The following is a 57,671-nucleotide window of genomic DNA, read 5'->3' as shown; positions in this document are numbered from 1 at the left end:
AATTCTTCAGGCCGGCCTCGGCCGCGGTCGGCACGTCAGGCAGCGCCGTCATGCGCTTGTCGCTGGCCACCGCGAGCGGGCGCGCATCGCCGCTCTTGATCAGGCCGAGCACGTTCGGCAGCAGCTGAAAGCCGAGCGGCACCTGGCCTGCGATGAAATCCGGTGTGTAGGCAGCGATGTTGCGGTAGGGAACGTGGGTGAGCTCGGTGCCCGTGAGCTGTTCGAAATAGGCGGCCGACAAATGCTGCGACGAGCCGACGCCGACCGTGCCGTAGTTCAGCTCGCGCGGGTGCCCCTTGGCGTAGTCGATCAGCTCGGCCAGCGATTTCGGCGGCAGTTTTGAATTGATCACGATGACATTGGGCATGGTCGCGAACAGCCCGATCGGGGCGAGATCCTTCAACGGATCGTAAGGTAGCTCCTTGTAGAGCGACTTGTTCGCGGCCAGCGGGCCGGAGGTGCTCATCAGCAAGGTGTAGCCGTCGGAGGCCGCATGTGCGGCGGCCGCGGTGCCGATATTGCCGCCGGCGCCGGGACGGTTGTCGACCACGAAGGCCTGCCCGAGCGACGTGGACATGCGGTTGAGCAGGATGCGCGTGATCACGTCGCTGGCGCTGCCGCCGGCAAAGGGCACGAGCACCTGCACGGGGCGGGCTGGGTAGTCCTGCGCGTATGCGGGGCGCAGACCGGTGACGGCGAGAGCGGCGCCCGCGCCGAGCGAGAGCAGCGACCGGCGGTCGAGGTGAAATCCCTCACTCTGCTCCTGTGCGGTGAGAGTGAGCTTGCTGCGACCGGACCGTGCCATCTCGGACTGAATCTCCCGTGTGTTGTTCAGCGGTCCCGGGATCGTCCGTAACAAGAGTCGGAATGAAGCCAGGCCGCAATTTTCTGCGCCTGGATCGTAGTTAGCTCGCCGCCGCGGCCGTCATGCCTGCTCGTCTCAAAACTTACCAACTCGTCTCATTCTGCGATGGGCGCGACATCTTGTCCGAGCAGAAATCTGCATTCAGGCGGTCGTTTTTCGTCGCGGCTTTTTGGCTGGCCTACGCGACGACGAGCCCGTGCCACCCGAGGGCTCCACGAATTCTTTCGCCACGGTGGCCGCCTGAGCGAGATCGTGGCTGATGACGTCGAGCACGGCCTTGGCCGCGACCGACACCGCGCGCCTGGGGTGATGAACCCACGCAATCGACCGCACGATCCGCTGCGCGTCGAAGCGATGCGCCCGGATCGCGCCGCTGGCCAGCGACTGCCGGAGCGCGATGGTCGGCAGCACCGTCGCGAAGTCGGTGGTGGCGATGACGTCGCAGAGCGCCGGCAGCGTATCGAGCTCCAGGCGCGGCCGGAGGTCGATGCCGATCGCGGCGGCGTGCTCGTCGAGGATCAGACGCAGGCCGTGGCGCTTGGAGGGCAGCACCAGGTCGAAGCCCGCGATGTGGTCGAAACGCAACTTTGCCGGCGGCCTCACCGGGCTGTCCTTCCGGCAGGCGAACACCATCTCCTCGTCCATGACATGATGGGCGGCGAGCGGCGTCTTGCGGCGCGGCACGTTGATCAGGGCGAAATCGAGCTGGCCGGTGTTGACCCAGTCCACCAGCGTCTCGGTGTAGCCCTCGCAGGCGGACAGCGTGATCTCAGGATAGCGGCTGGCGACGGTTGCCGACGAGCTCGCCATCGTGCTCTGCGCGACCGAGGTGATGAGGCCGACCGAGACCCGCCCCGAGATGCGCCCGCCGAGCTGCGCCATTTCCTGCCGCGCATATTCGGCGTCGCGCACGATCGGTGCCGTCAGCCGCACCAAGGCTTCGCCGGCACTGGTCAGCGTCATGCCCTGGACGCTGCGGTCGAACAGCTTTTGGCCGAGCTCGGCTTCGAGCTTGGCGATCTGCATGCTGAGTGCGGGCTGCACGATGTTGAGCTGGCGCGCGGCGCGGGTGACGTTTCTTTCCTCGGCCAGGCACAGGAAATATTGCATCTGCCTGAGTTCCACGTGGCCCGTCCTTCGTCCGCTGATTTCGCCGGCTTCCATCATCTCAGATGATGGAAGACATAATCAATCATTATTTGTGCTGATGGATGCGATTGCCTAGTCTCGCGGCAGGCCTGTCCCAGGGAGCGAAAAATCAGACAGATGCAGGACGCCAGCCCCAAGCGGATGATCATCGGCATTTCCGGCGCCTCGGGCGTCACCTATGGCGTGCGCCTGCTGCAGCTCCTGCGCAACGCCGGCGTCGAGACGCATCTTGTGATGTCGAAGACCGCGGAGCTGACCTTTGCCTATGAGACCGACCTGAAGATCGCGGAGGTGAGGGCGCTCGCCAATGTCAACCATGCGATCGACGACATGGCCTCGGCGATCTCCAGCGGCTCGTTCCGCACCGCCGGCATGATCGTGGCGCCGTGCTCGATGCGATCGATGTCCGAGATCGCCTCGGGCGTGACCACGACGCTGCTTACTCGCGCCGCCGACGTCGTGCTCAAGGAGCGCCGGCGTCTGGTGCTGATGGTGCGCGAGACCCCGCTGCACACCGGCCACTTGAGGACCATGACGGCGCTGTCCGAGATCGGCGCGATCATCGCGCCGCCGGTGCCGGCCTTCTACGCCAAGCCCGAGACCATCGACGACATGGTCGAGCACACGGTCGGCCGCGTGCTCGACCTCTTCGACATCGATATCGGCGTCGTGCGCCGCTGGGGCGAGGACGAGGCGCTCAAGCGCCGCTCGCCGTCGCTGCGCAAGGTCGCGCCCTGACCTGAACACCTGAGGAAGACCATATGCGAATGGACAATGTTGCGAGCAAAGCCTCGAACGCGCCTGCCGATCTGCGCGCCTGGCTCGCTTACCTCGCCGAACGCGGCAAGCTTGCGATCGCGCGCGAGGGCATTGCGCTCGCCGACGAGCTCGCCGCCGTCGCCAAGCGGCTGGAGCGCGACAGCGCCGTGCTGTTTCCGCGCCCCGACGGGCACGAGATTCCCGTCGTCGCCAATCTCTTTGCCGGTCGCGACTGGGTCGCCGAGTCCATCGGCGTCACCGAGGACCAGCTACTGCCGCGCTTCCTCGCCGCCGCAAGCCATCCGCTGCCGACGCATGAGGTCGCGAGCGGACCGGTGCAGGACGTCGTGCACGAGGACGTCGACCTGCTCCGCCAGCTCCCGGTGCCCAAGCACAATGAGCGCGACAGCGGTCCCTACATCACGGCCGGTCTCCTGATCGCGCGCAACCCGAAGACCGGCGTGCAGAACGTCTCGATCCACCGCTGCCAGATCTCCAGCAGGAACCGCATCGGCGTGCTGCTGCTGCCGCGGCATACCTTCTCCTATTATCGCCTCGCCGAAGAGCTCGGCCAGGCACTGGAGATTGCGATCGTCATCGGCGCGCATCCCGCCTTGATGCTGGCGTCGCAGGCGATCGCCGCGCTCGACGAGGACGAGATGGCGATCGCAGGCGCGCTGCTCGGCGCGCCCGTGGACGTCGTGAAGTGCCGCACCAATTCGGTCCGCGTTCCCGCCCATGCGGAGATCGTGATCGAGGGGCGCATCCTGCAGGGCGTGCGCGAGCCGGAAGGCCCGTTCGGCGAATTCCCTCAATATTACGGCCCGCGCGCCAACCGCGAGGTGATCGAGGTCGACGCGATCACGCATCGCAAGGCGCCGATCTTCCACACCATCGTCGGCGGCGGTTTCGAGCACCTGATCCTCGGCGGCGTGCCGCGCGAGGCGACGCTGCTCCAGCATCTGCGCCGCAGCTTCCCCAATGTGCTCGACGTCCGCCTCACGCGCGGCGGCACCTGCCGCTATCACCTCGCCATCAGGATCGACAAGGCCAATGACGGCGAGCCCAAGAACATCATGATGTGCGCATTCGGTGCGCATTACGACATCAAGCAGGTGATCGTGGTGGACAAGGACGTCGACATCTCCTCTCCCGAGGAGATCGAATGGGCGGTGGCGACGCGCTTCCAGGCCGACCGCGACCTCATGGTCGTCGCGGGTGCGCTCGGCTCCAAGCTCGATCCGACCACGGACAACGGCATCAGCGCCAAGATGGGCCTGGATGCGACCGCGCCGCTCGGCGCGCCCGAGCTCGCCTTCAAGCGCATCCGCGTCAAAGGCGAGGAGGAGGTCGATCTCGCCACGGCGTTGCAGGCCGACCCGAGCGTAGCGGTTGCGCGCCTGCTTGCGGAGGCGCGGACATGAGCCGATTACCGCCTCCGGGCAACTTGCGTCGGTTTGCGCGGTTGGAATATGAAGCGGGGGCTGCTTATAGTCCCGCGCCAACACGCCAATCGTTTTGCAGCGCAATGCTGGGAGGAAGGAACTGATGTCGACGGCCCTGCGCATAGCCCATGGCGCTTTCGGCAGGGTTGCTCTGCTCGACATGGACCGTTCGCTGGTCCGCCACGCCCATCATCACTGCCATGTCCTGCTGAAAGTGGAGGGCGCCGACACCCAGTTCATGGTCGGCGATCAGGTCACGCCGCTGACGGACACCGCCGCCGTCCTCGTCGACGGCTGGAAGCCGCATGCCTATGTGCACGATGTCAACCGGCCGCGCACGCTGATCATGGCGCTCTATATCGAGCCGGAATGGTTGAAGGAGTTCCGCCCGGGATGGGCGGCGAGCGGCGCGCCGGGCTTTTTCGAGCGTCCCTCGGGCGAAGTGTCGCCGCGCATCCGCCAGCTCACGCTGCATCTGGCGGCTGAAATGATGGCGAATCCGGATGCGGTCCGGACGCACGAAGAGACGCTCTCGGACCTGATGATCGCGGTCATCGAGCGCTTCACGCCCTGGCGCAGCTTTCCCACCTCGATCCGCGGCATGAGCGCGGTGAGCTGCGACTGGCGCATCCGCCGCGCCATGGATGCGATGCGGGGGCAGGATTCCTACGGCAACGTCGATCAGTTCGTGAAGGGCGCCGGCCTGTCGCGCGCGCAGTTCTTCCGCCTGTTCGAGACCTCGCTCGGCGTCTCGCCAAAAATCTATCTCAACGTCGTCCGCATGGAGCGTGCGCTCGATGCCGTCATGCGCGAGGACACGCCGCTCGGCGAGCTCAGCGAGCGTTTTGGTTTCCCGGAGCCGGCGCATTTCACGCGCTTTTTCCGCGATCACGCCGGCGTCAGCCCGCGCGAGTTTCGCAACGTCTCGCGTCTTGCGGGCTGAGTCTCTCGCCCGATATTGCGCTGCACGCTCTCGAATGAGACGATTTGGTAAGTCGTGAGAGCGCGCGGTATGGCCCGCGCAGCCCCTGTCCTGACATCTGTCACCGTCGCGTCAAAGAACGCGTCGGGAGGTATGCCGGGACATGTTGCAGGCGGTCAAATCCGCAAATCCTGAAAGAGGCGATGAGCCGTGGGTCGGGCGCTCGATCGAGCGCGTCGAGGACGCCGCGCTGCTCTCCGGCCGCGGCCGCTTCATCGACGATCTCGGCGTCGCGCCCGGCACGCTGCACGCGACCATCCTGCGCTCGCCGCATGCGCATGCCGACATTGTTTCCATCGATGCCGAAGCCGCCAGGCGCCTCCCGGGCGTCGCGGCCGTTCTGACCGGCAGCGACGTCAAGGCCGTCACGACAAGCCTCGTTGTCGGCGTGAAGGCGCCGGTCGAGTGCTGGCCGATCGCGATGGATCGCGTGCGCTATGTCGGCGAGCCCGTCGCCGTGGTCGTCGCAACCGATCGTGCGCGCGCGGAAGATGCGGCCGAACTCATCAATGTCGAATATCGCCCGCGCGGCGCCGTCGTCGATCCGCTCGGCGCGATCACGCCTGGTGCACCAGTGCTGCACGACGGGTTTCCCGGCAATCTCGCCAGCGACCGCGCGTTCCGCTACGGCGATCCCGAGAAGGCATTTGCGGATGCGCCGCATCGCTTCTCCATCGACATCCGCTATCCCCGCAACTCCTGTACGCCGATCGAGACCTACGGCGTCGTCGCTTCGCATGACGCCGGCGAGGACGCCTATGAAGTGCTCGCCAATTTCCAGGGCCCGTTCAGCATCCACACCGTGATCGCGCGTGCACTGAGGGTTCCGGGCAATCGCTTGAGGCTGCGTACGCCGCCGGATTCCGGCGGCAGCTTCGGCGTCAAGCAGGGCGTGTTTCCCTACATCGTGCTGATCGCCGCCGCGGCCCGCGTCACGGGCAAGCCGGTGAAGTGGATCGAGGACCGGCTCGAGCATCTCACGGCGTCGGTGTCGGCGACCAATCGCGCGACGACACTCTCGGCCGCGGTCGCGGCCGACGGCAAGATCCTCGCGCTCGACTGGGACCAGGTCGAGGATTGCGGCGCTCACTTACGTGCCCCCGAGCCGGCGACGCTGTATCGCATGCACGGCAACCTGACCGGCGCCTACGACATCGGCCACGTCAAGGTCCGCAACCGCGTCGTCGTCACCAACAAGACGCCGACCGGACTCAACCGTGGCTTCGGTGGGCCGCAGGTCTATTTCGCGCTTGAGCGCCTCGTGCAGCGCATCGCGATCGGCCTCGGCCTCGATCCGCTCGATGTCATCAAGCGCAATCTGATCGACGCGGGCGCGTTTCCCTTTCGCACGGCGACCGGTGCTCTCCTCGACTCCGGCAACTATCAGGAAGCCGTCGCGCGCGCGGTCGAGCGGGGCAGGCTCGCCGAGCTGAAGGCGGAGCGCGATGCGGCGCGGGCGCAGGGGCGTCTCTACGGCATCGGCTTCACCGCGGTGGTCGAGCCCAGCGTCTCCAACATGGGCTACATCACCACCGTGCTGACGGCGGCCGAGCGCCGCAAGGCCGGACCCAAGAACGGCGCGCAGGCGACCGCGACCGTCGGGCTCGATCCGGTCGGCAGCGTCACCGTTCACGTGGCGTCGGTGCCGCAGGGGCAGGGGCATCGCACCGTGCTGTCGCAGGTCGTTGCCGACGTCTTCGGACTCCAGCCCAGGGATATCCGCGTCAACACCGAGATCGACACGGCCAAGGACGCATGGTCGATCGCGTCGGGGAATTACGCCAGCCGCTTCGCCGCGGCGGTCGCGGGCACGGCGAAGCTCGCGGCAGAACGCGTCGCCGGCCGTCTTGCCCGTATCGCCGCGAGCCAGCTCAATGTCGAAGCCGGCGACATCGTGTTTGCGAAGGGTTTTGTCGCCTCAAAGCGCAATCCGGAGAACCGGATCGCGTTCTCGCGCGTCGCCGCGCTCTGCCACTGGTCGCCGGGCTCGCTGCCCGACGATGCCGGCCAGACCATCCGTGAAACCGTGTTCTGGACGCCGCCGGAACTGACGCCGCCTGACGACGAGGACCGCATCAACTCCTCGCTCTGCCACGGCTTCATCTTCGATTTCTGCGGCGTCGAGATCGATCCCGTCACGCTGGAGACACGGATCGACCGCTACGTCACCATGCACGATTGCGGCACTATCCTGCATCCCGGCATGGTCAACGGCCAGATCCGCGGCGGCTTCACCCAGGCGCTCGGCGCCGCCTTGTTCGAGGAATATGCCTACGCCGAGGACGGCAGCTTCCTGACGGGCACGCTCGCCGACTATCTGCTGCCGACCACGACAGAGGTGCCGGAGCCCGAGATATTCCACATGGAGACGCCGTCGCCGTTCACGCCGCTCGGCGCGAAGGGCGTGGGCGAGGGCAATTGCATGTCGACGCCGGTGTGCCTCGCCAATGCGGTCGCAGATGCGCTCGGTGTTGCCGACATCACTCTGCCCCTGGTTCCGGCGCGGCTTGCCGAAATCGTGCGCGGCGCCGAGCCGCCGCCTCCTGCAGGCGGCACGACGGCGGTGCCCGTGCGCGAGGGCGACCGGCGGCTGCGCGGCGAAGGGCAGGCCACGGTGAAGGGCGCGCCCGAGCAGGTCTGGGCGATGCTACTCGATCCCGCGACACTGCAATCGGTCATTCCCGGCTGCCAGAGCGTCGACAAGATCACCGACACGCATTTCTGCGCCGACGTCACGCTCGGCATCGGCCCCGTTACCGGACGCTATCGCGCCGATGTCGAGCTGTTCGACCTCGACCCGCCGCGCGCGGTCACGCTGCGTGGCAGTGCCACCGGTGCGCTCGGCTTCGGCAATGCCGAGGGACGGATCACGCTTGCGCCCGACGAAAATGGCGGGACTAAGCTCACCTACAGCTACGACGCCGCCATCGGCGGCAAGGTCGCCAGCATCGGCGGCCGTCTGCTCGACGGCGCCACGCGGGTGATCATCGGCCAGTTCTTCACCGCGCTGGCGCGCAAGGCCGGCGGAGGCGGCGCTTCGGGCGGCGGCTTCTCGCTGTTCGCCCTGCTGGCAAAGCTGGTCGGCCTGTTCGGAGGGCGCCGATGAAGCCGCCCGCATTCGACTATCTCCGCGCCGGCAGTGTCGGCGACGTCCTCGACGGACTGGCGCAGCAGGGCGGCGATGCCCGCGTGCTGGCCGGCGGCCAGTCGCTGATGGCGATGCTCAACATGCGCCTCGCCAAGCCGAAGCTCTTGATCGACATCATGCGGATCAACGAGCTCCGCCGGATCGAACGCAAGGGCGACGCCGTTGTGATCGGCGCCGGCGTGCGTCAGGCCGATCTGCTGGCGTGGCCGGAGCTATCCGAGACGCTGCCGCTGGTAGCGCTGGCTCTGCCCTGGGTCGGTCACATGCAAACCCGCAGCCGCGGCACCATCTGCGGCTCGCTCGCCCATGCCGATCCCAGCGCCGAGATGCCGCTGGCGCTGGTTGCGCTCGGTGGTGAGGTCCTCTTGCGCAGCGCCAAGCGGCGTCGCCGCGTCGCCGCCAAGGACTTCTTCGCCGGCATGATGCTGACTGCGCGCGCCGACGACGAGCTGATCGAGGGCATCTCGCTGCCTGTGATGAAAGGATCGCGCGTCGCCTTCCGCGAGGTCGCGCGCCGCCATGGCGATTTCGCCATCGTCGCCTGCGCCGCGATGAAGACTCCTACCGGCGTCCGTCTCGCCGTCGGCGGGGTCGCCGACGTGCCGACCGCACGCGACTGGCCGAAGCTCGAAGGCAGTGCGCTCGACGATGCCCTCAACGTCTTCGCTTACGAGCTTGGCGCCCGCGACGACGTCCATGCCACGGCGCGCTACCGCCGCGACCTCGTCCGCATGATCGGCCGCGATCTGATCGGTGAGGTGCTGCAATGATCCGTCTCAAGGCAGACAGCCGCCATGCCGTCCGCTTCTCGCTGAACGGCAAGCCGGTCGAGGGTGAGGCCGAGCCGCGCATGCTGCTCTCCGATTTCCTGCGCCACCAGCTCGGCGCCACCGGCACCCATGTCGGCTGCGAACACGGCGTCTGCGGCGCCTGCACTGTCGTCGTCGACGGCATGCTGACGCGCTCCTGCCTGACGCTCGCCGCGCAGGTCGACGGCTGCGAGCTCAGGACAGTGGAAGGCCTCGCGCCCTCGGCGGACCGGCTCGGCGTGCTGCAGCAGGCCTTCTGCCGCAACCACGCGCTTCAATGCGGCTTCTGCACTGCCGGAATCCTGATGTCGCTCGACCATTATCTCGCGAGGAACCCGGCGCCGACCGAGGCGGAGATCCGCGATCTGCTCAGCGGGCATATCTGCCGCTGCACCGGCTACACCCCGATCATCAAGGCGGCCCTGGAAGCCGCCGCAGAGCTCACTTCAGCCAAAAAAGAGACGTCCGATGCTTGATCTCGCCAGCAGCTTCATGGCCAGCGCCGCGCGCGATCCGCATGCGATTGCACTGATCGACGGCGACCTCCGGCTGACCTACCGGCAATGGTACGACAAGATCTCCGCGCTGGTGGCGTCCTTCGACCGTCTTGGCCTCAAGCCCGGCGATCACGTCGTCACGCTGCTGCAGAACCGCTGGGAGGCGGCGACGCTGCACTGGGCCTGCCAGTTCGCCGGGCTCGTCATCACGCCGATCAACTGGCGTGCCAAGGCCGACGAGCTCGATTACTGTATCGAGAATGCCGAAGCCTGCGCGGTGTTCTATCAGGACATCTCCGCCGAGGCGGTCCAGGGATCGGCACTCGTTGGTAAGTTGCTGCGTGTGTCCGTCGATCCCGGAAAGGGCGATGCGACGAGCTTTTGCGATTTGATCAAGGATAGTGCCCCCGACGCCGAGCCGCGCGTCGGCACCGATGCCTGGTCGATCATGCTCTACACCTCGGGCACGACCTCGCGGCCGAAGGGCGTGCCGCGGCGGCATCGTGCCGAGCGCGCCGCCGCGATCGCCCATGTCGCACAAAATCTCTACGGCCGGGGCGAGCGCACGCTCGGGGTGATGCCGCTCTATCACACCATGGGCGTTCGCTCGCTGCTGGCGATGTCGCTGATCGGCGGCACATTCATCTGCCTGCCGCGCTATGACAGCCGCCAGGCGCTGGCGCTGATCGAGAAAGAGGCGATCACCAACCTCTATCTGGTGCCGACGCTCTATCACGACCTCGTCCATCACGAGGCGTTTGCGAAGACGAACGTTTCCACCGTGCGCAAGCTCGGCTTTGCCGGGGCCTCGATGACCGACGGCCTGCTGAAGAAGCTGAACGAAGCGTTCAAGCCGGACCTGTTCGTCAATCACTATGGCAGCTCCGAGATCTATACGTTCACGATCGACCAGAACGCCGCGGCAAAACCCGGCTCGGCCGGCAAGGCGGGGCTGAACCAGCACGTCAAGGTCGTGCGCATCGGCGCGAAGTCGGTCGCAGAGCTTGCCGCAGTCGGCGAGGAGGGCGAGATCATCGCCACGCTCGCCGGCGACGAGGCCTTCGAGGGCTACTGGCGCCGTCCCGAGGCGGACGCGAAATCGCTGCGCGAGGGTTGGTACTTCACGGGTGACACCGGCTTCGTCGATCCCGACGGCGACCTCTTCGTCACCGGCCGGGTCGACGACATGATCATCACCGGCGGCGAGAACGTCTCGCCGGTCGAGATCGAGAGCTGCCTGTCGCTGCATCCCGCCGTGGACGAGGTTGCGGTGGTCGGCGTCGCCGACGAGAAGTGGGGGAAGGTCGTCGCCGCCTTCGTCAAGCGCAACCGCGCGGTGTCGGAAGGAGAGCTGGAGCAATTCTGCCGGACCACGGGCCTTGCCAATTTCAAGCGGCCCCGCCGCTACGTCTTCGTCGACGCGATCCCGAAATCGCCGGTCGGCAAGCTGCTGCGGCGACTGCTCGTCGCCGGAGAATACGAGGCCGAGCGTCTGCCGCCGTCGGACGCGGCCTGATCATCGCACCCATCAACAGAAGGAAGACAATATGCCGTCACCCTATACATTCGCCGACCCCCGGCTCGCCAAGCTCGACGGGTTCAAGGTCGAGATCGACGAGGCGCACGAGCGCGCCGACATCATCCTTGGACGCCCGCCCTACAACGTCGTGGCGATGCCGCAGCGCGACCAGCTCCGGCTGACCTTCGAGACGCTGGACGAGGATCCGCGCGTGCGCGTCATCGTGGTGCGCGGCGAGGGCGAGCACTTCTCCAGCGGCGGCAATATCGGCGGCTTCATGGAAGCGAGCCCCGAGCACGTCTCGAAGCTCGCCTGGAATATCGCGGCGCCCGCGCGGTGTGCAAAACCCGTGATCGTCGCCAATCGCGGCTATTGCTTCGGCGTCGGTTTCGAGCTGTCGCTGGCCTGCGACTTCCGCATCGCCTCCGAGACCACGCAATACGCGCTGCCGGAGCAGAAGCTCGGCCAGATCCCGGGTTCGGGCGGTTCGGCCCGGCTGCAGAAGATGGTCGGCATCACCCGCACCAAGGACATCGTGATGCGCTCCAAGCGCATCTCGGCCAAGCAGGCTTATGACTGGGGCATCGCCACCGAATGCGTGCCGGACGCCGAGCTCGAGATGGCGACCGACAGACTGGTCGACGAGCTTCGCACCTTCTCGCCGCTGGCGCAGCGAACCGCCAAGAGGCTCCTCAACGACACCGAGGATTCGACGCTCGCCATCGCGATCGAGCTCGAAGGCCATTGCTACAGCCGCCTGCGCCAGTCCGAGGACTTCAAGGAAGGCGTCGAGGCCTTCAACGCCAAGCGTCCGCCGAAATTCACCGGCCGCTGAGACGCGACACAAACGCACTGCCGCGGTTCGCAATGGCGCGGACCGCGGCCTATTCAAAACGGGGGAGGTAAAACAACATGGCTGAGATGGATATGCCGGTCGCGGGCGCGCAGGCGTCGGCGGACAACAAGCAGATGGTCAATGCGATCATCGCGTCGGTGCTCGGATGGGCACTGGATCTGTTCGATTTGTTCATTCTGCTCTACGTGGCGCCTGTCGTCGGTGCGCTGTTCTTTCCGTCGAGCAATGCGGCGCTGTCGCTCGCTGCGGTCTACGGCTCGTTCGCGGTTACGCTCTTGATGCGTCCGCTCGGCTCGGCGGTGTTCGGGCATTATGCCGACGTGCACGGCCGCAAGCAGGCCATGCTGATCGCCATCGTCGGCGTCGGCCTCAGCACGGCCGCGTTCGGCCTGCTGCCGACCATCGCCCAGGTCGGCGTGATCGCGCCGATCATTTTCCTGGTCCTGCGCCTGGTGCAAGGCATCTTCGTCGGCGGCGTCGTGGCCTCCACTCACACGATCGGCACCGAGTCCGTGCCCGCGAATTGGCGCGGCGCGATGTCGGGTCTGGTCGGCGGCGGCGGTGCCGGCATCGGCGCGCTTCTGGCGTCCTTCATCTTCCTGATCACATCCTCGGTATTCCCCGGCGATGCCTTCGCGGTGTGGGGCTGGCGCTTCATGTTCTTCTCGGGGCTGCTGAGCTCGCTGCTCGGCTGGTTCATCTTCCGCAACCTCGAAGAATCACCGTACTTCAAGGAGCTCAAGCGCCAGCAGGGCAACAAGCAGGCGAAGATCACGAAGGCGCCCGTCAGGGACGTGTTCTCCGGCGAATATCGTGGCGTGCTGCTGGTCAACCTGCTGATCACCTTCGGCGGCGGCGCCGGCTACTACCTGACCTCCGGCTATCTGCCGAGCTTCCTCAAGGTCATCAACGCGGTCCCGAACCAGACCTCGTCGCTGATCCTGATGGGCGCGAGCGTCTCGGCGTTCTTCTCGGCCGTGCTGGTCGGCGCGCTGAGCGACTGGATCGGGCGCAAGAAGACGTTTCTGCTGATCGGCGTGCTGGCGGCAGTGCTGCTCCCGCTCTGCTATCTCAACCTTGCCGCCACCAAGGACACGACGCAGATCACGCTGCTTGCGCTCGCCATCGCCTTCATCGGCAATGCCGGCTACGCGCCGGTACTGATCTTCCTGAACGAGCGCTTCCCGACCGCGCTGCGCGCCAGCGGCACGGGCCTGTCCTGGAACATCGGCTTCGCGCTGGGCGGCATGATGCCGACCTTCGTCTCGCTGGTGAGCGCCAGCCCGGCGCAGATCCCGATGTCGCTCGCCTACTTCGCGGTCGGCGTCTTCGTGGTCTATCTGATCGGGGCGATCGTGATCCCCGAGACCAAGGGCAATTTCCGCTGAACCCAACCGGCGCGGCCGCATCCGTGGCCGCGCCGACCCATTGAAATGCGTCACGAGACGGGAATGGAAGAGCTGCATTTCGACGATGTGATCGTCGGCGGAGGTTCGGCCGGCTGCGTGCTCGCCAACCGGCTTTCTGCGGACGGGCGCCGCCGCGTGCTGCTGGTCGAAGCCGGGATGGACACGCCGCCCGAGGCGACGCCGTCCGAAATCCTCGACAGCTATCCGATGCCGCTGTTCTACGGTGACCGATACATCTGGCCGGGCCTGTCGGCTGCGGCCGGTCGCAATGCCGAGGGCAGGCCGGTCGTGCGTTCCTATGAGCAGGGCCGGGTGATGGGCGGCGGCTCCAGCATCAACGTGCAGTCGGCCAATCGCGGCCTGCCGCGCGACTACGACGAGTGGCACGATCTCGGCGCGCGGGGCTGGGGCTGGACCGACGTGCTGCCCTATTTCCTCAAGCTCGAGACTGATCTCGATTTCGACGGTCCGCTGCACGGCAAGCAGGGACCGATCCCGATCCGCCGCATCGCGCGCGAAGCCATGCCGCAGTTCGGTCGCGCGGTGGGCGAGGCCTTGTCGGCGACCGGGCTGCCGTTCCGGCAGGACCAGAACGGCGAATTCGAGGACGGCATCTTTCCGCCGGCCTTCTCCAACCGCAACGACCGGCGCGTGTCCACCGCCGCAGGCTATCTCGATGCCGCAACGCGCGCGCGGGCGAACCTGACCATCTGGGCCGACAGCGAGGTCGAACAGCTCAAGCTCGATGGCCGCCGCGCGACAGGCGTGACGGTGACCCGCGACGGCCAAAAGCTGAGCGTCGGCGCCGGCCGCGTGATCCTCACCGCGGGCGCGCTGCAATCGCCGGCAATCCTGGTGCGGGCGGGCATCGGCCCGGGCGCGGCGCTGCAGGCGCTCGGCATTCCCGTCGCCATCGATCGTCCCGGTGTCGGTAGCAATCTGCGCGATCATCCCGCGCTGACCTTCTGCCAATATCTGCCGCGCTCGCTCAGGCTGCCATTGGCCCGCCGCCGCCCCAATTTCGCAGCGATGCGCTTTTCCTCGGAGCATCCTGGCTGCGATGCCTCCGACATGTACATCACGGCCTCGGCACGCGGCGGCTGGCACGCGCTGGGCACGCGGCTCGGGCTCTATTTCCTCTGGTGCAACCGGCCGCATTCGAGCGGTTCGCTCACCCTGGCGAGCCGCGATCCCAGGGCCTATCCGGTGGTCGATTTCAACCTGCTGTCCGATGCGCGTGATCTCGAACGGATGGTTGCTTCCGTCCGGCTGCTCGCGAAGCTCGTCGTTCACCCCGCGCTCAATCCGCAAGCCGGCGATTTCTTTCCGGCCTCCTATTCCCCGCGCATCAAGCGCCTGAGCCGGTACGGCACCGCCAACCGCATCATCGCCTCGATGCTCGGACCGATGCTCGACGTGCCCGCGGGCCTGCGACAACTGCTGATCCGGCTCGTGCTGCTCAACGGCACCGCCTTCCAGGCGACGCTCGCCGACGAGCGCGCGTTAGAGGCCTTCGTGCGGCAGAGCGTGTTCGGCGTCTGGCACCCCGTGGGCACCTGCCGCATGGGCGATCCCGCCGATCCCATGGCGGTGGTCGATCCGCAAGGGCGGGTGATCGGCAGCGAGAACGTTGTCGTCGCGGACGCCTCGATCATGCCGCGGCTGCCGACGGCCAATACCAACATTCCCGTGATCATGGCCGCCGAGAAGATCAGCGATGCCCTGCTGCGGCATCATTGATCCCTTTTCGCCGGGGCCCTTTCGGTGTAGCTCTGCGCCGGCTTGAAACGGTGGGGCGCTGGGCCCGCCGATGACCGAAAATGGAGGCTCCAAGGATGTATCCGAAAGTTCAAATGTTCATTGCCGGCGAGTGGACCGACGGCACGTCCGGCAAGTCGGAGGACATCCTCAATCCCGCCACCGGCCAGCCGATCGGCAAGACCCCGCATGCCTCGAAGGCGGATCTCGACCGCGCACTGGAGGCGGCCCGGGCGGGCTTCGAGGTCTGGCGCAAGACTTCGCCGTTCGACCGCTACAAGCTGATGCGCAAGGCCGCCGACATCATCCGCTCGCGCGCCGCCGAGATCGCCCCCGTGATGACCATGGAGCAGGGCAAGCCGGTGGTGGAAGCGCAGGGCGAGACCATGCTCGCCGGCGACCTCATCGACTGGTTCTCCGAGGAAGCCCGCCGCGCCTATGGCCGCATCGTGCCGCCGCGGATGGGCAACGTCTCCCAGCTCGTGACCAAGGAGCCGGTCGGCCCGGTCGCCGCGTTCACGCCCTGGAATTTCCCGATCAACCAGGCGGTGCGCAAGATCTCGGCCGCGCTCGCCGCCGGCTGCTCGATCATCGTCAAGGGTCCGGAAGAGACGCCCGCAAGCTGCATGGAGCTGGTGCGCGCCTATGCCGACGCCGGCATCCCGCCCGGCGTGGTCCAGCTGGTGTTCGGCGTGCCGGCCGAAGTGTCGGAATATCTCATTCCGCATCCGATCATCCGCAAAATCAGCTTCACCGGCTCGACCGCGGTCGGCAAGCATCTGGCTGCACTCGCCGGCCTGCACATGAAGCGCGTCACCATGGAGCTCGGCGGCCACGCCCCGGCGATCGTGTTCGCGGATGCCGACCTCGACAACGCCGCGAAGATCCTCTCGGCCAACAAGTTCCGCAACGCCGGCCAGGTCTGCGTCTCGCCGACGCGCTTCCTGGTCCATGAAAGCGTCTACCAGCCCTTCGTCGACAAGTTCGTCGCGGCCGCCAAGAGCCTCAAGGTCGGCAATGGCCTCGACAAGGACACCCGCATGGGCCCGCTGGCGAACCCGCGCCGTGTCGACGCCATGGAAGGTCTGGTCTCCGACGCCGTGCAGCGCGGCGCCAAGGTGCAGGCCGGCGGCAAGCGCATCGGTAACGAAGGCTTCTTCTTCGAGCCGACCGTGATCACCGACGTGCCGCGCGATGCCCGCATCATGAACGAGGAGCCGTTCGGCCCGCTGGCGCCGATCACCTCGTTCCGCAGCTACGACGAAGTCGTGGCCGAGGCCAACCGTCTGCCTTACGGCCTCGCGGCCTATGCCTATACGACCTCGACCAAGACGATGCAGGCGATCGGCGCCGATGTCGAAAGCGGCATGGTCTCGATCAACCATCACGGCCTCGCGCTGCCCGAAGTGCCGTTCGGCGGCATCAAGGATTCCGGCTACGGCTCGGAAGGCGGTCTCGAGGCGATCGAGGGTTACCTCAACACGAAGTTCGTGACGCAGGCGAGCGCGTAAACGCGGTCTCGCGGGGTGGGTTACGCTTGCGCTAACCCACTCCGTGAATTTGTATATGGGACTCGCGTAGCCCGGATGAGCGGAGCGAGATCCGGGAATCCAGCCGCGGTTGTCCCGGGTGTCGCTTCGCTCACCCGGGCTACGGTCTCTTGCGTTGCCTGACGGGCGAGACATGAGCAAGCGCGTGTCCCTTGCGGGGATGCATATCGACCGGACTTCGGCGGTGCCGCTGCATCTGCAGATCGCGGCCCACATCCGCGACGGCATCCTGCGCGGCATCTTCCCGGCCGGAACGCAATTTCTGGGCTCGCGCGAGATCGCGCGGGAGCTCGGCTGCTCGCGCACGGTGGTGCTGACGGCATGGGATCTGCTCTACGCCGAAGGCTATCTCGTCTCGACGCCGCGCGGCAGCGTCATGGTGGCGTCCGTTGCGGCACCGCATGTCGCGCAGCCATCGGCGACTTCGCCTGCATCCAGGCCCGCCCGCACGTCGGAGCGCTGGCGATCGCTGCTGGGCCTGGACTACGAGACCAACTGGCCGTCGGTGTTCGCGCCCGGAGCCCCCGACATCTCGACCTTTCCCTTCAGGGAATGGTCGCGCCTGCTGCGGCACAGCTGGCAAAATCCGAGAGAGCAGGAGTGCCTCGATCTTCCAGCGGAGGGTCATCCGCGGCTGCGCAGCGAGATCGCGAACTTCCTCGGCTCGGTGCGCGGGCTGGTCTGCTCGCCGGACGAGGTGGTCGTCACGTCAGGCACATCGGGCGCGCTGGATTTCTGCAGCCGGATGATCCTCGATCCCGGTGACGAGGTCTGGGTCGAGGAGCCCGGCTTCATCGAGGCGCGCTGGGCGCTCACGGCCGCGGGCGCGAAGCTCGTGCCGGTTCCCGTCGATGATAAGGGCCTCGTCGTCTCCGAAGGCATCCGGCGAGCGCCGGGCGCGCGGCTGATCGTGGTCACGCCGTCGCATCAATATCCGCTCGGCGTCAGCATGGGTCTCGAACGGCGCCTCGAACTGCTCGACTGGGCCAACAGGAACGACGTCTGGGTGATCGAGGACGACTACAATTCGGAGTTCAGGCACCAGGACAGCATGATCGCCTCCTTGCGCTCGCTCGATCGCGAGGGGCGCGTGATCTATTTCGGCACCTTCTCCAAGATCATGATGCCCAACCTGCGGCTCGGCTACATCGTCGCCAACAGGAATTTCATCGACGGCTTCTCGAAGGGCCGCGCGCGGATCGACGTCCACACCTCCGGCATCGGTCAGCTCGCGCTGGCCGAGTTCATGCGCGAGGGGCATTTGCTGCGGCACCTGCGCGCGATGCGGCGAACCTATGCTGCCAGGCGGAACGCGCTCATCGATGCGATCGCAGCGCTGATGCCGGATGATCTGACCGTGTCCTACGCCGTCACCGGCCTGCATCTGGTGGCGCTGTTCACCGACGCGATGCAGGCGCGGATGAGCGACGGCGAGGCGGCCGCCGTCCTGAAGCAAGCAGGCATTCACGTGCAGCCGCTGTCGCAGAATTTCCTGGAGCAGCCGACGCGGCAGGGCCTGGTGTTCGGCTACGGGCGGCTTCAGGTCGAGGATGCCACCCCTCTGCTCGCGAGAATCGCAGCCATCCTCGGCAGCGGTCGCCGCAACGCCCCATCCGCGCCGGCAATTTCCTCCCGTACTGTTCGTACAATAAAGGGAAGCTGAGCCGACTGGCGTGCATGGCTCGTAGGCAATCGCTCATCCCGCAGCGCCGCGCAATCGCCTGCAAATTAGACAGCCTGACCCGGCGCCTCCGATTGCAGTGCAGCGGACGTCACGATTTGCGCCGACAAATCCGAGGGTGCGCTGCACGTTCCCGGCATGAAACGGACCGGGGTCCGATTGCCCTGTGAGCAGGCATCGCTGCACCAAAACGTGCAGCCGATGTTGCACTGCGCGATGCTGCGCATGCGCTGGTCTAGCGGATTGCGACAACTCTGGCCCTATCCCGAGCCCTTCGCTCTGTCGCACGCTCCCGGTCGGTGGCATGACAGGGGATGCATGATGAGCGCTCTCGGTTTGGCAGTGGACGTTGCGATCGGCGGCACGGACCCGGCGTCCGGTCCGGACGTCATCCGTAGCTGACCCGTGCAGATGAGCGAGTCCGGAAATCACTGGGAGGTCGGCACCGATATCGGTGGCACCTTCACCGACATCATCGCCATCAGGCGCGATACCGCGGAGGCGCGGATCGCGAAGGTGCCGTCACGCCCGCAAGCGCCGGTGCAGGCGATGCTGGAGGCCATCGAGGCGGTGGGCCTGCGCAAGAGCGAGGTCAAGCGCTTCGTCCACGGCACCACGCGCGTGACCAATGCCATCGTCGAAGGCCGGTTGCCGAAGGTGGCGCTGGTCGCGACCGAGGGCTTCGCCGATGTGCTGGAGATCGCGCGCTATCGCCGCCGCGATCTCTATCGGCTCGACATTCCCCCGAAGTCGCCGCCCTTGGTGCCGCCCGAACGATGCTTCGGCCTCGCCGAGCGCCTCGATCACGAGGGGCGGGTGCTGAAGGCGCTGGACGACGCCGAGATCGAGCGCCTTGTGGCGTGGCTCAAGCAGACCGGCGTGCAGAGCGTCGCGGTTGCTCTGCTGCACGCCTACGCCAATCCGGTCCATGAGAAGATGCTCGGCGAGCGGCTGAGGGATGTCGTCGCCCATGTCTCGCTCTCGCATGAGGTCAATCCCGAGGCGCGCGAATACGAGCGGACCTCGGCCACGGTGTTCAACGCCGCCGCGATGCCGATCGCGGTGGAATATCTGAGCGAGCTGGAACAGCGGCTGCCGATCGGCCCCGGTCTCCAGGTGTTTCACTCGGCCGGCGCGATGATCCCGATCTCCGCCGTGAAACGCCGCCCGCTGGTGATGGCGATGTCGGGCCCGGCGGCCGGCGTCTCGGCTTCCGTCAGCATCGCGCGCCAGCTTGGCACCTCGCGCATGCTCACCTTCGACATGGGCGGCACCACGACGGATGTCTGCCTGATCGTGGACGGCCAGGCCGAGATGACCGACGGCCGCTTGCTCGGCGACAAGCCGCTGCGCCAGCCGATGCTCGCGGTTCATTCCATCGGCGCGGGCGGCGGATCGATCGTGCGCAACGGCCCCGGCGGCCTCACCGTCGGGCCGGAGAGCGCCGGTTCCGAGCCGGGGCCGGCCTGCTATGTCCGCGGCGGCACGGAGCCGACCATCACCGACGCCAATGCCGTGCTCGGCTATCTCAATCCGGAAACCAAGCTCGGCGACCGCATCGGGATCGATATCGAGGCTGCAAAGCGCGTGATCGAACCGATCGCGCGCGCCCTTGGCCTCAGCCTGACCGAAACGGCGCTCGGCATCATCAAGGTCGCGAATGCGACCATGGCTCGCGCGCTCCGTCGCGTCACGGTCGAGCGCGGCATCGACGGGCGCGACTGCACGCTGCTGGCCTTCGGCGGCGGCGGCCCGATGCACGCCGCGGGCCTTGCCGATCTCTACGGGATTGCCGAGGTCGTAGTGCCCAGCGCCTCCAGCGCGTTCTCGGCGCTCGGCTGCCTCACCGCCGATTTCAGCTTCCTGCAGCAGCAGACGCTGCGCGCCGCGCTCGACGGTATCGATCTCGCGCGCGTCTCGGAGCGGATCGGAACGCTGATCGAAGATGCCTCGGCGCCGCTGATCGCCAATGGCGTTGCGAAGGCGGAGATCCAGCTCGAGCTGGTCGCCTTGATGCGCTATGCGGCGCAGAACGACGCTATTCCGGTGCCCTTCATGCTGCCGCTGGATGTCGCCAAACTCAAGACGGACTTCCTGGCGCGCCATCACGAGCTGTTCGGTTATGCGACCGGCGAACCTTGCGTGATCGAATCCGTGCGGGTGCAGGCCCGCCGCCCGTCCACGACCGTCGTGAGCCGGCCGGCCACCGCGGTGCGGGCGGTCTCGTCAGGCACGCGCATCTGCTCGTTCGATGGTCTCCACGAGATCGCAACGGCAATCATCGACCGCGCCGCGCTCACGGAAACCGTCAGCGGACCGGCCATTATCGAAGACGCGTGGTCAACGGTGGTCGTGCCGCCCGGTTGGGAGGCAAGGCCTGATGCTGCCGGAAACCTGTTCCTGACGCGGAGGGCGGCATGAAGCTCGATCCGTTTGTCGTCGAGGTCATCAGGCACGGGCTCTCCGCCGCGGCCGAGGAGATGAGCCTCGTCATGACGCGCTCGGCGCGCTCGCCGCTGCTGCGCGAGGCCGGCGATCTGTCGTCTGCGATCACGGACGGCCACGGCGGCCTGGTCGGGCAGGGCCGCGACATCCCGATCCATCTCGGCGCGATGGCCTACACCATTCCCGAATTGCTCAAGATCATGCCGCGCGACGGCCTGAAAGACGGCGACGTCGTGATCTACAATGTCGGCGCGCTCGGCGGCAATCATCTCAATGACGTCAAGGTCGTGCGACCGGTTTTTGTGGACGGCGAGATCGTGGCGTTCGCGATCAGCCTCGCGCACTGGCCGGACATCGGCGGCACCTGGCCCGGCAGCTATTTCGCCAAGGCGGTCGACACGTTCCAGGAGGCGATGCGGATTCCGCCGGTGCTGATCGCGACGGCCGCCGGCGTCAACACGCCGATCGTGCAGCTGCTCAAGGCCAACGTCCGCGATGCCGAATCCTGCGAGGGCGATCTCCTCGCCCAGATCGCGGCGACCAAGGCCGGCGAGAAGCGCATCGTCGAGCTCTGCCGCGAGCACGGCAACGCGGTGTTCCTGGCGACCCAGTCGCGCCTGCACGATCTCTCGGAAATCGAGATGCGCGAGGCGCTGCGCGACCTTCCCGACGGCGTCTATGAGGGCGAGGATTACCTCGACGACGGCAGCGACAACAACGCGCCGGCCCGCATCCACGTCAAGATCACGATCCGCGGCGACGAGGCGACCTTCGACCTCTCCGGAAGCTGCGACCGCGTCTCGAACTTCTGCAACACGACGCCGTTCATGGCGCGCTCGGCCGTCGCCTATGCCGCGCGCATCATGAGCGGGCGCGACATGAACCAGAACGCGGGTGCGCTGCGGCCTCTGACCATCATCACGCGCCCGGGCTCGATCCTGGAGCCGGGCTGGACCGCATCGGTCGCTGCCGGCAACCACGAGACGTCCATGCGCATCGTCGATGCGATTTTCCGCGCGATGCAGGACACGATTCCCGAGCGCCTGTCGGCCGGTGGCGCGACCACGGCGGGCGTGCTGTTCTTCGCCGAGCCGCGGCCGAACGGGTCGTGGAAGATGCTCTACGAGGTTCACGGCGGCGGCGAGGGCGCGCGGCACGATCGGGCCGGCACCGCCGCGACGCGGGTGCATCTGTCCAACACCTCGAACACGCCCGTCGAGGTGATCGAGGCGAACTACGCGATCCGGCTCGAGCAGCAGGCCATCCGCCGAGGGTCCGGCGGCGCGGGTGCGCATCGCGGCGGTGACGGGTCCGTTCGCACCTATCGCATTCTCGCGCCCTCGATGCATCTCACCACCTGCATCGAACGCATGGTGATCGCGCCCTGGGGCATGCAGGGCGGCGCGTCCGGCAAGGCCTGCCGCATCTCGCTGGTCCGGCATGGCGCCAACGTCGCCATCGACGGCAAGTCGAACCTGGTGTTGCAGCAAGGCGATCTCGTCACGATCGAGATGTGCGGCGGTGGCGGCTACGGCGCCGCGGCTGCGGAGTGAGGGGGCGGGCGATGAGCAGATTGTTGCGAACCGGACTGAATGCGGGCGAGGCCGCGCCCATGGCCGTCGTCGGCGGCGAGGGCGTCTATTTTCATCTGTCTGATGGCCGCAAGCTGATCGACGGCAGCAACACCGGCGGCGGTCTCGGCCATCGGCACCCTGCGATGGTCGAAGCCATCCGTCGCGCGGCGGATACGCCCGTCGTCAACGAGGGCTGGACCTGGGTCGGCCGCGAGCAGGCCGCGGATGACCTGATGGCGACCGCGTTCAAAGGCGAGGACGATTGGGTCGGCGCGGTCCGCTTCTGCATCAGCGGCAGCGAGGCCAACGACATGGCGTTGTCGCTCTGCCAGGCGCTGACGCAACGCTCGGCACTTGCGACCCGCGAGCGCGCCTATCACGGCATCACCGGGTTGTCCCGCGCCATGACGGTGCAGCCGCAATGGCACGGTGGCCTCGCCGTGCATGCCGGCGGCTCGAAGCTGCCGGCGCCGATGGCACCGGTGCGGATCCTGCCGGCGCCGGATGGTGCGATCTACGGCGCGCCCGCCGGCAATGCGCCGCCGAGCGAATATCTCGCCGATGCGCCGCGCCTGCTCTCGGACACGGCGGCGACGATTATCGACTACACCCAGGGCGGCATCTACTACGACGGTGCCTATCAGGACGAGGTGGCGCGCTGCGTGCGGCAGGCCGGTTCGTACTGGATCGCGGACGAGGTCGTCACCGGCGCAGGCCGCGCGGGCCGTTGGTTCGCATTCCAGGGCGCACAGAGCCGCCCCGACATCGTGACGCTCGGCAAGTCGCTCGGCGGCGGCGCGGCTGCGGTGGCCGCGGTCGTGGTGTCGAAGGAGATCGTCGAGCGGCTCAAGGGCTCGAGCTGGCAGAACTACGGCACGCTGCGCGGCCATCCCATCAGCATGGCCGCCGTCAGCGCCTATTTGAAGGTTGTCACCGACGACGGGATCCTGGAACACGTTCAGAAACTGGAAAAGCTGTTCACCCGGCGCCTGCTCGAAATCGCGCAAAAGCATCGGAGCGTTCAGCGCGTGGCCGGGCAGGGGCTGCACTGGACCGTGGAACTGCACGGCCCGGACTGGCGCACCTGGCATGCCGACACGACCGAAGTGCCGATCGCCTCGCGTGTGGCGGAACGAGCGCTGGAGGCCGGCGCGGTGATCGGCACCAGCGGCGAGCAGACATCGCTGTTCCTGGCGCCGCCGCTCGTCATCTCCGAGCGGGAGGCTGGCCTGCTTCTGGACGCGCTCGACCATGGTCTCGACGCCGCCGACGCGGAGCACGGCTGAATGCGGGGCATGCAATCCACACCCTGCCGTCCCGCAGGGGCTCCGGCTGGAAATTCCGGACGATGCTGCGTTAAGCTGCGCGCGCCGGTACATGTTTGAACTCGTAGCTTCACCAGGAAATCGCTGATGCGTATCGTCAATGTCGCCGCCGCCCAGATGGGTCCGATCCAGAAAGCCGACAGCCGCGAGGCCGTGGTCAAGCGCATGATCGCGCTGATGGACGAGGCCAAGGCCAAAGGCGCCGACCTGATCGTCTATCCGGAACTGGCGCTGACGACGTTTTTCCCGCGCTGGTATGTCGAGGATCGGGCGGAGTTCGACAATTGGTTCGAACGCGAAATGCCGAGCGCGGCGACCAGGCCGCTGTTCGAGCGTGCAGCGCAGCACCAGATGGCGATGAATTTCGGCTATGCCGAGCTGACGCCGGACGGACATCATTTCAACACGGCGATCTTGACCGACAAGTCCGGCAAGATTGTCGGCAAATACCGCAAGGTCCATTTACCCGGCCATGTGGAGTACGACACCAAGCGCTCGCACCAGCACCTGGAGAAGCGCTATTTCGAGCCGGGCGATCTCGGCTTCAATGTCTGGCGCGAGCTGGGCGGCATCATCGGCATGGCGATCTGCAACGATCGCCGCTGGCCCGAGACCTATCGCGTCATGGGCCTGCAGGGCGTCGAGATGGTGCTGATCGGCTACAACACGCCGTCCGTGAACGCGGAGAAGAGCGAGGAGGGCGTCGAGAAGCGGCTGTTCCACAACCGCCTCTCGGTGCAGGCCGGCGCCTACCAGAACGCGACCTGGGTGGTCGCGGTGGCCAAGGCCGGCAATGAGGATGGTCATCCGCTGTTCGGCGGCAGCTTGATCGTCGATCCCAACGGCGAGATCGTGGCCGAGGCCAAGACGGAGGACGACGAGGTTCTGGTCCACGCCTGCGACCTCGATGCGACGACCTTCGGCAAGACCACGATCTTTGATTTCGCCCGGCACCGCCGCATCGAGCATTACGGCCTGATCACCAGCCGGACCGGCGCGGTGCCGCCGCCGGAGAAGTGACGCTGATGACGGACAAAGGCATCGCCTTACGTGAACTCGATCCGCGCGATCGCTACAAGCTGCTCTGCGGCGTGGTGGTGCCGCGGCCGATCGCGCTGGTGACGACGCTGGACGAGAACGGCGCGGTCAATGCCGCGCCGTTCAGCTTCTTCAACGTCTTTTCCGAGAGCCCTGCGCTGGTCGTGCTCGGGCTCCAGCACAAGCCGGATCATTCGCCGAAGGACACCACCCGCAACATCCACCGTGACGGCGAGTTCGTGGTGCACATGGTGGACGAGGCGCTGTCGGTGGCGATGAACGACTGCGCCGTCGATTTCCCCTCCGGCGACAGTGAGGTCGCCGCGACGGGGCTGGCGACGCTTCCTTCGGTCGATGTGAAGGTGCCGCGTCTTGCCGCGGCGCCTTTTGCGCTGGAGTGCCGGCGCCACGTCGTGCTGAACTTCTCGCCGGATCGCGAGCTGCTGGTCGGCGAGGTGCTCAGGATTCACGCCCGCGATGGCCTCGTCGACGAAGCGAACATGTATGTCGATCTCGCAGCCTATCGCCCGATCGGCCGCATGTTCGGCAATCTCTACACGACGCAGCGGGATACGTTTGCCTTGACGCGCGAGAGCCATGCGCAATGGCTCGCGCGGCAGGACGCCAAAGAGCTGAAGGACGCCTAGTGAGCCGAGAACTGCACCGTACCGAGCGCCATGGTGACGGCCGCCTGTGTCGGATCGATCACGGGAATCTTGAGCGCGTCTTCCAGCGGGCGCCGATGGCGCGCCATGCCGGCGCAGCCCATCACGATGGCACGGGCACCGTCCTCGTCGCGCAGCGCGCGGCCGACCTCGATCATTTTTGCCAGCGTGCCTTCGCCCGAGGCGGTCTCGGCGACGCTCATGTTCAGCGGCCGCTCGCCGGCGAGGCGCTCGGTCAGGCCCATTTGTCTGAGATAGCGCATGTGCCGCGGGATCGAACGCTGTGCGATCGCAATGACGCCGAACGTCTCGGCGCGGGCGAGCGCCGTCAGCACGCCGCACTCGGCGATGCCGAACACCGGCCGGTCCGTGCCTTCCCGGCAGACCTGGAGCCCGGGATCGCTGTAGCAGGCGATGACGAAGGCCGCCGAGCTGTTGTCGCCTTCGACCAGCTTGCGCAGCGGCATCGCGACGCCGTCGACATCGGCCTGGCTCTCGATGCCGAACGGACCTTCGGCCAGCGACTGGCAGACCAGTTCGGGGCCGCCTTCGAAGCCGAGCGGCTTCAACGCTTCCTCCAGCCCTTGCGTGACCGCGGGGTTGGAGTTCGGATTGATGACGAGAATGCGCGGTCTGGGCATGGTGGTCTTTCCACGAAATTGCGATCACGTGCCTTCAGCCTATCACGGAGTGCCTCATGACTGAACCAGTTTACGACCTGATCATCCGCGGCGGCCGCGTCGCCACCACCACCGACGTCTTCGAGGCCGACGTCGCCATCTCCGGCGAGACCATCGCGGCGATCGGCAAGGGCCTTCCGGCGGCCAAGCGCGAGATCGACGCGCGCGGCAAGCTGGTGCTGCCGGGAGGCGTGGACAGCCACGCCCATATCGAGCAGCTCTCGGCCGCCGGCATCATGAATGCCGACACCTTCGAGAGCGCGACGGTCTCGGCCGCGTTCGGCGGCACCACCACGGTCATCCCGTTCGCTGCCCAGCATGTCGGCATGAAGCTGCCGCAGGTGGTGGAGGACTATCACGGGCTGGCGAAGAAGGGCGCCGTGATCGACTACGCCTTTCACATGATCATTGCGGATGCGACCAAGGAGACGGTCGAGGAGCATATCCCGGCGCTGGTGAAGCAGGGACATGCGTCGATCAAGATCTTCATGACTTACGACCGCCTCAAGGTCGACGACGAGCCCTTGCTCGACATTCTCCTCGCCGCGCGCCAGTCCGGCGCGATGCTGTGCGCCCATGCCGAAAACCACGGCATCATCGCCTGGATGGTGAAGCGGCTGCTTGCGCGCGGCTACACCATGCCGAAATACCACGCCGTCAGCCACGCCCGCGTGTCGGAGGCTGAGGCGTTCACGCGCCTGATCGGCATGGCGGCGCTGATCGACCAGCCAATCATGATCTTCCATGTCTCGACCGCCGAGGGCGCCAAGGTGATCCGCGACTCGCGCGGGCAGGGGCTCAAGGTGTTCGCGGAGACCTGTCCGCAATATCTGTTCCTCACCGCCAATGATCTCGACAAGCCCGGCGCCGAGGGCGCCAAGTGGATGTGCAGCCCGCCGCCGCGCACGCATGCGGATCAGGAAGCGCTGTGGCAAGCGCTCTCGCTCGGCGATCTCCAGACCATCTCGTCGGATCATGCGCCCTATCGCTACGACGAGACCGGCAAGCTGCGCGCCGGTCCCAATCCGAACTTCAAGCAGGTCGCCAACGGCCTGCCGGGACTGGAGCTGCGGCTGCCGCTGCTGTTCGACGCGATGGTGTCGAAGGGACGGCTGGGTCTCGAAAAATTCGTCGAGCTGACTTCGACCGCGCCCGCAAAAATCTACAATCTGCATCCGCGCAAGGGCTCGATCGCCGTCGGCGCCGACGCGGACATCGCGATCTGGGATCCCAACCGCGAGGTCACCATCGCGGACGAGATGATGCACGATCTCGCCGGCTACACGCCGTTTGCAGGCCGGACGCTGAAGGGCTGGCCGGTGTCGGTGCTCTCGCGCGGCCGCGTGATCATCGAGGGCAACAAGTGCCTCGCGTCCGCCGGAAGCGGCAAATTCCTGGCGCGCAGCGGCGGCGAGGCGGCAAAGCCCACGGGGCGGCTCGTCGCCGACATGGATCCGGAACGGAACTTTGGGGCAAAGCTTCTGTGATGGTGGATCGCGCGCGATGAAGGTTCTTATCTTCGGCGGCACCGGTTTTGTCGGCCTCAATCTTGCCGAGGTGCTGCTCGCGCGCGGGCACGAGGTGACGCTGTATGATCGGGCAGCGCTGCCGCCATCCGCACAGCGATCCCTGGCCGACCACGGCGCACGGCTCACAACCATGCAGGGCGACATCACCGACGCAGACACCATCGACGCACTCATAGCAAAGGGCTCCGATGCGATCGTGCTGGGCGCCGCGGTCACCGCGGGCGACGACCTCGAACGGGCATCACCTGCACGCGTGCTCGAGATCAACGTGATGGCCCAGATCCCGATCCTGCAAGCGGCGATCCGTCACCGCGTTCGCCGCGTCGTCAATCTGTCGTCGGCCTCGGCCTATGGCGTGGCGGGCCAGCGGGTTGCTGTGCTGGACGAGGAGACGCCCTGCGATCCCGTCTCGTTCTACGCCATCAGCAAGTTCACCTCGGAGCGCTCCGTCGCGCGCCACGCCGAGCTCTTTGGCGGCGATTTCCTGAGCGTTAGGTTGAGCGCCGTGTTCGGCCCGTGGGAGCGGCCCGGTTCGGTACGCGATACGCCGAGCCTCCAGTTCCAGATTCTCGCCGAGTTCGCGCGCGGCGAGCCGGCGCTTCTGCCTGCGCCCGGCATCAAGGATTGGACCTACGCGCCGGACGCCGCCGAGGCGGTGGCAGTGCTGATCGAAGCCGAGCGGCCGCGCCACCGGCTCTACAACATCTCCAGCGGCGCGGCCTGGTCGGCGCTGCAATGGGGCGAGGCTTTTGCAGCCTTGCATCCTGGACTGCAATGCCGGCTCGCGTCGCCCGGCGAGAAGACGGATATCAAGCTTCACGGCGGGGATCGCGCGCCGATGTCGGTCAAGCGGATGGCGGAAGAATTCGGCTGGCGCGCGCGGTTCGGCTGCGCCGAGTCCGCGGCCGCCATGAGCGCCTGGTGGATGCAGCACAAGGAATGGATCTGACATGCGGCTGCGGGGGCGGACGGCCATCATCACCGGAGCGGGTTCGGGCATCGGCCGGGCGAGCGCAAAGCTGTTCGCCGAGGAAGGCGCGCGTCTTGCCCTGGTCGATCGCGACGCCGTAGGCCTTCAGGAAACGCGAGGCCTCGTCGGCGAGGCCACGACGCATGTCGGTGACGTCGGCGATGCCGCGTTCGCCGGGACGGTTGTCGGCGACGTCATCGCCCGGCATGGCCGGCTCGACGTCCTCATGACGGCAGCCGGCTTCTCCGTCGGCGGCACGGTGCTGACCACGAGCCTGGAGGACTGGGACGCGGTGTTCCGCGCCAATGTCGGCGGCACCTGGCTGTGGGCGCGCGCCGCCGTGCCTCACATGCAGCGGCAGAAGGGCGGCTCGATCATCACGTTGGCCTCGCAGCTTGCGATGGCCGGCGGCAAGGGCAACAGCGCCTATATCGCCGCCAAGGGCGCCATCGTCAGCCTGACGCGGACGATGGCGGTGGATTTCGCCACCGACGGCATCCGGGTCAACGCGATTGCGCCGGGCGCGATCGACACGCCGATGCTTCGCCGCAGCTTTGCCCGTCACGCCAATTCGGATGAGGTGCGCGAGGCCTCGCGCAACCGACACGCCATGAAGCGGTTCGGCCAAGCAGACGAGATCGCTCAGGCCGCGCTGCATCTTGCCAGCGATGCGTCCTCGTTCACGACCGGCACCGTGATGGTGGTCGACGGAGGCTGGCTCGCGGCATGAGTGAGGCGCTGACCCAGCTTGAAGCGGACGTGCGCGCCGATCTCGCCATGATCGCGCATCCCCACGCCGCCTGGCTCGAACCGAAGATCGGGCCGGATGGTAACGCTGCGCTGGATGTGCTCGTCGTCGGCGCCGGCCAATCCGGCATCGCCATCGGCTTCGGCCTGATGCGCTCCCGCGTCAGCAACATCCTTCTGATCGACAAGGCCGAGGAAGGCAAGGAGGGCCCCTGGCTGACCTATGCCCGCATGCCGACGCTGCGCAGCCCGAAGGACTATACCGGCCCGGACCTCGACATTCCCAGCCTGACCTACCAGTCCTGGCATGAAGCGCGGTTCGGCAAGGAGAGCTGGCAAGGCCTTGGCCTGATCCTGCGCGAGCATTGGGCCGAATATCTGCTCTGGCTGCGGCGGACGATCGGCTTGCCGGTACGCAACGCCTGCGAGCTCCTGGAGATCGTGCCCGCCGCCGACGGCCTGCTCGCCGCGCGCGTGAAACGGGCAGGCGAGGTCGAGACGCTCTACGCCCGCAAGATCGTGCTGGCGACGGGGCAGGAGGGCATGGGCGACTGGATGATCCCGGAGCAGCTCGCGCATCTTCCGGCAGGTTCGGTCGCAACCGTCGCCGACGACATCGACTTCGAAGGCCTGCGCGGCAAGCGCGTCGCCGTGATCGGCGCCGGCGCCTCCGCGTTCGACAATGCCGCGACCGCGCTGGAGGCGGGTGCGTCCGAGGTGCATCTGCTTTGCCGTCGCACAAAAATCCAGGTGATCCAGCCCTATCGCTGGCTGACGTTTCGCGGCTTCCTGCGCCATCTCAGCGATCTCGACGATGCCTGGCGCTGGCGCTTCATGCGCAAGATCCTGGAGATGCGCGAGGGATTTCCGCAACCGACCTACGACCGTTGCGCGCGACACGCCAATTTCACCTTGCACGAAAGCACTCCGGTCGAGGCGGCGCGTGAGACAGACAAAGGCGTCGCATTGCAGACGCCGCGCGGTTCGATCATTGCGGATTTCGTCATCTGCGGCACCGGCATCGACATGAACTTCGCCGGGCGCGGCGAGCTTGGCCGGTTTGCCGGCAACATCGCGACCTGGGCGGACCGCTACCAGCCGCCCGAGGACGAGCGCAACGAACGGCTCGGCCGCTTCCCTTATCTGGCCGACGATTATTCCTTCACCGAGCGCGTGCCGGGCGAGACGCCGTGGATCTCCGACATCCATCTCTTCGCCATCGCCTCCACCATGAGCTTCGGTGCATCGGGATCGTCGATCAATGCGATGACGACCGCCGTTCCAAAACTGGTCCACGGCCTGACGCGCGGCCTGTTCCGTGCCGATATTGCGCGGCACTGGGCCTCGCTCGACGCCTACGACGTGCCGCAGGCCGTGGTCACGCGGTCGGCGCGAACAATGGAGCAGCAGCGATGATCATCCATGCGCCGCCGCGACGATCCGTCCGCAAAAACGCCCCATGAGACTGGCGCGCAACTTGCTTCTTTCTTAACCTGCCTTGCTGGCGTTCTCGTTCGAAAATTCAGGGAAAAACCAATGCGTTTTGTGTCTTTCAGGCCGGCGACCTGCATTCTCGCTACCACTGCGCTGTTGCTGATCGCCACCGCGCCGTCGCAGGCGCAAACCAGGGCAGAGACATTGCGCTACGTCACCGGCGCATCCGTCAACACGCTCGATCCCAACATCCCCGGCTCGACCCGCGAATCCTTCGCGCTGAGCATGAGCACCTATGACCGGCTGGTCGCGTTCGGCCGCAAGCAGCTCAACGGCAAATGGGTGTTCGATCTCGACACCATCACCGGCGAGCTCGCCGAATCCTACGACGTCAGCCCCGACGGTCTGAAGCTCACCTTCCGCCTGCGCAAGGATGCGAAATTCCAGGACGGCTCGCCCGTCACCGCCGAGGACGTCAAATGGTCGCTCGACCGCTGCGTCACCGCGCCGATCCTCGGCAAGGCGCAGCTGCTGACGGGCTCGCTGACCTCGGCCGACCAGTTCAAGGTGATCGATCCCTACACCATCGAGGTGACGCTGCCGAAACCCGACAAGCTGGCGCTGCCGAACCTTGCGACTGTCTATCCCATGATCATCAACTCGAAGCTCGCCAAGCAGCACGCGACGGCGGATGATCCCTGGGCGACGGCCTGGCTGAAGGAGAACACCGCCGGCAGCGGCGCCTATGTGATCGAGACCTTCAAGCCGGGCGAGCAGGTGATCGTCAAGCGCAACGAGGCCTGGAACCGCGGCTCGGCCAACAAGCCGGCCTTCTTCAAGCGTGTCATCATTCAGTCCGTGCCGGAGCCGGCCACCCGCGCAAACCTGGTCGAGCGCGGCGATGCCGATCTCGTGGTCGATCTCCAGGCCAGCGACGTCCAGGCGCTCGAGGCCAAGGGCAAGCTCCAGGTGATCTCGACACCGCAATACAATTCGATCACCTTCGTCTCGATGAACAACCAGATCCCGCCGTTCGACAACGTCAATGTCCGCCGCGCGGTGGCTGCCGCGCTGCCCTATGACGACATGTTCAAGGCGGCCCTGTTCGGTCGCGGCGCGCCGCTGTTCGGCGCGAGCTGGCCGGACGGCAAGCCGCTGAACGGCATCTATCCGTTCCAGCAGCCGGTGAAGATCGATCTCGACAAGGCGCGCGAATATCTCAAGGCGGCCGGCCTGCCCGAAGGCTTCTCGACCACCTTCAGCTTCAACGTCGGCCAGGCCTCGACCGCGGAGCCGATGGCCGCGCTGGTGAAGGAATCGCTCGGCAAGATCGGGATCAAGGTCGACATCCAGAAGCTGCCGGATGCGCAGATGTCCACGCAGATCAACGAGAAGAAGCTGCCCTTCTTCACCGAAGGCATCGTCGCCTGGCTGCCGTCGACCGATTATTTCTATCGCAACTTCTACACCGGCAACCAGCGCTGGAACTACTCGTCGATCAACAATCCGGAGCTTGCGGAGATCGCGCAGGGAGCCCGGTTCGAGCCTGACAAGGCCAAGTACGAGGAAGCCGGCCGCAAGCTCAACGCGATGCATGCCGATCTGATGCCGCAGATCATGTTGTGGCAGCCCAACCAGGATGCCGTGATGGCGCCGTCGATCGCGGGTTACACCTACGAATTCCATCGTCAGGTCGATTACCGCGACGTCAGCCGCAAGTGATTGCGGGAAGCCGCAGGGAGCACTGAATGGTGAAGACTGGTCTCGGTGGAACGATGGTGCGGGCGGGCAGGCGGCTGCTGTCGTCGCTGCCGGCGCTGTTCGGCGTGCTGGTCTTCACCTTCCTGCTGATGCGCGTCCTGCCCGGCGACCCCGCGGTGTTCTTCGCCTCGGGGCCGAACGCCGGCAAGGAGGAGATCGAGCAGATCAGGAAGCAGATGGGGCTCGATAAGTCCGTGCCGGAGCAGCTCGTGTTCTATCTCTCCGACATCGGGCACGGCAATCTCGGGCGCTCCATGATGACCGGGCAGCCGGTGCTCAAGGATTTGCGCGAGCGGCTGCCGGCCTCGCTGGAGCTCACCTTCACCGCGCTCCTGATCGCGTTGATTGCGGCGGTGCCGCTCGGCGTCATCGCGGCGCTGCGGCCGGGATCGGTCGTCGACCACGGCGTGCGGCTGTTCTGCGCGCTAGGCGTCTGCGTGCCGACCTTCGTATCGGGTCTGCTGCTGATCTACGTGTTCTATTATCTGCTGGGGCTGGCGCCTGATCCGACCGGGCGCATCGATGTCTTCACCTCGCTGCCGCCGCAGCGCACCGGCTTCCTCTCCATCGATTTCCTGCTCGCCGGCGACCTCGAAGGCTGGTGGGCGGCCTGCAAGCAGCTGATCCTGCCGGCGGTGAGCATGGCACTGTTCGTGATCGCGCCGCTGGCGCGGATCACGCGCGCCTCGATGCTGGTCTCGCTCGGCAGCGATTTCGTGCGCACCGCGCGCTCGGTCGGCTTGTCCTGGCACAAGGTCGTCGTAACCTACGCGCTGCGCAACGCGATCCTGCCGGTCATCACCATCGCCGGCATCGTGTTCTCCACCATGCTCGGCGCCAACGTGCTGGTGGAGAAGGTGTTCTCCTGGCCGGGCGTCGCGTCCTACGCGCTCGATGCGCTGCTCTCCTCCGACTACGCGCCGGTACAGGGTTTCGTGCTGCTGATGGCGAGCCTCTTCGTATTGGTCAATCTCGTCGTGGATATCTGCTACGGCATCGCCGATCCCAGGGTGTCGATCGAATGACCAGCGCAACCCTCCGCCACTCGGTCTGGATCCTGCGCGGCAATCCGCTCACGGCGGTTGCCGCGACCGGCGTGCTGCTGTTCGTGCTGCTCGCGATCTTCGGGCCCTGGATCGTGCCTTACGATCCTGTTGTCTCAAATGTCTCGGAAGCCTTGCTGCCGCCGAGCGCGGCGCACCTTGCCGGCACCGACCAGCTCGGCCGCGACGTGTTCAGCCGCCTCATCATCGCCGCGCGGCTCGATCTCGCCATTGCGGTCTCCGCGGTCGGCATCTCCTTCCTGATCGGCGCCGTGGTCGGCTCGTTCTGCGGCTATGCCGGCGGCAAGCTCGACCGCGCGGTCGGCCGCTTCGTCGACGTGATGATGGCCTTTCCGCTGTTCGTGCTGGCGATGGCGATGGTGGCGGCGCTCGGCAACCGGATCGAGAACATCGTGATCGCGACCGCGATCATCAATCTGCCCTTCTACATCCGCTTCGCGCGGGCCGAGGTCAACGTCCGCCGCAATGTCGGCTGGGTCGAAGCCGCGCGCGCCTGCGGCGAGAGCCATTTCTCGGTGGTGCTGCGCTTCCTGCTGCCGAACATCCTGCCGGCCATGGCGGTGCAGATCTCGCTCAACCTCGGCTGGGCCATCCTGAACGCGGCCGGATTGTCCTTCATCGGTCTCGGCGTCAAGCCGCCGACGCCGGAATGGGGCATCATGGTCGCGGAAGGCGCACGCTTCATCTCGACCGGGCGGTGGTGGCTGGTGGCCTTTCCAGGCCTCGCGCTGATGATGGCCGTGCTGTGCTTCAATCTTCTCGGGGACGGGATGCGGGATATTCTCGATCCCCGCATGCGCACATGAGCGAGGAACTGCTAGGGATCAACGACCTCCATGTCGCGTTCTCGACGCGGCGGGGCATGGTCGAGGCCGTGCGCGGCGTGACGCTCACGGTCGGAAAGGGCGAGATGCTCGGCCTCGTCGGCGAGAGCGGCTCGGGCAAATCGGTCACCGGTTTCGCCACGACGCGGCTGCTGGACGCGGCCGGACGCGTCACCGGCGGCAAGATCCTGTTTCGCGGGCAGGATGTGACGAAGCTCAGGGGCGACGATCTCCGTCAGCTCCAGGGCGCCGCGATGTCGATGATCTTCCAGAACCCGCGGGCGGCGCTCAACCCGATCCGCGCGATCGGCCTGCAGATCGCGGACGCGATCCTCACGCACAAGCGGATCTCGAAGGACGCCGCGCGCGCCGAGGCGCTCGACCTGCTGCGCGCAGTCCAGATCCGCGATCCCGAGGCGCGGATGAATGCCTATCCGCACGAGCTCTCCGGCGGCATGTGCCAGCGCGTCATGATCGCGATCGCGATCTCCTGCAATCCCGCGCTCTTGATCGCGGACGAGCCGACCACCGGGCTCGACGTCACCACGCAGAAGGTGGTGATGGATCTGCTGGCGGACATCGCCGCCGCGCGCGGCATGGCGACGATCCTGATCACGCACGACCTTGGCCTCGCGGCGCGCTATTGCCGCCGCATCGCCGTGATGGAGCGCGGCCGCATCGTCGAGGAGGCCAGCCCCCGGACGCTCTTCTCCGCGCCGCAGCACGCCTATACGAAGCGCCTGGTGGCGGCATCGCCGACCGCGACGTCCCGGATCGAGGATCTCGTGACCGAGGAGGAGCGGGAGCGTTATTCCGCCGTTGTCGGCAAGCCGAGGCGGGAGCCCGAACACGGCACGCCCCCGCTGCTGCAAGTGCGCCAGCTCGCGAAACGCTTCGACCAGGGCTCGGCCGCGGTCGCCGACTTCTCCATGACCATGGCGGGCGGCGAGAGCGTCGGTCTCGTCGGTGAATCCGGCTCCGGCAAGAGCACGACCTCGCGGATGATCTGCCGGCTGATCGATCCGAGCGAAGGCGACATCGTGTTCGACGGGCAGTCGATCGGCCATGTGGCGGCGCGCGACTTCCATCGCTCGCCGCTGCGCAAAGACATCCAGATGGTCTTTCAGGACCCGAACGAGAGCCTCAACCCGCGCTACACCGCCTTCGACTGCATTGCCCATCCCCTGATGCGGCTCGACGGCATGCGCGCGGGCGACGCATTGCGCCAGCGCGTGGAGGAGTGCGCCGAGCGGGTGGGGCTGCCGCTCGACCTTCTGCCTCGCTTCCCGCATCAGCTCTCCGGCGGCCAGAAAGCCCGGGTCGGCATCGCCCGTGCCATTGCCTGCCGGCCGCGTCTGCTCGTCCTGGACGAGCCGACGGCGGCGCTCGACGTTTCCGTGCAGGCCGTCGTGCTGCAACTGCTCGATCGCCTGCGCCGCGAGAACGACATCGCGCTGCTGTTCGTCAGCCACGATCTCAACGTGGTGCGCATGCTGTGCGACCGCACCATCGTGCTGCGCAACGGCGGCATCGTCGAGCAGGGCGAGAGCCGGGCGTTGTTCGATAATCCGAAGACCGACTACACCCGCAAGCTGGTCGAGGCGATCCCGCATATCGAGACCGGCGAAATGCTCGCGGCTGCTCTGTAAGGCCTTGCAAGTCAACTTGGGCTCACCAAAAAGTCGATGAGATGCCGCTGGCGATTGGGCATTTAGTGGCATACCATTTGCTTGCAAATGGGCTCGGTTTCACTTGCCCTTTGCCAATGAACAGCTGGCATCACGGCATTACTGGGAGGACTTCATGGATCGCAGGACCGTATTGAAGGGACTGGCCGGCGCGGGCGGTTTGGCATTGTCGGGCGGCCTTTCGGCCCCGGCGATCGGCCAAGGCGCAGCGGCCCGCACCCTGCGCTTCGTTCCCCAGGCCAATCTGGCCAATTTCGACCCGATCTGGGGTACGCAATACGTCGTCCGCAATGCAGCAGCGCTGGTCTGGGACACGCTTTACGGCATCGATGCGCAGCTGCAGCCGCAGCGCCAGATGGTGGAGTCCGAGGAGACCACCGACGACGGCAAGACCTGGATCTTCAAGCTGCGCCCCGGCCTCAAATTCCACGATGGTGAGCCGGTGCTGAGCAAGGACGTCGTCGCCAGCCTGTCGCGTTGGGCGGCGCGCGATCCGATGGGCCTGATGATTCTTGCGATCCAGCAGGAACTGTCTGTTGTCGACGACCGCACCTTCAAATGGGTTTTGAAACAACCCTTCCCGAAGATGACCTACGCGCTGGCCAAGAACAATGCGCCGTGCTCGTTCATCATGCCGGAGCGCATCGCCAAGACCGATCCGTTCAAGCAGATCACCGAATATGTCGGTTCCGGCCCGATGAAGTTCGCCAAGGGCGAATGGGTGCCGGGTGCCAAGGCGGTGTTCGAGAAATTCGCCGACTACGTGCCGCGGCAGGAGAAGCCGTCGTGGCTTGCGGGCGGCAAGCAGATGCTGCTCGATCGCATCGAATGGATCGTGATGCCCGATCCCGCGACCGCTGCCGCGGCGCTGCAGAACGGCGAAGTCGACTGGTGGGAGAATCCGATCGCGGATCTCGTGCCAGTGCTGAAGAAGAACAAGAACATCAGCGTCGATATCGGCGATCCCCTCGGCAATATCGGCTCGTTCCGCATGAACCATTTGTTCGCGCCGTTCAACGACGTGCGGGCGCGGCGCGCGGTGCTGATGGCGCTGAGCCAGGAGGACTACATGCGCGCGATCGTCGGCGACGACACCGCGCTGTGGAAACCGCTGCCCGGCTTCTTCACGCCCGATACGCCGGTCTACAACGAATTGGGCGGCGACATCCTCAAGGGCAAGCGCGATTTCGACGCCGCCAAGAAGCTGCTCGCCGAGAGCGGCTATTCCGGCCAGCCGGTGACCTGCCTCGTGGCGCAGGACCAGCCGATCACGAAGGCGCAGGGCGACGTCACCGCAGACCTCCTCAAGAAGCTCGGCATGAATGTCGACTTCGTCGCCACCGATTGGGGTACGGTCGGCTCGCGCCGTGCGGCGAAGACGCCGCCGGGACAGGGCGGCTGGAACATGTTCCACAGCTGGCATGCCGGTGCGGATTGCATCACGCCCGCCGCCTACACCGCCATTCGCGCCAACGGCGACAAGGCCTGGTTCGGCTGGCCCAACAGCCCGAACACCGAGAAGGAGATCACGACCTGGTTCGACGCCAAGAATGTCGAGGAAGAGAAGGCGGCGATCGGGCGGGTCAACAAGGCGGCGATCGACGATGTCGTCTATGCGCCGACCGGCTTCTTCCTGACCTACACGGCCTGGCGCAAGAACGTCTCCGGCATCACGAAGGGGCCGCTGCCGTTCTTCTGGGGCGTGTCGAAATCCGCTTGATGCTGCGCTGAGGCCAGATGCTTTCCTACATCCTCCGGCGCATCGTCGCCACCCTGCCGGTGATGGCGATCGTCGCACTGTTCGTGTTCAGCCTGCTCTACATCGCGCCGGGCGATCCGGCCGTGGTCATTGCAGGCGACCAGGCCAGTCCGGAGGATGTAGAACGCATCCGCCAGAGCCTCGGCCTCGACCGGCCCTTCCTGATCCAGTTCGGAAGCTGGGTCTGGCGCATCCTGCATGGCGATCTCGGCACCTCGATCTTCACCAACCTGCCGGTCTCGGCGATGATCGGGCAGCGTCTCGGACCGACGCTGTCGCTGATGATCGTCACGCTGCTGCTCACCATCGTGGTCGCGGTCCCGCTCGGCGTGGTCGCGGCCTGGAAGGCCGGCAGCCTGATCGACCGCGTCATCATGGGCTTTGCGGTGTTCGGCTTCTCGCTGCCCGTCTTCGTGGTCGGCTACATGCTCGCCTACATCTTCGCGCTGGAGCTCGAATGGCTTCCGGTGCAGGGCTACACGCCGCTCACCCAGGGCTTCTGGCCGTGGCTTGAGAACCTGATCCTGCCGGCGGTCGCGCTTGGCTGCGTCTATATCGCGCTGGTCGCACGCATTACGCGCGCCGCCATGCTCGAGGTTCTGCAACAGGATTATATCCGCACCGCCAAGGCCAAGGGCCTCGGGCAGGGCGGCATCCTGTTCATTCACGCGCTCAAGAATGCGTCGGTGCCGATCGTCACCGTGATCGGGATCGGCATCGCGCTCCTGATCGGTGGTGCGGTCGTGACCGAAAGCGTGTTCGCGATCCCCGGCCTTGGCCGGCTCACGATCGATGCGATCCTGCGTCGCGACTATCCCGTCATCCAGGGCATCGTGCTGCTGTTCAGCTTCGTCTACGTCCTCGTCAACCTGATGATCGACGTCACCTACACGCTCGTTGACCCGAGGATCCGCTATTGACCGACACCACCGTCAATCCCCAATCGCTTCCGGCCGGCCTCGTCCTCGCGCCGCAGCTGCCGGAGATCCTCCGGCCCGTCAGGGTCCGGCGCGGCTTCATCGGGCTGCTGCGCGGCCATCCGACCGTCGCGATCGGCGGCGCGCTGCTGCTGACGCTCGTCCTCATCGCGATCTTCGCGCCTTATCTCGGCACGGTCGATCCGACCGCGCTTGCACCTGCCAAGCGCACGCGGGCACCGTCGGCCGATTTCTGGTTCGGCACCGACGTGCTCGGGCGCGACATCTATTCGCGCGTGCTGTTCGGCGCGCGGGTCTCTCTCACGGTCGGCCTGTCGGTTGCGATCTTCGCGTCCGCGGCCGGACTTGCCATCGGCATGGTCTCTGGCTTCATCCGCTGGGCCGACGGCATTCTGATGCGCTTCATGGACGGCCTGATGTCGATCCCGCCGATCCTGCTCGCGATCGCGCTGATGGCGCTGACGCGCGGCAGCGTCGGCAACGTCATCCTGGCGATCACCGTCGCCGAGATCCCGCGCGTCGCGCGTCTCGTCCGCAGCGTGGTGCTGTCGCTGCGCGAGCAGCCCTATGTGGATGCCGCGGTCGCCTGCGGCACGCGCACGCCGATGATCATTCTCCGCCATATCCTGCCCAACACGGTCGCGCCGATGCTGGTCCAGGCGACCTATATCTGCGCCAGCGCCATGATCACCGAGGCGATCCTGTCGTTCATCGGCGCGGGCACGCCGCCCACCATTCCGTCCTGGGGCAACATCATGGCCGAAGGCCGCGCGCTGTGGCAGGTCAAGCCCTACATCGTGTTCTTCCCGGCGGCCTTCCTGTCCGTCACCGTGCTCGCCGTGAACCTGCTCGGCGACGGCCTTCGCGATGCGCTCGATCCGCGCATGGCCAAGAGCCTGTGATGGCGAAAGGCTGACCACGATGGCGTTGCTCGAAGTCGAGAACCTCCAAACCCATTTCCGCACGCCCGGCGGCATCAACCGCGCGGTCGACGGCGTGTCCTTCCATGTCAACGAAGGCGAGACGCTCGCCATCGTCGGCGAGTCCGGCTGCGGCAAGTCGGTGACCTCGATGTCGCTGATGCGGCTGGTGCCGGAGCCGCCCGGCAGGATCGCAGGCAGCATCCGCTTTGCTGGCAAGGATTTGCTGAAGCTGTCCGACCGCGAGATGCGCGCGATCCGCGGCAACGACATCTCGATGATCTTCCAGGAGCCGATGACCAGCCTCAATCCGGTGCTGACCGTCGGCCGGCAGATCCGCGAGACCCTGATGATCCACCAGGGCCTCGACAAGCAAGCCGCCGAAGCGCACGCGGTCGAGATGCTGACGCTGGTCGGCATTCCCGAACCGAAGCGGCGGGTGCGCGAATATCCGCACCAGCTCTCCGGCGGCATGCGCCAGCGCGTGATGATCGCGGTGGCGCTGGCCTGCAATCCGAAGCTCCTGATCGCGGACGAGCCGACCACGGCGCTCGACGTCACCATCCAGGCGCAGATCCTCAAGCTGATGCTCGACCTCAAGCACCGGGTCGGCGCCGCCATCATCCTGATCACCCACGACCTCGGCGTCGTCGCCGAGATCGCCGAGCGGGTCATGGTGATGTACGCCGGCCGCAAGGTCGAGGAGGCGCCGGTCGCGGAGCTGTTCCGCTCGCCGCGCCATCCCTATACGCAGGGCCTGCTCGGCGCGGTGCCGCGGCTCGGCTCCTCGCTCGCGGGCACGGCGACGCGGCTCGCCGAGATTCCCGGGCAGGTGCCGGATCTCCGCAAGCCGATCACCGGCTGCGTCTTTGCCGGGCGCTGTGCGCTCGCGACCGATCTCTGCCGGCAATATGCGCCCGGGCTGGAAGAGAAGGGCCCGCGCCACATCGCGGCCTGTCATTATGCTGCCAAGGGAGCCGTCGCGGCATGAGTCCTCCGCTGCTCCAGGTCAACGACCTCAAGAAGCATTTTCCGATCAAGACCGGCCTGTTCAGCCGCAAGTCCGAATTCGTCTATGCGGTCGACGGCGTGTCCTTCGAGATCGCGCGCGGTGAAACGCTGTCGCTCGTCGGCGAGTCCGGTTGCGGAAAATCGACGGTCGGCCGCGCCATTCTGCGGCTGTTCGACATCACCTCCGGCCAGGTCATTCTCGACGGCCAGCGCATCGACGACGCCCATCCGAGCACGATGCGCCAGATGCGCCGGCGCGTGCAGGTCGTGTTCCAGGACCCGTTCTCCAGCCTCAACCCGCGCATGCGCGTGCGCGACATCCTCGCCGAGCCGATCCGCAATTTCGGTCTCGCCAAGTCCAAGGAGGATCTCGAGGTCCGCGTCACGGAGCTGATGGACACCGTGCGCCTGCCGCGCGAGGCGCTGAACCGCCGGCCGCACGAATTCTCCGGCGGTCAGCGCCAGCGCATCGGCATCGCGCGGGCGCTTGCGGCGGAGCCCGAGCTGATCGTGTGCGACGAGGCGGTCTCGGCACTCGACGTCTCGGTCAAGGCGCAGGTCGTCAATCTCCTGCAGGACCTTCAGCAGAAGTTCGGCCTCGCGCTGCTGTTCATCAGCCACGACCTCGCCATCGTCGAGCACATGACCCACCGCGTCGCGGTGATGTATCTCGGCAAGATCGTCGAGATCGCGCCGCGCCGCGAGATCTTCGCCGCGCCGAGGCATCCCTACACCAAGGCGCTGCTCTCGGCGGTGCCGCTGCCCGAGCCGGGTGCCCAGCGCAATCCGATCATCCTCGGCGGCGACGTGCCGAGCCCGATCAATCCGCCGAAGGGATGCCGCTTCCACACCCGCTGCCCGTTCGTGTTCGATCGGTGTCGCACCGAGGAGCCGACGCTTCGCGCCGTTGGCGCCGAGCAATGGGCGGCCTGCCACCTCGACGAGGTGCCGCAGGCTTAGACTAGAGATGTTTGGGATCTTGCTAGAGCGCCGTGAAGGCCCCTGGCGACGATGCCATCATGCTCCTGTTTTGCCCGGCGGGTCAAATTCGTGGGCCGCGTGAATTTCGCGTTTGAAAACAGGCGCGTCCTACTGTGCATGGGGTTGTTTTCGAACTTTTTAGTTTGGCAACCGCCGCGCGGTTGAAAAAAAACTAGGCGGTCGACGGCCGGGTGCGCGGCGACAGCACGGCCGACGGAGATCGCCGCGCGAAGGCTTGCAGCTTCGGCTGGACGCGCGATCCGTCGATCACCTCTAGCCGGCCGCAGCGGTTCAGCGTGTGCAGCTTCCGGCCGGGCCAGTGCGGTCCGGGCCTCAGCGAATGGCGGACGATCTGCCTGAACGTCGTCGGCGACAGCTCGACGATTTCCGCAAGCGCCAGCCCTGCGCCGTAGCCTCCGGCACAGTCCTGCACCGGGCGCCACAATTTGCCGTCGATGGTGACGAAATTTCCTGCAGGGCGCGTGCTGGCGCGATCGATCAGGACCGGATTGCTGGCATGCGGTAGCCAGGGGCCGAGCAGATGTTCGGCGTAGTAGATCGCGAGCGAATCCGAGTAGCCGCCGGTCCCGTCGCGCCAGGCGCCGAACAGATAGTGCAGGCCGTTGTGCCGCGTGATGGTGGCATCGGCGAGCTCGAGGCCGGACAGCAGCGTCGCGTGCCGCTCCCATCTGTCCGGAAACCGGACGCACCGGTAGAGCGCGACATCGCCGTTGAGCGAGCTCTCCGGGATCATCCACAACTCGCCATCGTCCTCGATCAGGAACGGATAGGAGAGATGCCAGGGCTCCTCCAGCACCGGCACGACCTCGCCGATCGGTCCGGTGTCGCCGAACTCGATCGCCGAGATGATCCCCTTGCCGACGCGGTGATCGAGATCCTCGAAGAAGACGAATGTCCGCCCCCGCCAGGTGATGGGGAAGGGATCGGCGTAGAAATGGTTGCCGGGATCGCCGAGCACGGTCCAGGCCGGTCCCGACAGATCCTTGGTCTGCCAGACGCCGGCATTGTCATTAAAGCGCCAGCCGACGTGCCAATGCGGGGCGTAGCAACAGAGGCGATAGATCTCCTTGGCGATCGACACCGCGAGGCCGCGCAGCACGTAAGCGGCGGGGCCGCGCTGGCTTGTCGCCGTGGCGGGCTGCGCAAACTGCGGCACGATCCGAGGCCGTCCCGACAGGATCGCCGCCACCATGGTCAGGGTGCGGGCCATGATGGTGTCGAGCGCGCCGCTGAGGCCGGCCGCAATCTCGGCTGAGGGATGGCCGCGATCGAGGATCGTTCCGTCGACCTCGTTGACGATATCGATGACGGGCAGGTCGCCGGCGAGAATGGCGGCGAGCGCGGCGTTCTCGCCCATGGCGCCGTTGAAGCGCGGGCGGAGATACAGCCGGGCAGGGCAGTCCGCCTCGCGCGCGGCGCTGGTGAAATCGACGATCACGTCGGCCGTAGCGGCGCGCGCCTGCGTTCGCTCCGGAGTGACCTTCAGCCTGTCCGCGCCGCTGGCCTTGCCCTTGTGCAGCACCAGGCGTTCGAGCTCGAACAGCATGTCGAGGCCTGCGGGCCGCGGCTCTGCCGTTGCCCTCCAAGCGATCTGGACCGGCACATCGCGTCCGTCGATCGACAGCGTCGCGCGGTCCATCCACCGCCGCGCATGGTCAACTTCACAGCGAAACTCGATGATCATGTCGAGCCCATTCTTCCAACCGTCAGGTCAAATGACTTGGCCGAGAATTCGAACGTATTCCTCCACCATCGCGTCGACCGAATAGCGCGACCGAAGGCCTCTCGCGTTTTGCCGCAACTCGTCGCTCAGCGCTTTGTCGCTGAGGAGTTTCGAGACCGCCGCCGACAGTTGGGCGTGATCGGAGGCATCGACGAACAGCGCCGTCGGCTTTCCCTCGAACGACAACACCTCGCGCAGCACGGGAAGATCCGTGACGACGGAGGGAACACCGGCGCTCGCGGCCTCGACCGCAGCAAGGCCGAACGTTTCGGCCTGCGTCGGAAACACGAAGAGGTCGAGACAGGCGAGGAACTCCGCCATCCGTCGCGGCGTGATTTCGCCGAGCAGATGCAGCCGGTCCGATACTTTCAATTCGTCTGCCAGCTGTCTCAGCCGGGCCTCGTCGGCGCCCTGGCCGGCCAGTGCAAGATGCCAGGACGGCTGATCCGGCAGCAGGCGGATCGCCGCATCGAGCCGCTTGTGCGGGTGCAGGCGCGCGGCGCAGCCGAGCAGGATGCGGTCCTGCGGCAGATTGAATTTCTGCCGGGCGGCGTCCCTGGAAAGGGTGAGTGCCTTGACGTCAAAACCGTGCGGGACATGCACCATGCGCGACCGGTACGCCGCGGGGTAGCGCGAATATTCGCGCTGCATGTCCTTCGAGTTGAGCGTGATGCGATCGAAGAAGCCGAGGCTGCCCATCGCGATATCGGCGGCACGGACCGGCCAGCTCATCGACAGCGCGGACGAGACCTGATTGGCGACGACGGGCGCGCGGCTGACGAGGCTGGATACGCCGGCGCCGATGACGTTGCCGAAATGCTGGAAGGTCAGAACCGCGTCGGGCTTGCTGGTCCTGATGTGACGGCCGAGCGTCCACAGCATCCGCAGCAGCGCCAGCGGATTGCCCGGCCGGTGCGATGCGCAATAGAGCGTATCCGGCGGCTCGTCGAAGGACGCCGACTTGCGGAAGAAGAACAGATTGGTGACGCGGTAGCCGCGCGCGGAGAGGCCGGCGCCGAGCAGCCTGGAGATCTCCTGTGCGCCGGCATTCTCGGCCTGGGTCTGGACGAGAAGCACATGCGGCATCGCTGCACCGCCGGCGGGTCTTGCGAGTGCCGCTGCCGTGGACGGCAGCTTCGGTGCATCGCCCAGTTCTACGCCTGGCTGGTAGTGGAGCACGAATTCCGACCCGCTAATAAAACATTCACCTTCTTAACCCCGTACCTATCATGCGGGCATCGCGCGGACACCGACTAGCAACAAACGGAGTTAATGCGCGGCGCGCCGGAGGCCTGGGATTCACGGGAAAATCCGCCGCATCCGGGGCGATGCGCCACACGCCCGTTAACCAATTGGTCACCTTCGCGCAGGGGCCGGGTAACCGCCGATTAACCATAGATATTTACGGTGGAAGAGGCCACTGAACAGTGTTCGCCAGTTGAATCCGAGTAAAGTCCATGACGTTCGGTCGCCGTGCAGACCCGACAAGATCCGGATCGACCGGTATTGCCGCGTCGTGGCAGAGCCGGACTGCGCCGGACGGTGAGGCTCGCGGGACCGCCGCACGTTTTGGCGGCCTGCTCACGGCTGCGGGGGCATTCTCCTTCCTTCGCGACAACGCGCGCCGCATCCTGACGCTGGCGCTCGCGATCTTCGCTTTCGGCGCCGTCGTCCTCCTGGTCATTCCCGTTCGATTTGCCGCGACCGCGCTGGTCGTCGTCGATCCCCGCGAGCAGCGCGTGACCACGGAGCAGGACGTTCTGCCGGGCATCGGGCAGGACAGCGCCGCGCTGCAGAGCCTGGTTGAAGTTGCGAAGTCCGACGGCTTCCTCAAGCCGCTGATCGAGCAGCTCAAGGTGCGCGACGACGACGACATCTCCGGGGGACACACAGACCCGGCGCGTCTGCTCGAGCGATTCCGCAACCGTCTCGATATTTCCCGGCGCGGGCTCACTTATGTGATCGCGATCCGCTTCACCTCGAACCGGCCGGAGCGGGCGGCCTATTATGCCAATGCGATCGCCGAAGCGTTCGTGGCCAGCCAGAAGAGCATCCGCTCCGAGGCGACCGACGAGGCCGCGGATTGGCTGAGCAGCCGGCTCAAGACATTGAGCGACCGGTTGAAGGCATCGGAAGATGCCGTCGCCGCGTTCAAACTCGAGCACCGGATCGTCAACGCCGGCAAGGATTCCACGACCCAGCAATTGCGCGTGACCGAGCTCTCGCAGCAGGTTGCCGCCGCGCGCGCTCGGACCGAAGAGGCGAAGGCCCGTTACGAGCAGACGCAGCGCGACGTGAAGGCCAATGTCGAGGCGCCCGTCAAACAGGATCTCCTCAGCGCGCTGCGCGCCCAGCGCTCGGCCCTCAACGACCAGATCGCGCAGAAGCGGGCGGTGCTCGGCGATCGCCATCCCGATCTCGTGATGTCGTACGGCCAGCTGAACGATCTCAACAGGCAGATCGAGGTCGAGCGGGCCAAGGGCATCGACACCGCAAAGTCGGAATACGAGTCCCAGCGCGATCAGCAGAAGGCGCTCGAAGGCCAGATGAAGGCGGCGGAATCGCAGCTCCTCGTCGATGGCCAGGCGCTGGTGAAGCTCCAGGAGCTGCAGCGCGACGCCGAGGCCAACAGGAACATCTACGAGCAGTTCCTGTCGCGCTCCAAGACGACGAACGAGCAGCGCCTGCTGCAGAGCTCCCAGACCAAGGTGGCCTCGCCGGCCATTCCGCCGCTGCGCTCGACCCTGCCGCCGCTGCCTCTGCTGCTTGCTGCTCTCGCGATCGGCTCCCTGCTGACGTCGACGGCGGTCGTCGCCGCGACCGGGCGCGGATCTGACGAGCCTGCCGAACAAGCTCCCGCCTCCGATCCGGCGCCGCGCCAGCCCGCGGCGTGGCCGCGTCCGCCGGTATGGGCTCGCATTCCCGACCTGCTGCCTGGCAATGCCCCCAGAAACATCTGGCAGGGCCCGGTGTCAGCAACGTCCGAGCTCGATCTCGGTCCGCATCTGCGTCCGGTGCTCGAGAGGCTGGAGAAGATGCCGGGAGACCGGGGCAAGGTCGCCCTCGTGCTATCGGTCGGCAAGCGTGCCGGCGGCAACACCGTCGCGCGATCGCTGAACCGATGGGCGGTGAACGGTGGCAGACTGAGCGTCCTGATCCGGGTCGAGCCGGATCTCGGTGGTGCCGGGACGGGCCTCGCCAAGGGGCAGGCCGACGGCGTGACCATCGCGAACGTTCGCAGCGTCGATGCGCTCCTGAGCGCCGGCAAGCGTCCCGAGCCGCCGTCCGCAGACGATATCCGTTCTGAGTTCGATCTGGTCGTCGTCCATGCAACCTCGCTGGCCCTGCAGCCGGAGGCGGCGGCGCTGGCCGCGCATGCTGATCTCGTCATTCTGGTTGCGCGCGAAGATGCCGTCGATTCAGCCGCCATGCGCCGGGCAACCGCCGCGCTCTCCCGTTTCGGCGGCGTGCCGACCGGCATCGTCGTCAATCATGTGGCTGCTGATCGGGCATCGGCGCAGCGTCGCGGCGAAGTGCTCGGCCTCGCGGGTTGATCCCTACTCGCCGGGCTCGGCAGCCCGCACCCGATAGGGGCCGCGTTTCCACGCCGAAAACCGCAACAGCGTGAGGATGGAAGGATCCACGCCGGTTCGCCGCCGGCAGAGGATGTTGAGGGCGATGGTCGCGAGCGCCAGCGACACGGTGGCCGAGATCGCGGCGCCAAGCACGCCGAGCCACGGAATCAGGACGAGGAAGCCGATCAGGCGCAGCGCCACGTTGGCGGCGACGACGGGGACATAGATGCGCTCGTGGCCGGTCAGCTGCAGGATCGCAGCCGACGGACCGCCTGCCGCCTGGAACGCTGTTCCGATCGCGAGCACGATCAGCACCCAGTGCTGCGCGGCGAAATGCGGCCCGAACAAATTGAGGAGATGCGGACCGCCGATCCAGATCAGCAGCAGCCCGCCGACGACGGAAAGTGCGGTGACTTCCGCCATCAGCCGCAGCGTCCGTTCGAACTCCTGGTGGTTCTTGCTGAAGTACAGCGAAGGAAGCCGGCGCGCGCCGAAGCTGTACAATGCGGCCGACAGCATCGCGAAGATATTGGCGAGGCGCGAGGCGGCGAAATAGATTCCGGCAGTCGCGGGGTCGAGCATCCAGTAAACCAGGATGACGTCAAAATACTGGTTGGCCGCCTCCAGGATGGACGCGACCCAGAAATGAAGCGCGCTCGATCTCCAGCGCGACGTCTCCGAACTTGCCGCCGTGCTGCGGAAGTCAGGGAGCGCCCGGGCAACCGCGACGACCTGCGCGCCGAGGCCCACCGACATCGCGATCGTCATCACGGCAATCAGCTCGGCAGGATCGAGCAGCCGGTGGCCGGTCATCATGACGAGCAGGAACAGGACGACACTGACCCGCCAGAAGAACTCCCTGTTGCCTTCTCCCATCAGGATGCTGACAAGCGAGCGGGCGACCTGGCTGCCGAGCATCAGCCCGGCGTTCACGGCCGTGTAGGCCGACACGGCGAGGATCAAGAGCCACCAGTCGCCCCGCATCTTCGCCACGAGGGCGACGGCGCCGATCGCGATCACCATCGCGACGGCGGAGATCTTCAGGCTCGACAGCAGCACGCCCTTCGTGAGATCGGGCCGGTTGTCCACCTGATACTCGTTCAGGAAGCGCACCAGAAGCGACTCCTGGCCGACCAGTCCGACCACCGATGCGATCTGCGCGATCGAAAGCCAGGTCGCGAAGATACCGAACCCATCGGGCGACATCGTCCGCGCCGCCAGCGAGAACAACGCAAACGCCAGCGCGCCGCTACCAACCTTGAGAAGGATGGTCCCGACGACACCGCGCGTCACATCGCGCCGCAGGAGCTGGAGGATGGATTTGATCATGGAAGTTTAAGGGGCAACTCTCCCCGGAAGGTACGCATTACGAAATCGGCGGCAGCCTAGCATGTCGCAAAACCCCGAGTGTTAATGGGCGGCATCCGAAGTCCGCATGTCGCAACGGATGCCGGTGTTGGCCCGCTGCGCCACGGTGAAACACCTTCGTCCGGGTTGTCCCAGATAGAGCAAACGCCACCTCGTCCGAACAGCGACATGACGCCGCTACGACGCGATGCAGGCATTCGCTCCACCATGGGACTGCCGGAATCCGGCCTTCTCCGGTCATTCTGAGCAAGACGCATGCCGCGATATCGCTCGGTCGGATCAGTGGCTCGGTTCATTAACCTCGATTGACGGAAATGATCGCGCTCGCCCCTGCGATGCGACATCAGGCGGGAAAATTGCACTGGAACCACCGTTAACTGTGGGAGCCTAAACCATGACGGCGGATAGCACCGTGACCGAGCCGAACGCGGCCAAGGATATTTCGACGATCGCTGCGGATATCGCGATCGTCGGCGGCGGCCTTGCGGGATCTCTCGCGGCATCCGTCCTTGCGCGGGCAGGGCATCGCGTCGCTCTGGTCGACAAGCGCGCCGTCCCCGTCGATGAGTTCCGGGTCGAGAAGATCGGTGGTCATCAGCTCGAGATCTTCCGCAGGCTCGGCTTCATCGATGCGCTGGCGAGCGCCGGCAGCCCATATGACCGCGTGCTCAATGTCAGGGAAGGCAAGGTGGTCGACGTCAGCGTCGGCCAGGCTTACGGGCTTCCCTATGCCGATCTCGTCGCCATGGCGCGCGGCCAGTTGCCGGATCCGTCAACTCTGATCGTCGACGACGTCACGGCAATCACCGCGAGTGACGACGTCCAGCATCTCGAGCTCGCCTCCGGACGGCGTATCGATGCGCGCCTGGTCGTGCTGGCGACGGGCATGGCGGGAGCGCTCGGCTACAAGCTCGGCATCCGGCGCCGGGTGCTGGCCGAGCGCCATTCGGTCTCGTTCGGTTTCACCATCGCCCGCCGCGACGGCGCGCCGTTCGATTTCGAGGCGTTGACCTGTTACGGCGAGCGTACCGCGGACGGTGTCGATTATCTGAGCCTGTTTCCAGTCCGCACCGGCATGCGCGCCAACCTCTTCATGTTCCGCGATCCGACCGATCCGGTCATGCGCGAGCTGCGTCGCGACACGGAAGCAACGGTCTTGCGGCTGCTGCCGGGATTGCAGAATTTTCTCGGCAACTTCCACGTGACCGAGCGGGTGCAGAATTGGGTGATGGACCTGTCCGTGGTCGAAGGACATCTCCAGCCGGGCATCGTGCTCATCGGCGATGCGTTCCAGACCAACTGTCCTGCCGCGGGTACCGGGGTTGCCCGCCTGCTGGTGGATGTCGAGCGTCTGTGTACCGAGTACGCGCCGCGCTGGCTCGCAACGGCGGGCATGGGCACGGAGAAGATATCGCAGTTCTATGCCGATCCCGACAAGATCGCGGCCGACCAGCAGTCGCTGAAGATGGCGCGCTTCCGCCAGGCTCTGACGTCCCGCAACGACCTCAGCTGGGACGTGCGGCGGCGGCTGCATTTCCTGCGGCGCAGCATCACCCATCGGGTCGATCAGATGCGGCCGGGCTGGCTGGCACAGGTCCGCAGCGCGCTGCGCGCCTGAGCGTCGCGCCCGGCACGCCTTGCATGGATCAACGCGTCGGCGTCGACGTGCCGGTCGGCAGCAGCCTGAACTCGGAAATTCGCTTGGCGGCCAGCTTGAGCCATGGCGCCTGATTCAGGGCGAACAAGGCAACAGTGCCTGCCGTGCTGCCGGCCTGCGTGAGCGCCCACATCGGCGAAGGCTGTCCGCCGAACAGCTTCTTGTACGGCTCGTCGCCAATGGTGAAGTCGAGCATCCGGTCCCCGCGCTCGATGCAATCCTTCGCCACCTGCTCGAACATCAGCGCGCCCAGCGACTGGCTCTTGTAGCCGGCGATGTCGAAGGCGCTCATGATCACGAGGTAGCTGTCGTGGTGATGCAATCCGAGCACGGCGGCGATCACCTCGCCATCCATCTTCATGGCATAGAGCCGCACGAAGGAGCCGAGACCGCGGACCGCCACGTCGGAATAGAAGTCGTAATATTCAGGCCGCTGCAGCAGGTCCCCGTCGCCCTGCGACTGGAAGCGCGGGCCGCGGAATTTCCTCATGACGTCCATAGCTTCCAGGACCGAGGCGCTGTCGTCGCAGCATGAGAAGCTGAGTGCGCCTTTCTTCTGGAGCTGACGGGATTTCTTCGCGAGCTCCTTCTGATAGGAGCGGTCCAGCGCGCTGGCGCGCCATTGCTCGAATGGAGCGATGAGAACGGTCGCATAGGCATTGCTGTCCATCGCGACCCGGCGGGGGGCGCCCAGGAGATTCTCGATCGGAAGCCGTCCGTCCGGCAGCTTGGCCATCCGGAGCAGGTCGAAGGGGCGAACGAGATGCTGAATCTCGGCGCATGCGTCCCTGTTCCTGAGCAGATCGGCAAACACCTGCGGGCTGCAGACGGGCGCGAGATAGTCGGAGACGCGCAGGTCTGCGAATTCGACGGTCCGTATCGGACCGCGCCGGATCCGGAGCAGGGGCAGCACCATGGCGAGCGCGCCCGTGGTGCGGTGGCGCGCGACGATGACCAGCGGCGTCGCCCCGGCATGGGAGGCGAGCCTGCTATAGAGGCTGTGCAGCCAGAGCGGATGCTGAAACGCGGTGGCGGCCGAAGCGTCGAACAGCTCGGCATATTCCGCGGACAGAAAGTCGAATGCCGGCTCGACGGCGATATCGAACGTGGTGCCAGACGTATTCATGCATTAACCAGGGAAAATCGTGTCACTCGGGAATGGTCGATCGCGCCGCAGCGAAGGTTTATAGCAGGGCAGTGACGGTGGAGATACCGACGCGCTACGAATTGCATTAATACGGCGAGGCGCGCTCATATCGTTACCGAAGCCTTAACCTCATGGTTCGGAGGGCAAGGTTAACCGGTGCTAGCGAATAATTAACCGCGCTTAAGGAAGGTCGATCCATGGCCAGCCTGCAGACCGAGGTGGACTCCGGGGTACTCGAGAGCGCGTTCTGGAAGACGCGCAGCCCTGACATCGAGTGGATCGCCAGAACCGCAATTCGCGGCTCGATCACCGTCAACGTCGTTGCGTCGATGGGCACTTTCAACACCGGGCTGCTGCCGACCGAGCTGACCTATCTGCAACAGGCCGTGGCGATCCTGATGTGGGCCATCCTCATCTATGCCAGCGCATTCGTGCGTCCGCGCCTGCGTCTGCAGTTCAATCCGGATCTGATTGCGCTGGTCGCATTCTACGGCTTCGCCGTCTCTTCCGTATTCTGGTCCAGCCTGAACGTCGCGGCGCTGATGAAGAGTGCAGCGCTTGCAATGACGACTTTCGGTGCGTTCTGCCTCGTCACGCGCATCGATATCGACGACATCGTCAAGGCGACGGCCCACGGACTGTTCATCCTGGTTGCCGCGTCCGCTTTCTTCGCGATCGCTGTCCCCGACATCGGGATCGATCACAGCTGGATGCACAGCGGCCAATGGCAGGGCATCTATGAATCGAAACAGACGCTTGGTTTCGTCGGCGCCTATCTGATGTTCCTTGCCTGCTATCGCAAGATGAGGGGGCAGGGCTGGCTCGCCTTCCTCGTCGTGTTTCTCACGGCGTCGACTTGCGTGCTCGCCTCGGAATCGCGCGGTGCCGGCGCCGTGGCGCTTGCGGCCTGTGCGCTGCTGGTGACGTCGATGTGGTCGGTCCGCTGCATGAGGGTCTATGCAGTGCTGCCGTTCGTCATGTGCATCCTGGCCGGCTTCCTGTTCCTCTATTTCTACGTCACCGGATATGACGCCATCCATATCGGCGATGCCAGCATCGATTTTACCGAGCGAACCCTGATCTGGCACTACGCCATAAGCCATTTCGACGATGCGCCGCTGCTCGGCTTCGGGATCAACGGCTTCTGGACGATCCCCTCGATCTACGACTATTTCGAGCAGAACCACACCTGGGTGCTGGACAATTATCACAGCGGCTATATCGCGATCCTGATCGAGACGGGATTTTTGGGCTATGTGCTGTTCGCGGCAAGCGTCCTTTTGTTCTCGAGCAAGGTTCTCCACCTGATTTCCGCGCGCGCCATCGAGCGCTCGCACTGCGCTCTCATCATCGGGTTCGTCGTCCTCAGCTTTCAGACCAATTTCACGGAGACGACGTTTTTGCGCTCGACGATGTTCACCTCGGTGCTACTGGTCGCGTTTCTCTTCGCAACGTGCAGGCCCGTCCCGCGGCCCGATCTCTAATCCTTAGCAATGGAAGCAAGATGACCGCCATCCGTGCCCGTCGGCCGCGACGCTTCAGTCTTGCCGCCGCAGCCTTTCTCCTCGCGTCGCTTTGCTTGCCTGCCCATGGGGCCGAGCAGGCCGGCTCGCGCGAGCTGCCGAAATTGGGGCGCGGCATCAACATCCTCGGCTATGACGGGATCTGGGAGGGCGGTCACAACGCGCCGTTCCGCCTCGACAATCTGACGACGATCAGGAAGGCCGGGTTCGCGCATGTCAGGATCAATTTTTTCGGCTTCAAGTTCATGGGGCCGGGGAATGTGCTGGATGAGATCGTGCTAAGGCGGCTCGATGCCGTCGTCGAGGAGGTCCTCGCGCGCAATCTCATCCCCATCCTCGACGAGCACGATACCCATGTCTGCCAGAGCGACGTGGCCGGATGCACCGAGAAGCTCAAGTCGTTCTGGCGGCAGATCGCCGAGCGCTATGCCGGAAAGTATCCGAAGCTCGTCTTCGAGGTCCTGAACGAGCCGGGCGGGCAGATGACGGCAGCCGAGTGGAATTCGCTGCTCAACGAATGCCTCGGCATCATCCGCCGCACCAACCCCGTGCGGCCGGTTATCGCCGCCGTTCTCAACATCGATGAGAATCCCGTCGACGAACTGACTCTCCCGGCCGACGACAGGAATCTCATCGTCACGTTCCACTATTACGCACCGCTAAACTTCACACATCAGGGCGCGCCGTGGTCCCGGACCTTTTCGAAGATAGGGCCGCTGGACTGGGGTTCGGCGGACGACGAAGCGAAGGCAGCGGCCGATTTCAGGAAGATGAGTCTCTGGGCAGAGAAGGAGAAGCGCCCCGTTTATCTCGGCGAGTTCGGCGTGTATGAGCGCGCGCCGTCCGAAAGCCGTGCGCGCTATTTGTCATTCGTGGCGAGAGCTGCGGACAGGCTGGGCTGGTCGTGGGCCTACTGGCAATTCGACCATGATTTTGCGGCCTTCGACAGTGCCCGCCAGGCCTGGAAGCCGGACATCCTGCGCGCGTTGATCCCGCCGTCGCGTTGACGCGTTGTGCCAATGCGGCGGCGAGGATCAATGTCGCTCGCGCCGGATGCTGGTTTGGGATCCTGGGTGAGACTCGATCCGGCCGTCAAACCTCGAAAGTCCCAAGCCGGGAGATGGCCGCGGTCGAGTAGGGCGACGGTCGTATGACCGTGAACACGGCTTCCGGATAAGCATTCCAGACGGCGAGATCACTTCGCGTAATTTCGACGAGACCGTAGAGCGAGGGATGCTCGCCTGGTTCGCTGGGTTCACCGACATCGGAGAACCGTAACCGCAGAATCCTGTCTCCCGGCAGAGGAAGCGGCAAACGACGCGGTGTCGTGACCGGCAATGGACCCCGATCGATTGCGATGGGTCTCTCTGTTGCGACCACGTCCAAGAGCGGGCTGGCATCATTCCGCGCAGCGTGAGCCTCGGGCGCCGGGTCGATCGTGCCTGCCGTTGTCGTGGCAGGGGCGTCCGGAAAGGAAACAAGTCCAGTATTCGGCCGGAAATCGGGCTCGGCGGTTGGTGGCACGGTTTGCCCAGGGGGCCGGTCATCCGGGGATGCATCGTTGCGCCCTGTCGAAGCGCCGGCCGGGCCGGTTGCGGTCTCCTGTGCCGATCGCGGTCGCTGCAATGCCAGGGCGCCCCAGTTGAAATGCTCGGGAAGCTCGGCCTCCACGTCGTTTACGAGGGCAGGCCAGGAGGTGTTGGGGCTGTCGTTCATCGCATCCGTCGTGGTCGCACTCTACACTCGCTCGACGAACATAAACATCGGGCGTCATTTTTCAAAACTGTTTATGGTCGAATTTACGCTCGAAAGCCGATCTGGCATTTATCTTCTTAAGTATCTTCATGCTCGGCGACTGTCGGCGGCAAAGCTGCGCCGGCATGGCCGTCCTCCAGGCGGACGATTCCATTAGATCCGTTCAAGGGCCGTGAGCCGGAAACCCAATATTCGCGCTGCGCAATAGAGAGCAGGCGATGGGAGGTTTCTCAGTTCGTGCCCGGACAATGCGTCCGAGGGTCAATAGCGGCCACCGTCGTTCTTCTGTTGAGTGATCCATTGCGACAGGCTTTTCGGTCTGGATACCGATGGTGCTGCCGTTCGGCTGGTTCGCGCCGACGACGTGACCGGCTTGGCCCCGGTGCTTCGTTCCTGGCTGGATTTTGCCGGCACGGCCGTGATGGCCGCAACGGCCTCCCTCTCGAGTCGAAGTTGCTTCAGCCGGGCCATCTTGTTGCGCTCGGCTTCCAGTTCGGTGCTGTCGGACAGCAGCTTCCTGTGCTGGGGGCTCTCCGCCGCGACCACGACGGCCATGACGGACATTTCACCAAGCGCCTTGCAGGCCTCGAGCCGATGCAGTCCGTCGACGAGAACGAACCGATCATCTTCGGGCCGAACGGAAACAGGGACTTGCTGGCCGATGTCGAGGATACTTTCCGCGATCGTTTGAATACGTCCGGGCTCGAGCGTCTTTCTGCTCTTGGCTGGAACACGAATTTTGTCGATCGGCAAGCTTTCCGCCTTGGACATAGCTCTTGCTCCGGCACTCTTGGTTCCGTCGCCGGAGAGGCGAGGGAGCGCAGCTATCCTAGGAGCGAGCAGGCGCGTGAAGCAACCAGTTTCCCTTCGCGTTGGGTCATGCAGGGAAGACTGGGATCACGCCCTGGGAGGTGTCCGAAATGGCCGAAAAGTTCCTGCCGGAGATTGGCGCGCTGTCAGTGTGCGGGACCTGGAGCACGCGGAAGTTTGGCGAGGCGCCTTAAAACTTGGCTTATCCGGTTTGATCCCGTTCCTTGCCGATCGCGGACGCGATTGGTGCGGAACTCCCGTAAAAACGCGGGTTAAGGCAGTTTATGCCGAAGCCCTTGTGGAAAATGTCGTCGAGGGCAAGTTAATAGTTAAACAAAAGTAGCTGCCTGACGTATGGACGAACGCGCGAATTTGCGGCAGATTGCTCGTTAATTAGTTAAGGGATAGTTACTGCTCGGGCCGGGATCGCGCTTTACCGGTGGTCGCAACGGGCGGAAAGCAATCCCCACCAAGAAGTCTTTAATCGTCGAAGTTTTTCACAACAGGTCATTTGGCGACGTGTCCGCCGTGCGGGGCCGGATACGAAGCGGGCAGGGGTAAACAGGGCTTTCGGAGTTATTTCGCGTTAATTGATTGCCATTGAGCAGATTTTAGGAGGCGGTAGCTGCTCCTGGCTGTAAGCGCCCAATCCACCTGGGACGGACGCGCTACGATTTTCGTGGAGTGATTTCTGGTCTGCGCTTTTGCGCCCCTCCTGCGTCGACAAGGACGCAAGGGAGTTGAGCGTTGGGTCGCACAAATTTTGATCCGCACAAATTATCCGCAGGTGGCTCGGCAGAGACCACGCACGACTGGTTCGATCTTGGAGCGAGACTGCGCGATCTCGCCCGGCTTGCTTCGCAAGCTGCCGCATCAGGCCTCGCGGTAGACCCAGCCCCGGCAAAATCCGTTTCTCGCGACCTGTTGGCGCTGCGCGCAGCGATCCCGACGGGCAAAAATCCGAAGTCATCCATTCATCGGGAAGCCTAGTCGAGCTCCAGTCGAGTCGATCCGGCATGCAGATTTTTTGAGTTCGAGGAGAGCACCATGGCTACTCAGACCACAGGCGGCGGCACCACGGTTTCCTTTGGAAATACCCCGCAGGCAGTCGATGATACGTTTAACTTTTTGGCGACCAATGTCGGCATTCTGAGCATCGGTGTTCTCGCGAACGATCTCGGAGGAAACGCAAAGGTCCTCTGGTCGGTCGATAATGCCACGAGTGCGAACGCCAATACATCGCCAACGGCAAACTACGCGCCTGCGGACCTGCTCAAGCAGGATACAACTTACGCAACTGCTGCCCAGGGAGACGCGCAGAGCACCGATACCAGCAAGCTCGGCGCGAAGATCTGGATCAATGCCAATGGCACGATTGGTTACGATTCAACCAGCCTGGCGGCTCAGCTTCAGGCTCTTGGCGCGAATGATACGCTTACGGATACCTTCACCTATGCCATTCGCCTCGGCAACGGAACGCTGAGCTGGGCTACGGCGACAGTCATCTTCGCTGGCGTGAACGATGCCGCCACGATCGCCGGTGCATCCACTGGCGCCGTGATCGAGGCGGGCGGAGTCAACAACGGCAACGCAGGTTCGCCAAATGCGTCCGGCACGCTGGCGGTTCAGGATGTCGATAACGGCCAGGCTGTCTTTCAGACGGTTGCGACCGCGTCGCTCGCCGGCACGTACGGCAATTTCACCTTCAACAGCAACACGGGCGCGTGGACCTATGTGCTGGACAATACCAAGAGCGCGACCCAGGGCTTGATCGCCAATCAGGTCGTGCATGACACGCTGACGGTCAAATCCGCCGATGGTACCGCGAGCCAGGTGATCGACGTCACCGTGACCGGTTCGAATGACAACGCCACGATCACCGGCACGGCAACGGGCGCCGTGACCGAAGCCGGCGGAGTCAACAACGGCAACGCAGGTTCGCCAAACGCGTCCGGCACGCTGGCGGTTCAAGATGTCGATAACGGCCAGGCTGTCTTTCAGACGGTTGCGACCGCATCACTCGCCGGCACGTACGGTAATTTCACCTTCAACAGCAACACGGGCGCGTGGACCTATGTGCTGGACAATACCAAGAGCGCGACCCAGGGCCTGATCGCCAATCAGGTCGTGCACGACACGCTGACGGTCAAATCCGCCGATGGTACCGCGAGCCAGGTGATCGACGTCACCGTGACCGGTTCGAATGACAACGCCACGATCACCGGCACGGCAACTGGCGCGGTGACCGAAGCCGGCGGAGTCAACAACGGCAACGCAGGTTCGCCAAACGCGTCCGGCACGCTGGCGGTTCA

44 protein-coding genes (1 of these 44 running past the window's edge) are annotated in these 57,671 nt (G+C 65.6%); 35 read left to right on the top strand and 9 right to left on the bottom strand.

Annotated features, from left to right (window positions below; genetic code table 11):
- Positions 1-805, bottom strand: partial view of a Bug family tripartite tricarboxylate transporter substrate binding protein gene (locus tag JQ617_RS25830; protein ID WP_212028777.1) — the 5' portion only. Its footprint begins 236 nt before the window's first position; only the first 805 of its 1,041 coding nucleotides appear in the window; its start codon is at positions 803-805; the stop codon falls past the left edge of the window.
- A 201-nt stretch (positions 806-1,006) separates the two neighbouring features.
- The gene (locus JQ617_RS25825; protein WP_212029056.1) at positions 1,007-1,975 is read right to left on the bottom strand and encodes a LysR family transcriptional regulator; all 969 of its coding nucleotides are present in this window, start codon (positions 1,973-1,975) and stop codon (positions 1,007-1,009) included.
- Between the two features lie 156 nt (positions 1,976-2,131).
- On the opposite strand from JQ617_RS25825, the gene JQ617_RS25820 reads away from it, so the two are divergent.
- The 17 genes from JQ617_RS25820 (at position 2,132) to JQ617_RS25740 (ending at position 25,456) form a co-directional block, all read left to right on the top strand.
- On the top strand, positions 2,132-2,752 hold the full coding sequence (locus JQ617_RS25820; protein WP_212028776.1) for a UbiX family flavin prenyltransferase: 621 nt from the start codon (positions 2,132-2,134) through the stop codon (positions 2,750-2,752).
- 23 nt (positions 2,753-2,775) lie between these two features.
- The gene (locus JQ617_RS25815) at positions 2,776-4,197 is read left to right on the top strand and encodes a UbiD family decarboxylase (RefSeq protein WP_212028775.1); all 1,422 of its coding nucleotides are present in this window, start codon (positions 2,776-2,778) and stop codon (positions 4,195-4,197) included.
- Positions 4,198-4,321: 124 nt separating this feature from the next.
- Positions 4,322-5,161: a helix-turn-helix transcriptional regulator gene (locus tag JQ617_RS25810; protein ID WP_063694960.1), complete on the top strand. Its 840-nt coding sequence runs from the start codon at positions 4,322-4,324 to the stop codon at positions 5,159-5,161.
- Positions 5,162-5,303: 142 nt separating this feature from the next.
- The gene (locus tag JQ617_RS25805) at positions 5,304-8,306 is read left to right on the top strand and encodes a xanthine dehydrogenase family protein molybdopterin-binding subunit (protein WP_212028774.1); all 3,003 of its coding nucleotides are present in this window, start codon (positions 5,304-5,306) and stop codon (positions 8,304-8,306) included.
- Positions 8,303-9,118, top strand: coding sequence for an FAD binding domain-containing protein (locus JQ617_RS25800; RefSeq protein WP_212028773.1), 816 nt, complete (start codon positions 8,303-8,305; stop codon positions 9,116-9,118). The genes JQ617_RS25805 and JQ617_RS25800 overlap by 4 nt, the downstream gene beginning before the upstream one ends.
- Positions 9,115-9,633, top strand: a complete 519-nt coding sequence (locus JQ617_RS25795) for a (2Fe-2S)-binding protein (RefSeq protein WP_212028772.1) — start codon at positions 9,115-9,117, stop codon at positions 9,631-9,633. The genes JQ617_RS25800 and JQ617_RS25795 overlap by 4 nt, the downstream gene beginning before the upstream one ends.
- Positions 9,626-11,170, top strand: a complete 1,545-nt coding sequence (locus JQ617_RS25790) for an AMP-binding protein (RefSeq protein ID WP_212028771.1) — start codon at positions 9,626-9,628, stop codon at positions 11,168-11,170. The genes JQ617_RS25795 and JQ617_RS25790 overlap by 8 nt, the downstream gene beginning before the upstream one ends.
- A 31-nt stretch (positions 11,171-11,201) precedes the next feature.
- On the top strand, positions 11,202-12,008 hold the full coding sequence (locus JQ617_RS25785; protein ID WP_212028770.1) for an enoyl-CoA hydratase/isomerase family protein: 807 nt from the start codon (positions 11,202-11,204) through the stop codon (positions 12,006-12,008).
- 77 nt (positions 12,009-12,085) lie between these two features.
- On the top strand, positions 12,086-13,417 hold the full coding sequence (locus JQ617_RS25780; RefSeq protein ID WP_212028769.1) for an MFS transporter: 1,332 nt from the start codon (positions 12,086-12,088) through the stop codon (positions 13,415-13,417).
- Between the two features lie 63 nt (positions 13,418-13,480).
- Positions 13,481-15,178, top strand: coding sequence for a GMC family oxidoreductase (locus JQ617_RS25775; protein WP_212028768.1), 1,698 nt, complete (start codon positions 13,481-13,483; stop codon positions 15,176-15,178).
- Positions 15,179-15,258: 80 nt separating this feature from the next.
- Positions 15,259-16,707 carry an NAD-dependent succinate-semialdehyde dehydrogenase gene (locus JQ617_RS25770; protein ID WP_212028767.1) on the top strand — a complete coding sequence of 483 codons (1,449 nt, stop codon included), beginning with the start codon at positions 15,259-15,261 and terminating at the stop codon, positions 16,705-16,707.
- Positions 16,708-16,879: 172 nt separating this feature from the next.
- Positions 16,880-18,409, top strand: coding sequence for a MocR-like pyridoxine biosynthesis transcription factor PdxR (gene pdxR, locus JQ617_RS25765; protein WP_212028766.1), 1,530 nt, complete (start codon positions 16,880-16,882; stop codon positions 18,407-18,409).
- A 429-nt stretch (positions 18,410-18,838) separates the two neighbouring features.
- Positions 18,839-20,848: a hydantoinase/oxoprolinase family protein gene (locus tag JQ617_RS25760; protein ID WP_212028765.1), complete on the top strand. Its 2,010-nt coding sequence runs from the start codon at positions 18,839-18,841 to the stop codon at positions 20,846-20,848.
- Positions 20,845-22,425, top strand: coding sequence for a hydantoinase B/oxoprolinase family protein (locus JQ617_RS25755; protein WP_212028764.1), 1,581 nt, complete (start codon positions 20,845-20,847; stop codon positions 22,423-22,425). Before JQ617_RS25760 ends, JQ617_RS25755 begins: the two co-directional genes overlap by 4 nt.
- Positions 22,426-22,436: 11 nt before the next feature.
- Entirely contained in the window at positions 22,437-23,732 is a 1,296-nt protein-coding gene (locus JQ617_RS25750; protein WP_212028763.1) for an aminotransferase class III-fold pyridoxal phosphate-dependent enzyme, read from the top strand.
- A gap of 126 nt (positions 23,733-23,858) precedes the next feature.
- Entirely contained in the window at positions 23,859-24,791 is a 933-nt protein-coding gene (locus JQ617_RS25745) for an N-carbamoyl-D-amino-acid hydrolase (RefSeq protein ID WP_212028762.1), read from the top strand.
- Between the two features lie 5 nt (positions 24,792-24,796).
- Positions 24,797-25,456, top strand: coding sequence for a flavin reductase family protein (locus JQ617_RS25740; protein WP_212028761.1), 660 nt, complete (start codon positions 24,797-24,799; stop codon positions 25,454-25,456).
- On the opposite strand, the gene JQ617_RS25735 is transcribed toward JQ617_RS25740, so the two are convergent.
- Complete coding sequence (locus JQ617_RS25735) at positions 25,453-26,115, bottom strand: aspartate/glutamate racemase family protein (protein WP_212028760.1); 663 nt, start codon at positions 26,113-26,115, stop codon at positions 25,453-25,455. The two genes, JQ617_RS25740 and JQ617_RS25735, sit on opposite strands and share 4 nt — an antisense overlap.
- A gap of 56 nt (positions 26,116-26,171) precedes the next feature.
- On the opposite strand from JQ617_RS25735, the gene hydA reads away from it, so the two are divergent.
- The 13 genes from hydA (at position 26,172) to JQ617_RS25670 (ending at position 41,759) form a co-directional block, all read left to right on the top strand.
- Entirely contained in the window at positions 26,172-27,641 is a 1,470-nt protein-coding gene (gene hydA, locus JQ617_RS25730; RefSeq protein ID WP_212028759.1) for a dihydropyrimidinase, read from the top strand.
- A 16-nt stretch (positions 27,642-27,657) separates the two neighbouring features.
- A complete protein-coding gene (locus JQ617_RS25725; protein WP_212028758.1) occupies positions 27,658-28,632 on the top strand; it encodes an NAD-dependent epimerase/dehydratase family protein in 975 nt (324 codons plus the stop codon).
- A gap of 1 nt (position 28,633) precedes the next feature.
- Positions 28,634-29,383 carry an SDR family oxidoreductase gene (locus JQ617_RS25720; RefSeq protein ID WP_212028757.1) on the top strand — a complete coding sequence of 250 codons (750 nt, stop codon included), beginning with the start codon at positions 28,634-28,636 and terminating at the stop codon, positions 29,381-29,383.
- Entirely contained in the window at positions 29,380-30,816 is a 1,437-nt protein-coding gene (locus JQ617_RS25715; protein WP_212028756.1) for an NAD(P)-binding domain-containing protein, read from the top strand. The genes JQ617_RS25720 and JQ617_RS25715 overlap by 4 nt, the downstream gene beginning before the upstream one ends.
- Positions 30,817-30,936: 120 nt before the next feature.
- Positions 30,937-32,556 (top strand): ABC transporter substrate-binding protein, encoded by a 1,620-nt coding sequence (locus JQ617_RS25710; RefSeq protein WP_212028755.1) that lies wholly within the window; start codon positions 30,937-30,939, stop codon positions 32,554-32,556.
- Between the two features lie 29 nt (positions 32,557-32,585).
- The gene (locus JQ617_RS25705) at positions 32,586-33,620 is read left to right on the top strand and encodes an ABC transporter permease (protein ID WP_212029055.1); all 1,035 of its coding nucleotides are present in this window, start codon (positions 32,586-32,588) and stop codon (positions 33,618-33,620) included.
- Positions 33,617-34,465, top strand: a complete 849-nt coding sequence (locus JQ617_RS25700; RefSeq protein ID WP_212028754.1) for an ABC transporter permease — start codon at positions 33,617-33,619, stop codon at positions 34,463-34,465. The genes JQ617_RS25705 and JQ617_RS25700 overlap by 4 nt, the downstream gene beginning before the upstream one ends.
- A complete protein-coding gene (nikE, locus tag JQ617_RS25695) occupies positions 34,462-36,132 on the top strand; it encodes a nickel ABC transporter ATP-binding protein NikE (protein WP_212028753.1) in 1,671 nt (556 codons plus the stop codon). The genes JQ617_RS25700 and nikE overlap by 4 nt, the downstream gene beginning before the upstream one ends.
- A 154-nt stretch (positions 36,133-36,286) precedes the next feature.
- On the top strand, positions 36,287-37,891 hold the full coding sequence (locus JQ617_RS25690; RefSeq protein ID WP_212028752.1) for an ABC transporter substrate-binding protein: 1,605 nt from the start codon (positions 36,287-36,289) through the stop codon (positions 37,889-37,891).
- Between the two features lie 17 nt (positions 37,892-37,908).
- Positions 37,909-38,850, top strand: a complete 942-nt coding sequence (locus JQ617_RS25685) for an ABC transporter permease (RefSeq protein ID WP_063694922.1) — start codon at positions 37,909-37,911, stop codon at positions 38,848-38,850.
- Entirely contained in the window at positions 38,847-39,770 is a 924-nt protein-coding gene (locus tag JQ617_RS25680; protein ID WP_212028751.1) for an ABC transporter permease, read from the top strand. Before JQ617_RS25685 ends, JQ617_RS25680 begins: the two co-directional genes overlap by 4 nt.
- Positions 39,771-39,789: 19 nt before the next feature.
- On the top strand, positions 39,790-40,779 hold the full coding sequence (locus JQ617_RS25675) for an ABC transporter ATP-binding protein (RefSeq protein ID WP_063694920.1): 990 nt from the start codon (positions 39,790-39,792) through the stop codon (positions 40,777-40,779).
- Positions 40,776-41,759, top strand: a complete 984-nt coding sequence (locus tag JQ617_RS25670) for an ABC transporter ATP-binding protein (RefSeq protein WP_063694919.1) — start codon at positions 40,776-40,778, stop codon at positions 41,757-41,759. The genes JQ617_RS25675 and JQ617_RS25670 overlap by 4 nt, the downstream gene beginning before the upstream one ends.
- A gap of 193 nt (positions 41,760-41,952) precedes the next feature.
- On the opposite strand, the gene JQ617_RS25665 is transcribed toward JQ617_RS25670, so the two are convergent.
- Both JQ617_RS25665 and JQ617_RS25660 read right to left on the bottom strand, forming a co-directional pair.
- On the bottom strand, positions 41,953-43,485 hold the full coding sequence (locus JQ617_RS25665) for a glucosamine inositolphosphorylceramide transferase family protein (RefSeq protein ID WP_212028750.1): 1,533 nt from the start codon (positions 43,483-43,485) through the stop codon (positions 41,953-41,955).
- A gap of 27 nt (positions 43,486-43,512) precedes the next feature.
- The gene (locus JQ617_RS25660; protein ID WP_212028749.1) at positions 43,513-44,703 is read right to left on the bottom strand and encodes a glycosyltransferase family 4 protein; all 1,191 of its coding nucleotides are present in this window, start codon (positions 44,701-44,703) and stop codon (positions 43,513-43,515) included.
- A 278-nt stretch (positions 44,704-44,981) separates the two neighbouring features.
- On the opposite strand from JQ617_RS25660, the gene JQ617_RS25655 reads away from it, so the two are divergent.
- Positions 44,982-47,078, top strand: coding sequence for a GumC family protein (locus tag JQ617_RS25655; RefSeq protein WP_212028748.1), 2,097 nt, complete (start codon positions 44,982-44,984; stop codon positions 47,076-47,078).
- A gap of 3 nt (positions 47,079-47,081) precedes the next feature.
- Here the strand turns inward: JQ617_RS25655 and JQ617_RS25650 are convergent, their stop codons facing one another.
- Positions 47,082-48,428, bottom strand: a complete 1,347-nt coding sequence (locus JQ617_RS25650) for a lipopolysaccharide biosynthesis protein (RefSeq protein WP_063694915.1) — start codon at positions 48,426-48,428, stop codon at positions 47,082-47,084.
- A 433-nt stretch (positions 48,429-48,861) separates the two neighbouring features.
- On the opposite strand from JQ617_RS25650, the gene JQ617_RS25645 reads away from it, so the two are divergent.
- Entirely contained in the window at positions 48,862-50,085 is a 1,224-nt protein-coding gene (locus tag JQ617_RS25645; RefSeq protein ID WP_212028747.1) for an FAD-dependent oxidoreductase, read from the top strand.
- A 28-nt stretch (positions 50,086-50,113) separates the two neighbouring features.
- On the opposite strand, the gene JQ617_RS25640 is transcribed toward JQ617_RS25645, so the two are convergent.
- Positions 50,114-51,250: a GNAT family N-acetyltransferase gene (locus JQ617_RS25640; RefSeq protein ID WP_212028746.1), complete on the bottom strand. Its 1,137-nt coding sequence runs from the start codon at positions 51,248-51,250 to the stop codon at positions 50,114-50,116.
- Between the two features lie 218 nt (positions 51,251-51,468).
- On the opposite strand from JQ617_RS25640, the gene JQ617_RS25635 reads away from it, so the two are divergent.
- Together JQ617_RS25635 and JQ617_RS25630 are read left to right on the top strand one after the other, a co-directional pair.
- A complete protein-coding gene (locus JQ617_RS25635) occupies positions 51,469-52,755 on the top strand; it encodes an O-antigen ligase family protein (RefSeq protein ID WP_212028745.1) in 1,287 nt (428 codons plus the stop codon).
- A gap of 20 nt (positions 52,756-52,775) precedes the next feature.
- Positions 52,776-53,801, top strand: a complete 1,026-nt coding sequence (locus JQ617_RS25630) for a glycoside hydrolase family 5 protein (protein ID WP_212028744.1) — start codon at positions 52,776-52,778, stop codon at positions 53,799-53,801.
- A gap of 85 nt (positions 53,802-53,886) precedes the next feature.
- Here JQ617_RS25630 and JQ617_RS25625 read toward each other — a convergent pair whose 3' ends face one another.
- Positions 53,887-54,510, bottom strand: a complete 624-nt coding sequence (locus JQ617_RS25625) for a hypothetical protein (protein ID WP_212028743.1) — start codon at positions 54,508-54,510, stop codon at positions 53,887-53,889.
- A gap of 300 nt (positions 54,511-54,810) precedes the next feature.
- A complete protein-coding gene (locus tag JQ617_RS25620) occupies positions 54,811-55,320 on the bottom strand; it encodes a ParB N-terminal domain-containing protein (RefSeq protein WP_212028742.1) in 510 nt (169 codons plus the stop codon).
- Positions 55,321-56,406: 1,086 nt separating this feature from the next.
- Here JQ617_RS25620 and JQ617_RS25615 point away from each other — a divergent pair.
- On the top strand, positions 56,407-57,671 hold a 1,265-nt coding region (locus tag JQ617_RS25615; RefSeq protein ID WP_212028741.1), incomplete at its 3' end, for a VCBS domain-containing protein.

Source organism: Bradyrhizobium sp. KB893862 SZCCT0404, from assembly GCF_018130885.1.
Classification (GTDB): Bacteria; Pseudomonadota; Alphaproteobacteria; order Rhizobiales; family Xanthobacteraceae; genus Bradyrhizobium; species Bradyrhizobium stylosanthis.
This window is presented reverse-complemented; position numbering and strand designations above follow the sequence as displayed.

Coding starts and splice junctions, on each gene's coding strand:
- JQ617_RS25825 (WP_212029056.1), bottom strand. CDS start 1,975: ATGCAATATTTCCTGTGCCTGGCCGAGGAAAGAAACGTCACCCGCGCC.
- JQ617_RS25820 (WP_212028776.1), top strand. CDS start 2,132: ATGCAGGACGCCAGCCCCAAGCGGATGATCATCGGCATTTCCGGCGCC.
- JQ617_RS25815 (WP_212028775.1), top strand. CDS start 2,776: ATGCGAATGGACAATGTTGCGAGCAAAGCCTCGAACGCGCCTGCCGAT.
- JQ617_RS25810 (WP_063694960.1), top strand. CDS start 4,322: ATGTCGACGGCCCTGCGCATAGCCCATGGCGCTTTCGGCAGGGTTGCT.
- JQ617_RS25805 (WP_212028774.1), top strand. CDS start 5,304: ATGTTGCAGGCGGTCAAATCCGCAAATCCTGAAAGAGGCGATGAGCCG.
- JQ617_RS25800 (WP_212028773.1), top strand. CDS start 8,303: ATGAAGCCGCCCGCATTCGACTATCTCCGCGCCGGCAGTGTCGGCGAC.
- JQ617_RS25795 (WP_212028772.1), top strand. CDS start 9,115: ATGATCCGTCTCAAGGCAGACAGCCGCCATGCCGTCCGCTTCTCGCTG.
- JQ617_RS25790 (WP_212028771.1), top strand. CDS start 9,626: ATGCTTGATCTCGCCAGCAGCTTCATGGCCAGCGCCGCGCGCGATCCG.
- JQ617_RS25785 (WP_212028770.1), top strand. CDS start 11,202: ATGCCGTCACCCTATACATTCGCCGACCCCCGGCTCGCCAAGCTCGAC.
- JQ617_RS25780 (WP_212028769.1), top strand. CDS start 12,086: ATGGCTGAGATGGATATGCCGGTCGCGGGCGCGCAGGCGTCGGCGGAC.
- JQ617_RS25775 (WP_212028768.1), top strand. CDS start 13,481: ATGGAAGAGCTGCATTTCGACGATGTGATCGTCGGCGGAGGTTCGGCC.
- JQ617_RS25770 (WP_212028767.1), top strand. CDS start 15,259: ATGGAGGCTCCAAGGATGTATCCGAAAGTTCAAATGTTCATTGCCGGC.
- pdxR (WP_212028766.1), top strand. CDS start 16,880: ATGAGCAAGCGCGTGTCCCTTGCGGGGATGCATATCGACCGGACTTCG.
- JQ617_RS25760 (WP_212028765.1), top strand. CDS start 18,839: ATGAGCGAGTCCGGAAATCACTGGGAGGTCGGCACCGATATCGGTGGC.
- JQ617_RS25755 (WP_212028764.1), top strand. CDS start 20,845: ATGAAGCTCGATCCGTTTGTCGTCGAGGTCATCAGGCACGGGCTCTCC.
- JQ617_RS25750 (WP_212028763.1), top strand. CDS start 22,437: ATGAGCAGATTGTTGCGAACCGGACTGAATGCGGGCGAGGCCGCGCCC.
- JQ617_RS25745 (WP_212028762.1), top strand. CDS start 23,859: ATGCGTATCGTCAATGTCGCCGCCGCCCAGATGGGTCCGATCCAGAAA.
- JQ617_RS25740 (WP_212028761.1), top strand. CDS start 24,797: ATGACGGACAAAGGCATCGCCTTACGTGAACTCGATCCGCGCGATCGC.
- JQ617_RS25735 (WP_212028760.1), bottom strand. CDS start 26,115: ATGCCCAGACCGCGCATTCTCGTCATCAATCCGAACTCCAACCCCGCG.
- hydA (WP_212028759.1), top strand. CDS start 26,172: ATGACTGAACCAGTTTACGACCTGATCATCCGCGGCGGCCGCGTCGCC.
- JQ617_RS25725 (WP_212028758.1), top strand. CDS start 27,658: ATGAAGGTTCTTATCTTCGGCGGCACCGGTTTTGTCGGCCTCAATCTT.
- JQ617_RS25720 (WP_212028757.1), top strand. CDS start 28,634: ATGCGGCTGCGGGGGCGGACGGCCATCATCACCGGAGCGGGTTCGGGC.
- JQ617_RS25715 (WP_212028756.1), top strand. CDS start 29,380: ATGAGTGAGGCGCTGACCCAGCTTGAAGCGGACGTGCGCGCCGATCTC.
- JQ617_RS25710 (WP_212028755.1), top strand. CDS start 30,937: ATGCGTTTTGTGTCTTTCAGGCCGGCGACCTGCATTCTCGCTACCACT.
- JQ617_RS25700 (WP_212028754.1), top strand. CDS start 33,617: ATGACCAGCGCAACCCTCCGCCACTCGGTCTGGATCCTGCGCGGCAAT.
- nikE (WP_212028753.1), top strand. CDS start 34,462: ATGAGCGAGGAACTGCTAGGGATCAACGACCTCCATGTCGCGTTCTCG.
- JQ617_RS25690 (WP_212028752.1), top strand. CDS start 36,287: ATGGATCGCAGGACCGTATTGAAGGGACTGGCCGGCGCGGGCGGTTTG.
- JQ617_RS25685 (WP_063694922.1), top strand. CDS start 37,909: ATGCTTTCCTACATCCTCCGGCGCATCGTCGCCACCCTGCCGGTGATG.
- JQ617_RS25675 (WP_063694920.1), top strand. CDS start 39,790: ATGGCGTTGCTCGAAGTCGAGAACCTCCAAACCCATTTCCGCACGCCC.
- JQ617_RS25670 (WP_063694919.1), top strand. CDS start 40,776: ATGAGTCCTCCGCTGCTCCAGGTCAACGACCTCAAGAAGCATTTTCCG.
- JQ617_RS25665 (WP_212028750.1), bottom strand. CDS start 43,485: ATGATCATCGAGTTTCGCTGTGAAGTTGACCATGCGCGGCGGTGGATG.
- JQ617_RS25655 (WP_212028748.1), top strand. CDS start 44,982: ATGACGTTCGGTCGCCGTGCAGACCCGACAAGATCCGGATCGACCGGT.
- JQ617_RS25650 (WP_063694915.1), bottom strand. CDS start 48,428: ATGATCAAATCCATCCTCCAGCTCCTGCGGCGCGATGTGACGCGCGGT.
- JQ617_RS25645 (WP_212028747.1), top strand. CDS start 48,862: ATGACGGCGGATAGCACCGTGACCGAGCCGAACGCGGCCAAGGATATT.
- JQ617_RS25640 (WP_212028746.1), bottom strand. CDS start 51,250: ATGAATACGTCTGGCACCACGTTCGATATCGCCGTCGAGCCGGCATTC.
- JQ617_RS25635 (WP_212028745.1), top strand. CDS start 51,469: ATGGCCAGCCTGCAGACCGAGGTGGACTCCGGGGTACTCGAGAGCGCG.
- JQ617_RS25630 (WP_212028744.1), top strand. CDS start 52,776: ATGACCGCCATCCGTGCCCGTCGGCCGCGACGCTTCAGTCTTGCCGCC.
- JQ617_RS25625 (WP_212028743.1), bottom strand. CDS start 54,510: ATGAACGACAGCCCCAACACCTCCTGGCCTGCCCTCGTAAACGACGTG.
- JQ617_RS25620 (WP_212028742.1), bottom strand. CDS start 55,320: ATGTCCAAGGCGGAAAGCTTGCCGATCGACAAAATTCGTGTTCCAGCC.